At 61.6% G+C, this 57,671-nt stretch carries 50 protein-coding genes and 2 tRNA genes (1 of these 52 running past the window's edge); 13 read left to right on the forward strand and 39 right to left on the reverse strand.

The window, feature by feature from the left end; genetic code table 11:
* A partial coding sequence (locus tag B2X67_RS08275) for a tyrosine-type recombinase/integrase (RefSeq protein ID WP_286785208.1) occupies positions 1-619 on the forward strand: 619 nt, incomplete at its 5' end.
* On the forward strand, positions 616-2,781 hold the full coding sequence (locus B2X67_RS08280) for a tyrosine-type recombinase/integrase (RefSeq protein WP_011914409.1): 2,166 nt from the start codon (positions 616-618) through the stop codon (positions 2,779-2,781). The genes B2X67_RS08275 and B2X67_RS08280, both read left to right, overlap by 4 nt.
* 144 nt (positions 2,782-2,925) lie before the next feature.
* Here B2X67_RS08280 and B2X67_RS08285 read toward each other — a convergent pair whose 3' ends face one another.
* The gene (locus B2X67_RS08285; RefSeq protein ID WP_026084028.1) at positions 2,926-3,489 is read right to left on the reverse strand and encodes a chlorite dismutase family protein; all 564 of its coding nucleotides are present in this window, start codon (positions 3,487-3,489) and stop codon (positions 2,926-2,928) included.
* Between the two features lie 23 nt (positions 3,490-3,512).
* Positions 3,513-3,875 carry a cupin domain-containing protein gene (locus B2X67_RS08290; RefSeq protein WP_071534424.1) on the reverse strand — a complete coding sequence of 121 codons (363 nt, stop codon included), beginning with the start codon at positions 3,873-3,875 and terminating at the stop codon, positions 3,513-3,515.
* A 443-nt stretch (positions 3,876-4,318) separates the two neighbouring features.
* Between B2X67_RS08290 and B2X67_RS08295 the strand changes: the two genes are divergently transcribed.
* Positions 4,319-5,419, forward strand: a complete 1,101-nt coding sequence (locus B2X67_RS08295) for a DUF4113 domain-containing protein (protein ID WP_376747740.1) — start codon at positions 4,319-4,321, stop codon at positions 5,417-5,419.
* A 42-nt stretch (positions 5,420-5,461) separates the two neighbouring features.
* Here B2X67_RS08295 and B2X67_RS08300 read toward each other — a convergent pair whose 3' ends face one another.
* Positions 5,462-5,647 (reverse strand): helix-turn-helix transcriptional regulator, encoded by a 186-nt coding sequence (locus tag B2X67_RS08300; protein WP_124086560.1) that lies wholly within the window; start codon positions 5,645-5,647, stop codon positions 5,462-5,464.
* 94 nt (positions 5,648-5,741) lie between these two features.
* On the opposite strand from B2X67_RS08300, the gene B2X67_RS08305 reads away from it, so the two are divergent.
* Positions 5,742-6,854, forward strand: a complete 1,113-nt coding sequence (locus B2X67_RS08305) for a hypothetical protein (RefSeq protein ID WP_161968366.1) — start codon at positions 5,742-5,744, stop codon at positions 6,852-6,854.
* 132 nt (positions 6,855-6,986) lie between these two features.
* Here B2X67_RS08305 and B2X67_RS08310 read toward each other — a convergent pair whose 3' ends face one another.
* The 14 genes from B2X67_RS08310 to thrS all read right to left on the reverse strand — a co-directional run bounded on the left by B2X67_RS08310 (position 6,987) and on the right by thrS (position 27,363).
* Entirely contained in the window at positions 6,987-9,755 is a 2,769-nt protein-coding gene (locus B2X67_RS08310; RefSeq protein ID WP_286785209.1) for a DEAD/DEAH box helicase, read from the reverse strand.
* Positions 9,756-9,807: 52 nt separating this feature from the next.
* Positions 9,808-11,595, reverse strand: coding sequence for a site-specific DNA-methyltransferase (locus B2X67_RS08315; RefSeq protein ID WP_201266897.1), 1,788 nt, complete (start codon positions 11,593-11,595; stop codon positions 9,808-9,810).
* Between the two features lie 12 nt (positions 11,596-11,607).
* Complete coding sequence (locus B2X67_RS08320) at positions 11,608-13,605, reverse strand: ATP-binding protein (RefSeq protein WP_124086568.1); 1,998 nt, start codon at positions 13,603-13,605, stop codon at positions 11,608-11,610.
* 77 nt (positions 13,606-13,682) lie between these two features.
* Positions 13,683-16,751 (reverse strand): TrlF family AAA-like ATPase, encoded by a 3,069-nt coding sequence (locus B2X67_RS08325; RefSeq protein ID WP_286785210.1) that lies wholly within the window; start codon positions 16,749-16,751, stop codon positions 13,683-13,685.
* Positions 16,752-16,765: 14 nt separating this feature from the next.
* Entirely contained in the window at positions 16,766-19,645 is a 2,880-nt protein-coding gene (locus B2X67_RS08330; RefSeq protein ID WP_236081812.1) for an SNF2-related protein, read from the reverse strand.
* Between the two features lie 207 nt (positions 19,646-19,852).
* Positions 19,853-19,929, reverse strand: a tRNA-Pro gene (locus tag B2X67_RS08335).
* A 75-nt stretch (positions 19,930-20,004) separates the two neighbouring features.
* Entirely contained in the window at positions 20,005-20,361 is a 357-nt protein-coding gene (locus B2X67_RS08340; RefSeq protein WP_090231128.1) for a MerR family transcriptional regulator, read from the reverse strand.
* Positions 20,342-20,644 carry an integration host factor subunit alpha gene (gene ihfA / locus B2X67_RS08345; protein WP_003282572.1) on the reverse strand — a complete coding sequence of 101 codons (303 nt, stop codon included), beginning with the start codon at positions 20,642-20,644 and terminating at the stop codon, positions 20,342-20,344. Before ihfA ends, B2X67_RS08340 begins: the two co-directional genes overlap by 20 nt.
* A 3-nt stretch (positions 20,645-20,647) precedes the next feature.
* Positions 20,648-23,023: a phenylalanine--tRNA ligase subunit beta gene (gene pheT / locus B2X67_RS08350; protein ID WP_286785211.1), complete on the reverse strand. Its 2,376-nt coding sequence runs from the start codon at positions 23,021-23,023 to the stop codon at positions 20,648-20,650.
* A 126-nt stretch (positions 23,024-23,149) separates the two neighbouring features.
* Positions 23,150-24,154, reverse strand: coding sequence for a phenylalanine--tRNA ligase subunit alpha (gene pheS, locus B2X67_RS08355; RefSeq protein ID WP_286785212.1), 1,005 nt, complete (start codon positions 24,152-24,154; stop codon positions 23,150-23,152).
* Positions 24,155-24,247: 93 nt separating this feature from the next.
* Positions 24,248-24,604, reverse strand: a complete 357-nt coding sequence (gene rplT, locus B2X67_RS08360) for a 50S ribosomal protein L20 (protein WP_090231131.1) — start codon at positions 24,602-24,604, stop codon at positions 24,248-24,250.
* A 29-nt stretch (positions 24,605-24,633) separates the two neighbouring features.
* The gene (gene rpmI / locus B2X67_RS08365) at positions 24,634-24,828 is read right to left on the reverse strand and encodes a 50S ribosomal protein L35 (protein WP_090231132.1); all 195 of its coding nucleotides are present in this window, start codon (positions 24,826-24,828) and stop codon (positions 24,634-24,636) included.
* A 61-nt stretch (positions 24,829-24,889) separates the two neighbouring features.
* The gene (gene infC, locus B2X67_RS08370) at positions 24,890-25,441 is read right to left on the reverse strand and encodes a translation initiation factor IF-3 (RefSeq protein WP_175534400.1); all 552 of its coding nucleotides are present in this window, start codon (positions 25,439-25,441) and stop codon (positions 24,890-24,892) included.
* Positions 25,441-27,363: a threonine--tRNA ligase gene (gene thrS / locus B2X67_RS08375; protein ID WP_286785213.1), complete on the reverse strand. Its 1,923-nt coding sequence runs from the start codon at positions 27,361-27,363 to the stop codon at positions 25,441-25,443. The genes infC and thrS overlap by 1 nt, the downstream gene beginning before the upstream one ends.
* Before the next feature lie 318 nt (positions 27,364-27,681).
* Between thrS and B2X67_RS08380 the strand changes: the two genes are divergently transcribed.
* Entirely contained in the window at positions 27,682-28,161 is a 480-nt protein-coding gene (locus B2X67_RS08380) for a hypothetical protein (RefSeq protein WP_282343517.1), read from the forward strand.
* A gap of 118 nt (positions 28,162-28,279) precedes the next feature.
* Positions 28,280-28,531, forward strand: a complete 252-nt coding sequence (locus B2X67_RS08385) for a hypothetical protein (RefSeq protein WP_282343515.1) — start codon at positions 28,280-28,282, stop codon at positions 28,529-28,531.
* Between the two features lie 76 nt (positions 28,532-28,607).
* On the opposite strand, the gene B2X67_RS08390 is transcribed toward B2X67_RS08385, so the two are convergent.
* The 8 genes from B2X67_RS08390 to B2X67_RS08425 all read right to left on the reverse strand — a co-directional run bounded on the left by B2X67_RS08390 (position 28,608) and on the right by B2X67_RS08425 (position 32,399).
* Positions 28,608-28,853 (reverse strand): hypothetical protein, encoded by a 246-nt coding sequence (locus tag B2X67_RS08390; RefSeq protein WP_312206089.1) that lies wholly within the window; start codon positions 28,851-28,853, stop codon positions 28,608-28,610.
* 156 nt (positions 28,854-29,009) lie between these two features.
* Positions 29,010-29,159, reverse strand: a complete 150-nt coding sequence (locus B2X67_RS08395) for a hypothetical protein (RefSeq protein WP_282343511.1) — start codon at positions 29,157-29,159, stop codon at positions 29,010-29,012.
* A 205-nt stretch (positions 29,160-29,364) separates the two neighbouring features.
* Positions 29,365-30,237 (reverse strand): hypothetical protein, encoded by an 873-nt coding sequence (locus B2X67_RS08400; protein WP_286785215.1) that lies wholly within the window; start codon positions 30,235-30,237, stop codon positions 29,365-29,367.
* A gap of 161 nt (positions 30,238-30,398) precedes the next feature.
* Positions 30,399-30,608 carry a YgdI/YgdR family lipoprotein gene (locus B2X67_RS08405; protein WP_282343509.1) on the reverse strand — a complete coding sequence of 70 codons (210 nt, stop codon included), beginning with the start codon at positions 30,606-30,608 and terminating at the stop codon, positions 30,399-30,401.
* A gap of 96 nt (positions 30,609-30,704) precedes the next feature.
* Entirely contained in the window at positions 30,705-30,926 is a 222-nt protein-coding gene (locus B2X67_RS08410; RefSeq protein ID WP_286785216.1) for a hypothetical protein, read from the reverse strand.
* Between the two features lie 111 nt (positions 30,927-31,037).
* Positions 31,038-31,214 carry a hypothetical protein gene (locus tag B2X67_RS08415; protein WP_282343504.1) on the reverse strand — a complete coding sequence of 59 codons (177 nt, stop codon included), beginning with the start codon at positions 31,212-31,214 and terminating at the stop codon, positions 31,038-31,040.
* A 114-nt stretch (positions 31,215-31,328) separates the two neighbouring features.
* Entirely contained in the window at positions 31,329-31,898 is a 570-nt protein-coding gene (mntP, locus tag B2X67_RS08420) for a manganese efflux pump MntP (RefSeq protein ID WP_286785217.1), read from the reverse strand.
* 424 nt (positions 31,899-32,322) lie between these two features.
* Positions 32,323-32,399, reverse strand: a tRNA-Val gene (locus B2X67_RS08425).
* A gap of 174 nt (positions 32,400-32,573) precedes the next feature.
* Between B2X67_RS08425 and B2X67_RS08430 the strand changes: the two genes are divergently transcribed.
* Complete coding sequence (locus B2X67_RS08430) at positions 32,574-33,857, forward strand: NAD(P)/FAD-dependent oxidoreductase (protein ID WP_282343498.1); 1,284 nt, start codon at positions 32,574-32,576, stop codon at positions 33,855-33,857.
* A gap of 41 nt (positions 33,858-33,898) precedes the next feature.
* Here the strand turns inward: B2X67_RS08430 and B2X67_RS08435 are convergent, their stop codons facing one another.
* The 8 genes from B2X67_RS08435 to yiaY form a co-directional block, all read right to left on the reverse strand.
* Positions 33,899-34,585, reverse strand: coding sequence for a PA2778 family cysteine peptidase (locus B2X67_RS08435; RefSeq protein WP_282343496.1), 687 nt, complete (start codon positions 34,583-34,585; stop codon positions 33,899-33,901).
* 76 nt (positions 34,586-34,661) lie between these two features.
* A complete protein-coding gene (locus B2X67_RS08440; RefSeq protein WP_286785218.1) occupies positions 34,662-36,530 on the reverse strand; it encodes an alpha/beta hydrolase family protein in 1,869 nt (622 codons plus the stop codon).
* A 13-nt stretch (positions 36,531-36,543) separates the two neighbouring features.
* On the reverse strand, positions 36,544-37,698 hold the full coding sequence (gene pqqE / locus B2X67_RS08445) for a pyrroloquinoline quinone biosynthesis protein PqqE (RefSeq protein ID WP_282343492.1): 1,155 nt from the start codon (positions 37,696-37,698) through the stop codon (positions 36,544-36,546).
* A complete protein-coding gene (gene pqqD / locus B2X67_RS08450) occupies positions 37,670-37,948 on the reverse strand; it encodes a pyrroloquinoline quinone biosynthesis peptide chaperone PqqD (RefSeq protein ID WP_282343489.1) in 279 nt (92 codons plus the stop codon). Before pqqD ends, pqqE begins: the two co-directional genes overlap by 29 nt.
* An 82-nt stretch (positions 37,949-38,030) precedes the next feature.
* The gene (gene pqqC, locus B2X67_RS08455; protein ID WP_273234480.1) at positions 38,031-38,783 is read right to left on the reverse strand and encodes a pyrroloquinoline-quinone synthase PqqC; all 753 of its coding nucleotides are present in this window, start codon (positions 38,781-38,783) and stop codon (positions 38,031-38,033) included.
* A gap of 87 nt (positions 38,784-38,870) precedes the next feature.
* Positions 38,871-39,782: a pyrroloquinoline quinone biosynthesis protein PqqB gene (gene pqqB / locus B2X67_RS08460; RefSeq protein ID WP_282343486.1), complete on the reverse strand. Its 912-nt coding sequence runs from the start codon at positions 39,780-39,782 to the stop codon at positions 38,871-38,873.
* A 45-nt stretch (positions 39,783-39,827) separates the two neighbouring features.
* Positions 39,828-39,899 (reverse strand): pyrroloquinoline quinone precursor peptide PqqA, encoded by a 72-nt coding sequence (gene pqqA, locus B2X67_RS08465; RefSeq protein WP_003291121.1) that lies wholly within the window; start codon positions 39,897-39,899, stop codon positions 39,828-39,830.
* A gap of 228 nt (positions 39,900-40,127) precedes the next feature.
* Complete coding sequence (yiaY, locus tag B2X67_RS08470; protein WP_282343484.1) at positions 40,128-41,276, reverse strand: L-threonine dehydrogenase; 1,149 nt, start codon at positions 41,274-41,276, stop codon at positions 40,128-40,130.
* A gap of 339 nt (positions 41,277-41,615) precedes the next feature.
* On the opposite strand from yiaY, the gene B2X67_RS08475 reads away from it, so the two are divergent.
* A complete protein-coding gene (locus B2X67_RS08475) occupies positions 41,616-43,586 on the forward strand; it encodes a sigma-54-dependent Fis family transcriptional regulator (RefSeq protein ID WP_286785219.1) in 1,971 nt (656 codons plus the stop codon).
* Between the two features lie 113 nt (positions 43,587-43,699).
* Here B2X67_RS08475 and aldA read toward each other — a convergent pair whose 3' ends face one another.
* The 4 genes from aldA to B2X67_RS08495 form a co-directional block, all read right to left on the reverse strand.
* The gene (gene aldA, locus B2X67_RS08480) at positions 43,700-45,136 is read right to left on the reverse strand and encodes an aldehyde dehydrogenase (protein WP_286785220.1); all 1,437 of its coding nucleotides are present in this window, start codon (positions 45,134-45,136) and stop codon (positions 43,700-43,702) included.
* 51 nt (positions 45,137-45,187) lie between these two features.
* Positions 45,188-47,389, reverse strand: a complete 2,202-nt coding sequence (locus B2X67_RS08485) for a PQQ-dependent dehydrogenase, methanol/ethanol family (protein ID WP_286785221.1) — start codon at positions 47,387-47,389, stop codon at positions 45,188-45,190.
* 279 nt (positions 47,390-47,668) lie between these two features.
* The gene (locus B2X67_RS08490; RefSeq protein ID WP_286785222.1) at positions 47,669-49,642 is read right to left on the reverse strand and encodes an alkyl/aryl-sulfatase; all 1,974 of its coding nucleotides are present in this window, start codon (positions 49,640-49,642) and stop codon (positions 47,669-47,671) included.
* A gap of 153 nt (positions 49,643-49,795) precedes the next feature.
* The gene (locus B2X67_RS08495) at positions 49,796-50,557 is read right to left on the reverse strand and encodes an SDR family oxidoreductase (protein WP_090231228.1); all 762 of its coding nucleotides are present in this window, start codon (positions 50,555-50,557) and stop codon (positions 49,796-49,798) included.
* A 231-nt stretch (positions 50,558-50,788) separates the two neighbouring features.
* Here B2X67_RS08495 and B2X67_RS08500 point away from each other — a divergent pair, with 231 nt between their 5' ends.
* A complete protein-coding gene (locus tag B2X67_RS08500) occupies positions 50,789-51,796 on the forward strand; it encodes an NADP-dependent oxidoreductase (RefSeq protein ID WP_273234496.1) in 1,008 nt (335 codons plus the stop codon).
* A gap of 111 nt (positions 51,797-51,907) precedes the next feature.
* Here the strand turns inward: B2X67_RS08500 and pyrF are convergent, their stop codons facing one another.
* Entirely contained in the window at positions 51,908-52,606 is a 699-nt protein-coding gene (gene pyrF / locus B2X67_RS08505) for an orotidine-5'-phosphate decarboxylase (protein ID WP_282344900.1), read from the reverse strand.
* Positions 52,607-52,959: 353 nt separating this feature from the next.
* On the opposite strand from pyrF, the gene eat reads away from it, so the two are divergent.
* The 4 genes from eat to B2X67_RS08525 all read left to right on the forward strand — a co-directional run bounded on the left by eat (position 52,960) and on the right by B2X67_RS08525 (position 56,829).
* Complete coding sequence (gene eat, locus B2X67_RS08510; protein ID WP_090231231.1) at positions 52,960-54,330, forward strand: ethanolamine permease; 1,371 nt, start codon at positions 52,960-52,962, stop codon at positions 54,328-54,330.
* A gap of 116 nt (positions 54,331-54,446) precedes the next feature.
* Positions 54,447-55,841 (forward strand): ethanolamine ammonia-lyase subunit EutB, encoded by a 1,395-nt coding sequence (locus tag B2X67_RS08515; RefSeq protein WP_286785223.1) that lies wholly within the window; start codon positions 54,447-54,449, stop codon positions 55,839-55,841.
* Positions 55,841-56,605: an ethanolamine ammonia-lyase subunit EutC gene (gene eutC, locus B2X67_RS08520; protein WP_286785224.1), complete on the forward strand. Its 765-nt coding sequence runs from the start codon at positions 55,841-55,843 to the stop codon at positions 56,603-56,605. The genes B2X67_RS08515 and eutC overlap by 1 nt, the downstream gene beginning before the upstream one ends.
* Before the next feature lie 56 nt (positions 56,606-56,661).
* Positions 56,662-56,829 (forward strand): DUF2897 family protein, encoded by a 168-nt coding sequence (locus B2X67_RS08525; RefSeq protein ID WP_090231234.1) that lies wholly within the window; start codon positions 56,662-56,664, stop codon positions 56,827-56,829.
* A gap of 72 nt (positions 56,830-56,901) precedes the next feature.
* Here the strand turns inward: B2X67_RS08525 and B2X67_RS08530 are convergent, their stop codons facing one another.
* Positions 56,902-57,671: the 3' portion of a substrate-binding periplasmic protein gene (locus B2X67_RS08530; protein ID WP_286785225.1), read on the reverse strand. The gene runs 19 nt beyond the window's last position; the window shows 770 of its 789 coding nt (coding positions 20-789); its start codon lies beyond the right edge, outside the window — the gene reads right to left on this strand; the stop codon is at positions 56,902-56,904.

Here is a 57,671-nt window from a genome sequence, read left to right on the forward strand (position 1 = left end):
CTGGGTCAGTTTTCGGTCAGCAGCAACACAGTGGCGACACTTTCTCAGTATTGCGGCCAGGTCGTCTATCCGTGATCGACTAATGCTGTCGTTGGCGTATTTCGGGGCTCTTCGCCGTGCCGAGTTGGTGGCCTTGCGTATTGAGGATTTAGACGTTGCACACCGACTGATCTCGGTGCGAGCGGAAACGACCAAAGGCAAACGCAGCCGCGTCGTGTGCTACAGCCCAGACATTGCACCTGTCTTGATAGAGCATCTACATGCTCTTCGCGGCGCTGGCTGGATGCGAGGTTCGTTGTTTCGATCAGCATCAGATCGTAATCGAGGCTCGCCACTGTCCCGTTGGGCGTGGAGTAAAACGGTTGAAGGGTGGGCCAAGGAAGCGAAACTATCGCACCTGAGCACTCATACCTTTCGCCACCTTCGGCTTACCCATCTGGCCCGTGCGGGCTGGAAGCTCCATGAACTGACCACGTATGCTGGACATCGAGACCCCAAAACCACTTTGATTTACCTGCACCTATCTGGCGCGGATTTAACCGCAAAGATGGCGCACTCCGTCGGCAGTCTCGATGCTCGGATGTTCTGTGAACTCTTTGGGTCTGAGGCATTGCTATGAGCACCCCCTCAGTCACCCCTTATGTTCCGTTCGACGCGAGCAAGTACGTACGTCAGAGCGATCTATCGAAAATCGAGCTGAGCATACTTTCGAATCGCTCTCACCGTTCAGACTGGGGCTACCTCCAATCAGAGATACCTGAGCTCATGAGGCCGCTAGCTGATATAGCGGCGCACAGCGGCGTTTCTCAGCGATTAGCCATTTCATCAGTGGCAGTCATTCTCTGGAATGTCAGCAAAACCGGTAAACCCTACTGGTGTTGGTCTGAGTCGCAGTGGTTGACCTTGCTCAGTAATCGAGCAGGATCACGACCATATCTCGCTTCCGTTGCTTACCATCTCGGCGATTTTCGAACCCCGCAGCGTATCGCCAAATTCCGGCAGCCGGCGATATATGCTTCTTTTATCTTCGGCCATGCCGTGTTCAGACATGAGCACGTTCGCTTGAGCCAAGCGTTGAGATCGCTGGGCTACGCTGCTCGCCATCTTGAGCAGTTCCTTTCCAACGTGCTGGGTGCCTTGATGCTGGAAAACGGCGATCCGCGGTTGGAGACATTCACCGAGGAACTGCTACTGAAGGGCCAACAGCATCGAAGCGAAGGTGTCGCGAGATCGGTCGGAAAGGTATCTCACGGCCTCGCTGCCATGGGGATTTTGGCGAAACCTTTACGCATGCGAGGCTATACCTGTTGGCGGGCGAAAAGCATCGAAGGCATCGATCCGACTTGGGCAATGTGGTGCCGTCGATGGCGAGACACTTCCACCTTGCGTCCACGCACACGTGAAAGCAATTACAGTTTTATCTTGAGGACCGGTGTCTGGCTAGCGCGCGAGCAATCAGGAATGGCGGCGCCTACCGATTGGAGCATGTCCACTTGCGCTGCATTTATTGCTGCCGTCGACCGGATGACGGTCGGTGAGTGGGCTTTGGAGTCAGCGAAGGGAACACAGCTAAAGGGGCTTGGTCAGCCTATCGCTGCCAACTCGAAGCGCGGCTTTCTACATGCCTTGCGACGATTTTTTACAGACTTTGAACTCTGGGGATGGGGTCGTTTGAAGTTCAGCCCCCGGCATCACCTCGCCACCCCGCGATCCGTGACATTCAACTCGGGTATCAACCCGCGGGTAATTGATGACTCGACCTGGCTCAAGCTGATTTGGGCGAGTCTAAATCTTGAGCGTAGTGATCTGCTTTCGGAGATTCACTATCCGCTGTCGATGGTTCAAGCCATTGCTGTAGTGTGGACGCACGCTGGTTTGCGCAGCAATGAAATCATGCGCTTGGATAAAAGATGCGCGCATCCTCAGACCAATGATGTGGTACACGAGGATGGGACCATCGTTCCAGCAAAAACTTTATGCTATCTCGATATTCCTGCCAGCAAGACGTTCAAAGCTTTCGTCAAACCTGTAGCGGTGGTCGTGAAGGAGCGCATTGACGCCTGGCTGGAGGACAGGCCTGCTAACCAGGCCGCTTTGCTGGATGAGCGAACCGGGGAAAAAGTTAGCTACCTATTTCAGTTTCGAGGCAAGCGCATAGGCTCCAGTGTCATTAATGGCACCATCATTCCAATGCTATGCGCCAAGGCGGGTGTGCCACTGGAGGACAGTCGCGGGCGAATCACCAGCCACCGGGGACGTGCCTCCGCAGTGACGGCGCTCGCCAGCGTCCCTCAGGGCATGTCGCTGATCGAGCTAATGCAGTGGTCGGGACATAGCTCGCCGAATTCGACTTTGCATTACATTCGAATTCGGCCTACCAAGCTGGCAGCATCCTTCGTTAAAGCCGATCAAATGGCCCATATGGTCTCCGTTTTGATCGATCATGACGTAATTGTTCGCCATTCAGATGCCCCCTACACCTTCTATGACTTGGGCGACTCGTATTGTTCAAATCCCTTCTGGAGCAGCTGCCCACATCGCATGGCCTGTGCGGGGTGTGACTTCAACTTGCCGAAAGCCAGCGCAAGGGCCCAAGCATTGGAAAGCAAATCGTCTATCGGACGGTACTTGGAGGCCGTGCCTTTAACTCCCGACGAGCGAGCCATTGCCGAGGGCGACTTGGAAAAGCTGGAGAGCCTCATTCGAAAGCTGGACAATGTGCCGGCTCTAGACGGCAGGATGCCGAGGAGATCGATGAGAGAAAGAGGAGGCTATAAGTAGAAAAGTTCTTAAGCGACTAGTGGCTCGCTAGACATACCTGTCGCGTTACTCCTAAGTTATGCGACACACTAGATTTTTCGGGGTTTTGCTGGGCTGCGGGTGTCGCAGGAGTGTGCCGCACGTAGATCGAAGTTAAACCTGATGCTAGGCCGGCTCATGCACTAGCCGGATGTCGATTTCTCTGTCGACATACTGCCACTCCACCGAGGCTCGGAGTTCGGCCAGAAGCCTGTTAAAGGCCGTCTCATCAGACGGGGAATATTCGAACCAAGTCAAGAAGTCGAAGGGTTCGTTCTCGCCCAGGTCCCGACAATGGTGGAGGCGGCGGGCCACAGCAGGGAGATATTGGAGCCCGATGTGAATGTGACGGGACTGTTCCTCAAAAATCTTCCGGCGTTCGTCTTGAGACAGTCCCCACCATGAGGGGTTTTTCCGGATAGGGATCAGGGCGGCGCAGGTAGCCTCTGCTCGACCCAAGCTTGGCTGCTTCGCCACGAGACGATCCTTCTCTTCACGCACGACATAGCGCTCGTTACTCGTTATCCCGCGAAGGAGCCATTTGGTGCCCGGAGGCTGCGGCGAAACAGAGCCAGCGGCTACGTTGAGCCGTGGGATTCCAGGGAGAGGGGCTCCTGCCACGGCATTCATCGCAACAACGCGCCAAACCCCCGTTTCTCCACCAGCGAACGTAAATACTCGTGTATTCATCAGGTTCCTCTCAGGCCTTTCGCCTATTTCTCAGATAACGCAAAACCTGCACTGCCCGGCGCAACCACGGAGACAAATATGAAAGGTCCTGGACCAGAGTTCACGGCACCATGTACTTGCCCAGGTTTTGCAATGGCAATATCTCCAGCTTTAAGATGAATTTCTACGCCGTTGCCTTGATAATACTTGGCCTCACCTGAGATAACCGTCCAAGTATCTTGGCCGTGAGGATGGACATGGGCAGCTATTTCCTGCCTAGGGTAGGCGTGCCAAACTACAACGACAGAATCGTTGGTCTCCAGAACAACTGAACGGATCGGTTCGCCGTTAGACGGACGGACATATTCGTCCACCGAAAAAATCCGCGATTCCGTTTCTGCTTTCATGTTCACACTCCATTCCTGCACCGCAAGGTGACGTGCATCTGGCACTAACACCAAGACGAAGCCTTGATCTTGATGGGGGCGGAGAAGCTCGACACGCCGAACGGCATCATGAAGAGCACTTTCATGCGGCACCAACCATTTCTTTTAACGACACGAGGCTCGTATGCACATGACGATATGTACTTGAGCGCCTTTCGGAAAAGCTATGTTATAGGACGGAGACCGTCAATACTCCGTCGTGGGTAGGCATGACAGAACGGTAGGATAACGGCGACGTTTTGGTCATATGTACATGGGAGGGCGGTTCACCGCTCGGCAGGGGTGTTGTCGATGGACAGGTGTCCGCCTTCGATGTAACAGATCAGCTTTGACCGGTTACTAACAGGATGACCGGATGATCCGGTGAGCGACGGCGATCTCCTCAGAAGCTACAGCCATACCGGTTGGGTATGAGAAGCTCCAAGGGCGAGCATGGCCCGGTTCTTATTGACTTTCTATTACACATAAATGGCGATATGAGCGAGCGCGTGATGACCATCCTCGAAGGCTGCTTCCCAAGCATTGAGGTCTACAGCATCGACGAAGCCTTTGCCGATATGACCGGACTGCCCGAGCCGCTGGAGTCGATAGGTCGTCAGGTGCAGGCAGAGATTAAGCAGAAGACTGGTATCCCGGTCGGCATAGGCATCGCCACCACCAAGACACTGGCCAAGCTCGCCAATAACGCCGCCAAGCGCTGGCAGAAGCAAACTGGTGGCGTCGTAGACATCCGCGATCCGGTTCGGCGCGACAAGTTGCTCAAGGCCATGCCCGTTGAAGAAGTCTGGGGTGTTGGCCCCCGCATGCGTGCGCACCTGGAAGGTATGCAGATTAAAACCGCTTGGGACTTGGCACAGATGGACGCCTGGACGCTGCGCAAGCGCTTCAATGTCGTGGTCGAGAAAACTGTGCGCGAACTGCGCGGGATAGCGTGCCTGGAGATCGAGAACGAAATCGAACCCAAGCAAGAGATCTGCTCCAGCCGCTCATTCGGCAAGCGCCTGCGTGAGTTAACTCCCATCAAGGAAGCCGTGACCAGCTACGCCACGCGTGCTGCTGAAAAGCTGCGCAAGCAGGAGTCGCTCTGCAGACAGGTGCGGGTCAGTCTGCGCACCGGGATGTTCAATCCAGCTGAAGCGAAATATGCCAATGGCGTCCTCTGCCAGCTGCCCTACCCGACCGATGACAGCAGGCTGATCATCAAGGCCGTCCAGGCTGGATTGCAGCAGGTCTTCAGAGAGGGGTTCAGCTACGCCAAGGCCCAGGTGCTGCTCTTGGATCTGTGTCGCAAGAACGAATACACGCCTGATCTGTTTGCTCCCGAGCAGCCTGTGAAAACCGAGCGACTGATGAGTACCCTGGACGCCATCAACAACCGTTGGGGTCAAGGTACGCTGCAGCCAGGACGCATCGCCAAGCCAGTCGAGTGGGCTATGCGAAGAGAATTGCTCTCCCCTGCCTACACCACTCGCTGGTCTGAGTTAATGGTGGCGAAGGCTCGCTAGAAGCTCGTGCACTGCTCCCTCTGGTTAGTCGAACATAGTCATTCAGATCCGTTCCCGCGCTTCAATCCTCGACTGGATCCAAGCAGCCACCTCAGACTCAATCCAGCCGACACATCGCCCAGTCAGCGGCACGGGTCGTGGAAACTCGCCTGAGCCAATGAGCTTATAGATCGTTGATCTGGCGAGCCCAGTAGCCAAGACAACCGCATTCAACCGCAACACTTTCATGACAAACCATACTCCGATTGATTACTTTCAGAGCAGGTTGGACTAAGTTCCTGCATCCAAGACACAAACCACCTGGAAGGCGTAAGCAAAGGACATGCACGAGACCAAAATCCCTTTCGGTGAGCGTGATGGCACTCTATTTCGAGCGCACGAGGTCGAGAACGGGCTTCGGTGTGGCTGCGTATGCCCTGGCTGTAAACAACCCTTAAATGCGGCCAACAATGGCGAGAAGGTTGTCCCACATTTCCGCCATGCGAAATCGAATGACTGCTTTGATGGCTTCCGCGAAGGTGTCAGACGTGCAGCGGTCGCCCTGATTGCCCAGCAAAAGCAGCTCATGCTCCCAGCTCTGATAGAAACAGTTCGGGTTACCACACAAGGCGGCCGACTTTTGGAAGAAAAGGTCGAGCGGCAACCAGTGATGATCGTCGCAGATAGCGTTGAGCGCTTTGTTGACCTGGGCGGTTTGAGAGGTCATGCCGTCCTGCACCAATCCGATAGGCAGCTGATCGTCCGGATCAAACTTTCAACGCGGATGGAGCATGAGCGTTATCGCCAGCTCGAAGCCCTGGAACACTCCAGCATGGAGATAGATCTCCATCACCTGACTCTGAAGCAGATCAATGATCCGGCCAAATTCGAGCACGCTGTTCTGCATGACAAGGTAAACCGACAGTGGATCCGATCAATTCGCGGCGAAAGGCTCGCAGCAAACGCACTGCAAAAGCTTCAGTCACTGGCAGCCGAAATAAACGCTCAGTGGCAACTAGAACAGGCAGAACGCGAGGCTGCTGAGCAATACCGGCAGATTGAGCTCGCCAATGAGAAAGCCGAACTACAGCGCGCCCTGGAAGCCCATCGAGCCAAACAGCTTCAAATGGCGGCTGAGCAGTCAGCCACAACCCAGGACAACACGGTGCAGGACCGAGCCGAGCTGATCGCAGCAACAATGCTGAAGGCCCTACAAGCATGGGGAGGGAAAGCCGTTGAATGCACTGCCTGCTACTTACTCAGCCCGCCTGATTCAAGGTTCTGCCTTTACTGCGACGCGGCCAGAGGTAAGGTTAACCACGTGAGCCTTTCGCCAGATATCCCCTCGACCATCCATAAACGCATGAGCTGCTCTGCAAAACCAACCATGTCGATGAAGGCAGTCCCCCACCTAATCTTAAGGCCTGATTTTCAGTTAAAAGAAACCGATAGTTAACTTCCATTGAATATGCATTTGCGGCCAGCTTTTACCTTAAAAGCTCATTCCGATAACAGATACACAGTGCTCCCGGCCAGAAAGCACCTGGAGCACTGAATCATTCGGGTTGATTGCCCAGACTTAAGCCTTTCAGCCAGCGACTGATACCGGCGCTTTCACCTCAAACCGCAAGTAGTTTATCAGCCGCTTCGCCTCGGTTACTTCGCTGTGCGGGATCAGCAGGTACTTCCAAGGCTTGCCGCCAACGCTTTGAGCGTAGTCAGAGGCATGCTTGGCCCACTGTGCGGCAGCGGCGGCCTTGGCCTGAACTTCCTGGGTTTCCAGGTCGCTGGCAGCCTTGGTTTCGGCGAGGAAGATGCAGCTCTCAGTCTCCACTACGAAGTCCGGCACATACTCCGGCTGCTCGGCACCGAGTTTGTAGAAGATCTGGAACTGTCCCTTGGCCGGCTTGAACCACTTCAGGGCCTCGCGCTCAAGGATCACGGCAAAGCGCCGCTCGGTGTCCGAATCGAACTTCTGCAACGGGTACAGGCAGCGGGTGAAGCCGCCGAACAGCATCTGCTTGATCCGGCTGGTCTCGGTGACTGTTTCGCGCACGCGGTGTACCGGTTGGTTGGCCGCTACCGTGTAGTTGCAGGGCTTGAGCTCGGTGAAGCCGCGGCTGACCTTGACCTCATAGCCGCTGGCCTCTTCCCAGAAGTGCTTGTGCATTTCTGCATGGATCAGGCGGGCCAGATCCGCACCGTGGGTATCGAGGATCTCGTGCAGCTCGCTTTCGGCGTAGTTCTGCTTCTGGTAGTGGGCCACCGCCTGCCTGGCCAGGTCGTAGAGCAGCTCGGCCTGGGTGAAGTAGTCCACGTCGTCGAAGTCGATCAGCTTCTTGACGATGTAGTCCTCCAGACGCTTCTCGCGGATGCCGCTCTCCCGGCTCAGGGTGGACTGCTTGCTGGTGCGCAGTTCCTGCACGACGAGCTCGCGCTGGCCCGGCTGGTAATTGGGCAGATCGCCCAGCGTGAACGGGTGGTAGCCCGATGTCACCTCACCGGTCGGCACCACCGTGATGCGTGGAATATCGATAGTCTGTTGCACCACCACTTCGGTGGTCTTGGCAACCACATCATCCAGATTCAGCTCAGGTGCATTCGCGTCCTGGCCTTCCAGCAGCGAGCCCTGCTGGGGCTTGAGGCGCTCGGCGACTTCGGCCTTGATCTGCTCCTGTACTTCCTTTTTCAGCAGATCCTTGCTGCTCGGCACCAGATCACGGCGAGTTTCATACTGACCGATCACCTCCATCACCACACGGGCAGCCTGCTTCTCCGCGTCGGTGGTGAAAATCGGCGCAGGCTTCTGTGTTTCGGCATTCGCACCGGCACTGCTTGCCTCGCTAGGCTTGCTCTCCTGCTCAGCAGCCGGCTGCTCTGTGCCTTCGCTCAGGCCGAGCATCGCATGCGCGCCGGACTGCACTTGCACGCTGGTCTTGTTGTCGTCCGCCTTGGGCGCATCGAGGATCACCTGCTTGAGGCGGATCGGCGAATCGCCGCGGTTGGCCTCGTCGATGATTTCCTGGAACTTGTCGTGGGCGACGATGTTCAGACGATCCACGGCCTCCACCCCGGTGCGCTTGCCATAGGGCAGGCGCAGGCCGCGGCCGATGGACTGCTCGATCAGCGTGCGTGCATTGGCGGCCCGCAGAGGGACGATGGTGTACAGGTTGGTAACGTCCCAGCCTTCCTTGAGCATGTTGACGTGGATGACGATCTCCGTAGGTTCATCCACATTTTCAACGGCCAGCAGGCGAGTAATCATTTCCTCTTCATCCTTGCCGCTCTTACTGGAGTCGACCTGAATGGCCTTGCCGCGATAGCGCCCCTCGAAGAAGACATCCGATTCCAGCAACGCCAACAGTTGCCCAGCATGGGTGGTGTCGCGAGCGATCACCAGCATGAGGGGCTTCACCACCCTGGCGTCGTTTTCGCGGGCGTAGGTCAGCAATTCGGCTTTGGTCGCCTCGTGCAGGCGCACGCCGTCCTCCAGCTTTACACGCTCCACTTCTTCCGGTGCATGCTGCTTAGCGTTGAAGTCGCGCTGGGTGACAACAGCCGGCTCTTTGACGAAGCCGTCTTCGATGGCGCGGGCCAGCGGATAGTCCATCACCACGTTCTTGAACGGCACCGGCCCCTTGCTCGATTCCGTGAAGGGCGTAGCGGTTACTTCCAGGCCAAACAGCGGCTTGAGCTCGTTGATCGCCCGCATCCCGGCCTGAGCGCGGTAACGGTGCGACTCGTCCATCAGCAGCACCAGATCGTCCAAGCTGGCCAGATGGTTGAAGTAGCTGTCGCCCAGCACCTCACGCATCCGCTTGATACGCGGTTCCTTGCCGCCACGCACCTCAGAGCTGATCTTGGCGATGTTGAAGATATTAATACGCACCTCGCCGAACAGCTCACCGGCGAGGATGTTCTGCTGGTCGTAATTGTCGCCAGTGATGACTCGCGGTACGTTGATCGAGAACTCGCCGATGCCCTTGAATACGTACTTGGGCGTGTTCGGGGTGAAGTCGCTGATCAGTTTGTTGTAGATGGTCAGGTTCGGCGCGAGCACGAAGAAGTTGTTAATCTGGTGCTCAAGGTGCAGATAGGCGATGAAGGCGCCCATCAGCCGGGTCTTGCCCACACCGGTGGCCAGCGCGAAGCACAGAGACGGAAAGTCGCGCTCGAAGTCTTCTAGGGTCGGGAACTGGGCCTTCAGGGTATTGAGAATGGCTGGTACATTCTGCTGATGCTCCAGCATCTCCGGCGCTGCGCTCAGTGCCTGCACCAGCTTGTCCAGTGACCCCACCTGCGGCGAGCGCAGCGACAGGCGCCCGGAAACGTGATGTTGAATACGCGAACTGCTCATACTGTCTTCCTTTGTTCCTTGTAGCCGGCAAGCTTTGCGCAGGCTTCAGGCATCAGGCCTCGCCGTTACCAAATAGCGTGGTTTGTGCCGGCTCAGCGACCTTGCTCTTCTTACCTTCTTTCACTGGCTCTGGCGCGACAACGGGTTGCTCAGCCAGCGGCAGGTTGGCGACGTTCAGGCTGTAGTCATCATGGCCCCACTCGCAGCGCGACAGCACCATCTTCGGGATCTTTTTCAATGTCAGGTTCGGCCAGCGCGCTTCGGCCTGGGCAGCGGTCAGACCATGGAAGGCGGCGCAGCAGACCAGCAGGCTCTGCTCGGCCCCAACCTCGTCGGCCAGTGACTGCAGCTGCTCGGCAGAAAGGTTCTGGGTGGTGACGTAGATGAAATCACGCTCGCTGGAATGACCATGCTGCCACCAGCGGGCTTCCGAGGGCGCATAGGTGAAGCCCTCCAGCTTGGCCAGGGCCTCAGCCAGCATGGCGGCGTTGTACTCGGGATTTATCACCGGGTTGCCCCAGCGGTCGTTAACGATCAGCGTGGGGGCCAACTTGTAATAGCGGAAGCCGCCGCCCCCCTGCCAGTTGACCGCCTTGCTGATGCCGCTCTGGTCGCTGCCGGCGATGACCTTTTGCAGGCGCGGGATTATGTGCGTATGGCAGTGCTGGCCCAATTCAACCATGATCCAGCGGCGCCCCATCTTGTGGGCTACCGCGCCAGTGGTACCTGAGCCTGCAAACGAATCGAGAACAATATCTCCTGGCTTTGTTGCTAGGTCGAAGCAGCGTTTTATCAATGCCTCAGGCTTCTTACCCTTGGGAAACTCGACCCCACCTTCGTTGTGTAGGTTATTGGAGAGGATGTCGTCCCACAGACTGGTGAGCGGCTCTCCGGCCACGTATTGGCCGTCGATCAGCTTTAGTTTGTCCGAGTAGAAGAGAATACGTTCACCGTTGATGAAGTACATGTTTGAATGAACTTCACGTTCGAGCAAAAGCACTTCGTGGGGTGAGGCTTTGGACTGGTCGATCATACCGCGCGCCTCACTGCTTACGGCGTTGTAATCAGGGCGAGCGAAACGGACTACTTGCTGAGCATGCCTCATTACGAAATCAGAGAGAAGATCTTCATACTCGTCACCGAGAGCTTTCTTTATACCTTTTTCTGAAATACCAAGGCTCTGTGCAAAGGCCTTAGTTAGAGTTGTAAAGCGCCAGGCCGGATAGGGCTCATTGAAGTTCTCGATAAACTGGCCGTATCGCTTATCCCGCTCGGCGCGGGCTGTAAATACGCGATTTGGCATCCAGCTCGACTTGTTTTTTGCATAAATCAGAATGAAATTGGTGGTATTCACAACACCTGGATTGATCGACTTGTGTCCAGTTGCGGATCCTTGTTTGAAGGAGACAATCGACACCCGATTGGACCGCCCGAAAACCTCGTCTAACAATACGACAAGATAACCGAGCTCGTTGTCATCAATGTGCACAAACAAAGTGCCATCATCAGACATCAAACGGCGCAGCACTTCGATTCGATCCCGAATCAACCCAAGCCAGATTGAGTGCTCATAGCCATCGTCGTAATGTTCGAAGGCCTGCTGTGTATTGAAGGGCGGATCGATATAGACACACTTCACCTTGCCGGAAAATTCTTGCTCCAGCGCCCTTAGTGCCAGCAGGTTATCGCCGAAGATCAGCCGGTTATCGAAGATATCGTTCTCCGTCACGCGATGACTGGCGTGGTAGGACCTGGTCGGCTCTTCCAGTAGGATGCGCGGCTCTAGCTTGGGGCGCTTTTCTTTCCCGACCCAAGTAAGCTCTAGTTTTTGCTTGCTCATTGTAGTGACACCTTAGTTCTTGTGCAGACCAAGCTTTTCGAAGAGCACGCGATTTCTCCGCGCTGAGTCCTTTAGAAGCTTGTCATAGGAAATTATTTCAACGTATCCGTTGCCGCCCGTGAGCGTCTTGAAATAACCTTCGCCGTCAATCGACTCGTGATAGTTCATACGCATCTCTCGCTTGAGAGAAGGCGTTAAATCTGCAATCAAATAGCCAAAAAACCGAATGCCGCGTGCGTTAATGGGTCTGCCATCCACGTCGTCAAGTTTGCTCTCTTGAATTTCAACAAACCGCTTGATGATCTGCTGGGCGGGATCCGCCTGATAGTCGTCACGACCGGGGCGTTTGAACTCAATCACGACAATCGCCCCCGTGGAGTCCTCTTCTTCTCGAACACCAATGGGGGTGTCGTAGAAGAAGGCGCAGATGTCAGGCTCCTTGCCGGACGTGTCTTCAAGGCCCTCAATCGATTTCAGTTTCTTATCTGAGGTGAGCAGAGTGTGATAACAAAGCCGCTCGTCAATCACCCACAGGTTCTGCTGCTCAATGAAAACATCCTTTGAAGTAGCTCCCATGGGGAAGAGCATCTTGTGCAAGACCCGTTCAAGCGGATATTTGTTGTCAGAGCGCCGCTTCTTGAGGCTCAGTGACACTAGGTCAAGTATCGTCCGACGATGAGTGATGTACTTCGCAAGCTCAGCCTTGCCCAGTTCGTTTGCCTGTTCGGCAAGAGTTTGGAAGCGTTCGGCGTACTGTTCAAACGACTCACTCTCAAAGTAGGTGGCCGCATGGCGCAGATCCTTGCGAACACTGTCTTCAATGTCCCGTTTGACGTGTAGGAGCGCTTCGTCAAGCTTCTCATCTGACAAGCCAGGTTGAATCCTCTGCTCGATGATTTCTCGGTAGCGAGGATGAGTCAGCGACCTGTATTCGGGTGCCTGTTCGACGAATTTCTCGATCTGGACGCGCTTTTCTTCATTGGTTGATTTCAGGTCGCACGTGAGCAAGGGGCGCAATGCGCCGGTGACGCCCTGGTTCAAGGCGCGGCGGGAAACCAGCGTCTGCTCCAGCTCGGGCTCGTCGTCGCTTTGGAAAGCGATACGCGTCCTCTCCTGGTTGGCATGGTCGTCCAGGTACTCCCCGGTCACCAGAACGATGAGGGTGTAGGGCGACTGCTCGTCATCCAAGAACTTCTCGGGTAGCTCTGGCAGCAGGTCTCTCAGCTTGGTCGTGGTGACTTCGCGCCCGTTGGCGCACAGGTTCAGCTCATGGCGCGAGCGGCCATCACGGTGTCGATAGGCCTGCAAGGCGAACGTGTGGCCGGACACATCGAAGAACTGCTCCTCAATGTGGGCCAGCACCGTGGACTGGAACAGTGCGTGCAGATCAATCGGCGCGTTGCCAGGAGACTCCAGCGTCATCGGCGGGCAGGAGCGGGCTGCAAACCGGATCAAGAAATGCGTGATCACGCGCTCGGCAATCGTCTCGGGCTGTGTGGGCCACCCAGCGCGAAACTTCTCGTTCATGCCCCTCAGAGAAGTCGTCGTGCCCGGGGTCAGTTCGACCTCGGTCGTGACATCCGCGCCCTTAAGCTCATCTTCGATGCTGAAGTCGAACTCACGTAGAAAGGCTTGCCGCTCGTGCTCGAAGACGCTGCGAATGCGAACGGATGAGAACACTTTCAGAAAAGTAAAACGGCCAACGCCTCGCCCACCAAGCTTAACCTTTGACAGCGTATGGGCCTCTTTAAAAGAGGCCAGATTTTTGTCATTGAAGCCGACGCCGTCGTCAATGACATCGAAGCCGTCCACGATCAGCGTCCCGTCTCCACCCTGGTGGGCGAGGTCATGGGAAGCAACCAGCCGAATACGAATCGAGTGGTTGCTGAAGCCATTGTGATGCTCTTCGATAGCATCGACGGCGTTAGAAATGGCCTCATAGAGAGGCATCATGGCCTTGGCCTGGGAAAGCTCCAGCCGGTCCACCAGACCTTTAATGTTAGCTTGCACTACTGACTCCCTCCCTGGCGTGGCGCCTCGCACCAGTACCCAACATGGAAATATACGCAAGCCCATAGAAGAGCATGTCAGTGATATTTCCCAGAGCGATTATTGAATGCAGGCTTGGTCCCTTCCAATACGGTCACAACCGCACTGTTCAGTAGTGGGTTTTCCAATGAGCCAGACACGTAGTTGATGCTGCAGTTTGAGGCTCGGTCAAAGGATGCAAGAATAATCTGCTCTGCATCACAGACCACCGCCAGGTTCGGGTTATGAGTGACCATGATGATCTGGCGCTTCTTTTTGGCCTCGGTTAGCACCGGAACCAGGAGGCGGTACACGGTTTCGTTGTCCAGATTTTCTTCGGGCTGGTCCAAGATGATGGGCGTCTTGCCGTTGTCCACCAGCAAATAGAAGATCAGCAAAAGCGCGCCGCGCTGGCCAGGAGACAGCTGCTCAATCTGCGTATCCTGGAAGAGCAGTGAATACCTTGGCTCGAGAAAATCGAGCCCGAAAATCAAGTCGTAGACCGAAACGGCCGATTGATCCTTCTTCAGTAGGCTGGCAATACCGACCTCAGCGCCAGATCCCTTGGCCGCCTGTTCAAGGGTTTCATGTAAGTCCTTCGCAAAGGCCAGGGCGCCTTCCTTGGTGTTCAAGTCGTGACTATCAAACAGCTTCGTGACTGTTAACAGCGCCTCATCTTGGCCACGCAGCACACCTGACGTCTGCTTGATCAAGGCGAAGAGGCGCTCTGCGATGGCCTCTGCCGAAGCGGCCAGCGTCGCCTGAAACTGAAGCCGATAGTCCTCGCGGATCAAGTCATTCGCCTTGATCAAGTCTTGCACTGGTTTGAAGAGTTCTTCTCGCGCCTTCCGCTGCGCATCCAAGGAGTCGAAGATCTCGGCCGTCAGCTGAAGTCGTGCGGCATGCAGTTCCGCGCGCTTAGCGGGCAACTCTTTGATCTGGGCCAGTCTGGTTTCCAGGCCCACCTTGGTGTCTGGTTCCGTCGGCGTGCCGGTCAGGGCATCCAGCTTCTTGATCCATTCAGCGAGCTGGCGCTGGTAAGTTTCAAACTGCTGCTGGCGGGCGTTGAGCTTGGTCGCATGGGCCTTCTTCTCTTCTTCGAAGGTCTCGAGGGCGCCGGCCAAAGTGCCCGCCTCAGCCTGAAGAGTCGACTGCTGTTCTGTTAGGGCGGAGGACCGCTCATCGAGCAAGTTGGTCTTGATCTCCAACTTCGCGACGTCGGTCCAGTTCAAGCCCGCGAGTTCGAGGTCTTGGGCAACCTGCTGCTGGGTTTGATCGAAGGAGCGCTGAAGTAGTCGCAGTTGTTCTTTCGCGTTGGCGAGAGCCTTCTGCTTCTTGGCGATCGACGTGAGTTCCGCCTGGATATCCTGTGTGCGCTTGGTGGAGGCGTCGATCTTCTGAGCCGTGGCCGCAAGCGCGTCCGCAGCTTGCTTCTGCTCGGGCTCCATCGTTTCAGGCGGCGATGCAACCTCCGCGGGTTTGATCTTCTGGTGCTCCTCGATCTCTCGCATCTTGACCAGCAGCTGATCCGTCAGCTTCTTCTCCTCAATCGGCTGTAGCTGATCTTCAATCCGCGCGATGGTGGCATTGACGACCCTCAGCTCCTTGCGGTATTCACCAAGTCGATTTCTCAGCGCTTGCTCCTGCTGTTCAGTCAGCTGATCGAAATCGAGGGCGCCAAGACGCATCTCCTCACTGGTGTGAGAGAAGATGACGGCGCGCAGCTCCTGCTCAAAGGCGTCCGATTTGCCAGAAACGTGATCGTTGCAAAGCTCCTCAAAGTAGTTCTGAGGGATATATCGGACCAGCTCTTGTTTGTCTTCTGTCGGAAGCTCGTCCAGTGGGCGAGCCTCGATACTCTCATCTCTCCAGGTCAGAGTGCCCGTAAATTGACGCGCAGGATCTCCGCTCTTGCCCAGAAAGCGATCACGCTTGAGAAAGCTAAAGTGCTTCGCCTGGCGGGAATGTCCGAGTGTTGCGATGACATCAGCTAAAGCGCTCTTGCCGCTACCTTTGTTGCCAATGATTGCCACGAGATCCGGATTGAGCGGCAGATCGCAGCCGTGCAGCCAGTTACCGATACCAGTCTTGGTCCCCGTCTTCGCAACTTCGATCGACTCGATAAAGTGAGTCTTACTCGTTTCTACGGATTGGAGCTTGGGCGGCTTCACGCCAATGAACGACCGTTTCGCTGGCTCCAGGATGGCCTGCTTGAGGCCCTGAAAAGTTGGATCTGCCTTGATCCAAGTCTTCTTGTCAGACGGGAAGTCCCCGTAACCACGCTTGTTGTTGTCGCCGGCAACGCCGACGAAGCAATGCGCATCGCTGCCAGACACGGCAAGCCGCGGGACCTCTTTAAGCGCACTGTAGAAGTTGTCAAAAAATTTAGCGTTGCCTGCGGTTATCACACCAGCGAAAGCTGCATGCAAATCGACGCTGCGCGATTCGAAGATAGGCGAGCCCTGGAAGAGGCCCATGACGTAGGCGTAATGCTCATGCCACTTCACGTCAGCTAGCCCATCATTGGTGTCAAAGGGCATGAATCCGATGGCCTGTCCTTGCTTGACCTTGGCAATCGCTGACCTGTATGACTCTGGGTTGAGTTCCGCAACGACGGCGCCAGCGAGCAAGGCCTTCTCGTCGGATGCGAGCACATCTGCCTTGTCGTATCCGTGGGTTTTCAGTTTGTCAGTGCCCGTTTCGCGGGCGAGCTGGATCAAGGCCGAGTCTGACAAAGGGCGGTTTACCAGCTCGATCGTGAGAGCCTGCTTGAAATCGAGCAGTGCCTGATCCTCAATCTCATCAGAGAACAAGACGTGAGCATTGAGCCGTCCCTTCATCGGAGCGGCCAGACGGAGCTCGATACCCGGGAAGACCGTCTTGTGCAATGCTGGGGCTCCGACCTCTTTGAGCCTTGCCTTGAGTGCGAGCCAGCCATCAAAGGTCCAGTAGTCCATGATGCAAAAGACAGCAGGCTCGGCCTTGTTCAGCGAGTCGATCATTTGATCGATGAGGTCACGCCGTTCGTTGGCGTCAGCACAGTCCTTGAACTTTTTACCGAGCCAATGAAATGAGGCTGGCGTGTGCACATGCAGATCCCACTGGCGCCAAACCGAACCACGAGCCATTTCCCTATTTGACATCAAAGTAACTCCCATTCCACGGTAAACAGCGTCTGCTCCACGACATGCTGCTTGAGCTGAGCCTCTAACTGATCGATCAGCGCGTTGCGCTCTTCCTCGATCTCATCCTGGCGGGCAAATAGCTCGCGGCGTAGCTTGCTGCGCTTGCCTTCCAGTTCGCGCTGCAGCTTCTGGTAGCCGAGCTTCTCCTCCAGCGTCGCCGCGGTTGCCGCGATTCGGCGCAGCTCCTTAATCTCACCATCAATCGCCTTGATTTCCTGCTCCAACCCCAGCTTGAGGTCGTCAGCCCAGGCATCGAGCTTGGCGACCTCCTGCTCGAAGTAACCCATGTTGCGCTGGTTGATCTCGCGCAGCAGCTGATTCTTGCGTTGCTCCAGGTCGCTGGCCAACCCTACGGATCCTGCGGCGGCGGATTCGCTCTGCTCCAGACGTCCTGGCAGGCGCAGCAACTTCTCCGGATCATCCTCGGGCAGCGCCTGCCCGTCAGCGGTAACAGCAGAAATAACCAGATGCTGCTCTAGCTTGCCCAGCGCTTCGACAGAGAACAGCTTCAGGGTCAGCCGTCCACACTGACCACGCAAAGGCTCCAGTGTGCTGATCCGCGTGCCATAGGCGGCGTAATCAAAGACCAGTCTGGCGGCAGATGGCTGGTCGAGCGAACGGCTCTTGGCCTGGTCGATCACCCAGGCTGCCAACGGGTGGCCGAGACGGTACAGATGCGACTCACCGGCACGGCGCGGCAGCTCATAACGCCCCAAGGCGATACCTTCGGCACTCCCGGACGGCAGCCTGTGCAACTCGAAGCTGTCGCCATCAAAGCGAGCGTAGTCGTCGAGTTCGGCGCGGGTCAGGTCGAGCAGCAGGCGTTCGAATCGGTTGCGAGTGGCGCTACTGTCTTCGGCACGGATACGCAGCTTGTCCTGCACTTCTTCGTCGAAGTTTTCCAGCAGCACCTGACGGGTCTTGACCATCGCTTCGCTGATTTCCCCGGACAGCTGCAGTTGCAGCTGTTCAAAGCTACGGCGGATCTCCTCGGGATCGCGGCAGTTCTGGTAAATGTCGGCAATGCGACGCTCGAAGTCGACACCGGAGCCAATAGAGCCCAGTACCTCGTCGCTTGCGCCGAATACGCCCTCGAACAGCTGGAATTTCTCAGCCAGCAGTTCGTAGACCCGAGCGTCCGCTTCATTGCTGCGGTCGACGAAGTTCACCACTACCACATCGTGCTTCTGGCCATAGCGGTGACAGCGGCCGATGCGCTGCTCGATGCGCTGAGGGTTCCAGGGCAGGTCGTAGTTGATCACCAGCGAGCAGAACTGCAGGTTGATACCTTCAGCCCCTGCTTCGGTGGCGATCATGATGGTGCCGCGCTCCTTGAAGTGCTCGACAAGCGCGGCGCGGGTATCGGCGGTCTTGGAGCCCGTGATGCGATCACTGCCCGCGTGGCGTTGCAGCCAGTCCTTGTAGATGCGCTGGGCCGTGGCATCGGTGTTAGTGCCGTTGAACAGCACAATGCCGTCGCCATAGGGCGTGTCGGCAAGCAACGACATCAGGTAGTCCTGGGTGCGCCGCGACTCGGTGAAGATAATAGCCTTCCGTGCGGCGCCGAGGCGCTTGAGCTCGGCAAAGGCACGCTCCAGGGCGATCAGCAGCGCCTTGCCCTTGGCGTTCTCGCGGATGCTGGTGGCCAGGTTCTTGAACCGCTGAAGCTCGGCGATTTCAGCGGCGATGGCATCACGCTCGCCAGCGGTCAGAGTAACGACCTCTTCGCTTTCCAGCTCCTTTTCACTTTCATCGGCCAGCTCATCGAGGCCTTCATAGTCCTCATCCAGAGTCTGCGTGAGATCGATGACTTCAGACGCTTTATCGAGATTCCCCTGCAGGCGTCTGGCCATGGTGTCCAAAGCCCCGGCAATCGCATGGGTCGAGGACGCCAGCAGTTTCCAAAGCACCAGAGAAATCAGTTGCCGCTGGCCTTCGGGCAGGGCATTGAGGTTCGGCCGACGCAGGTATTCGGCCACCAGACCGGATAGCTCACGCTCCTCCTGGCTAGGGGTGAACTCCTGAACAATCGCGCGCCTTGCGGTATAGGGAACGTACTGCTGCACCTGACGGCGCAGGGTGCGCTTGCAGACGCTACCCAGGCGCTGCCGCAGACCACCAAAGGCCTGCTCGCGTTCGGTGTTGACGAACTGGGCGCGGAAGCTGTCGATATCACCGAAAACTCGGTCATCGATCATGCTTACCAGCCCGTAGAGTTCAAGCAGGGAGTTCTGCAGCGGCGTTGCAGTAAGCAGTACCTTGGAATGTACGTGGGCCAGCGCATCCTTCAACGTTTTGCCGATGACGTTGTTGTTCTTGTAAACGTTGCGCAGGCGGTGCGCTTCATCCAGCACCACCAGATCCCAGGAAATGGCCTTGACGTCCTTCGCCTTGGCCTTGGCGAACTGATAAGAGCAGATCACCGGACCGCTGGGGAACACGAAAGGATTGCCGACATCTTGCTTGCGGAGCGCGTTGTAACTCTTGGTTTCCAGAATCAGGCCTTGCAGGTTGAACTTGTCCTGCAACTCCTGGTGCCACTGCTTGCGCAGGTTGGCCGGCACTATGATCAGAATGCGTCGACGACGCTCGGCCCAACGCTGGGAGATGACCAGCCCGGCCTCGATGGTTTTACCCAGCCCCACCTCATCGGCCAGGATCACTCCGCGGGACAGTGGATTGCGGCATGCAAACAGCGCCGCATCGACCTGATGGGGGTTGAGATCGACCTGTGAATCGACCAGCGTTGAGGCAAGCGATTCAACCGAATCTCCAGAAGCTCGCCGGGTTAGCAGCCAAGCGTAATACTGGCGTTGGTGCTCGGTAAGAATGGCCAATTGCTTCGCGCTCCCTGCTCAAAGATACTTTCTCAAGTACAAAGACAACCAAAACCCTCGGTTTCAGCCCAACTCAGAATACAGAAAAGCCAATCTCAATTGGCAACCAATTGGCAACCAGAGAGGCGCCATTAAAGGGCACGCTCAAAATCACCGGGCATAAAAAAATCCAGTCACCGTTAAGTGACTGGATTTTCTAGGGTTTTTTGGTCGGGACGGAGTGATTCGAACACTCGACCCCTTGCACCCCATGCAAGTGCGCTACCAGGCTGCGCTACGCCCCGACAAGTGCTTCCAGCACTGCTGAAAGCGGAAGGGACTATACCTTAACCAACTGAAATGTGGAAGTTTTTTGCTGGTTACTTACGCAAGGCCTGAAGTACATCTTCCAGTTCGGTGATCGTCTGCCGGATCAGTTGCTTGTACTGGGTAGTATCGTCCTTGGCTTCGTCGCCAGAAAGACGCTGACGCGCCCCACCGATGGTGAATCCTTGGTCATAGAGAAGCGCGCGGATCTGGCGAATCATCAACACATCCTGACGCTGATAGTAGCGACGATTGCCACGACGCTTGACCGGATTGAGCTGGGGAAACTCCTGCTCCCAGTAGCGCAGGACATGGGGTTTCACCGCACAAAGTTCGCTTACCTCACCGATGGTGAAATAGCGCTTGCCGGGAATGGGTGGCAGTTCGTCGTTATGACTTGGTTCCAGCATAAGCTTCGACTCTGGCCTTCAACTTTTGCCCTGGACGAAAGGTCACCACGCGGCGCGCAGTGATTGGGATTTCTTCGCCTGTCTTGGGGTTTCGGCCCGGACGCTGGCGCTTGTCACGTAAATCGAAATTGCCGAAACCGGACAATTTGACTTGTTCGTTGTGCTCAAGCGCCTGACGGATCTCCTCGAAAAACAGCTCCACCAATTCCTTGGCTTCCCGTTTATTCAGGCCTAGCTCTTCGTACAGACGTTCAGCCATCTCAGCTTTCGTCAGAGCCCCCATACGCTACTTCCTTAACGTGGCGTTGAACCTTTCTTCCAGCGAAGTGAGGATGTTTTGCGTAATGGCGTTCACCTCATCGTCATTAAGAGTGCGTGATGGATGCTGCCAGGTCAAGCCGACGGCGAGGCTTTTTCTATGCGGATCAATACCTTTACCGTCATACACGTCAAATAGCCTGAGGTCGGTCAGGAATTCCCCTCCCCGCTCACGAATGGCCGAAAGCACCTCTTGCGAAGGCAGATCGCGATCCACGATAAAGGCAAGATCACGGCGCACTTCGGGGAAGCGGGACAGCTCGCCGAATGCCGGCAGACGCCCCTGGACCACTTCGCTCAATAACACCTCGAAGAGGAAGACGGGCTTCTCCAGACCCAAGGCTTTACCGAGCTCGGGATGCAGCGCCCCAAGGAAGCCGACCAGACGCCCGTCGCGCTCGACGCGAGCAGCCTGCCCGGGGTGAAGCGCCGCGTGCTCAGCCGGCCCGAAGCTGAATGCATCGCCCGCGCCAGCCACCGCCAGCAGCGCTTCCACGTCAGCCTTGAGGTCATAGAAATCAACGGGCTCACGGCTATTCGCCCAGGCCTCGGGCTGACGCGAACCGCATATCACCCCGGATAGAACGGGCTGCTGCTGCAGCCCATCAAGCGCACCGATGAAACGCTGGCCAGTCTCGAACAGGCGCACGCGATCCTGCTGGCGATTGAGGTTGTGCTGCACGGCCTTGACCAGGCCCGGCCACAGAGAGACGCGCATCGCGGCGAGATCGGCGGAAATCGGATTGGCCAGCAGCAGAGGCTCCACGCCGGGATGGAAGAGCTCGAACAGCTTCGGGTCGATGAAGCTGAAGGTGATCGCTTCCTGATAGCCGCGCGCCACCAACTGGCGACGAAGCTTGCTCAGCGCAACCTTTGCTTCCGGCTTTCCCTTGGGGGCCAGTCGGGCTTGTGGGTAACGCACCGGCAAACGGTTGTAGCCGTAGAGGCGAGCCAGCTCCTCGATCAGATCCACTTCGAGGGAAATGTCGAAACGATGGCTCGGCACCGACACGCTCCACTGCCCATCACCGCCAGTCACGGCCAATTCGAGGCCGTTCAGCAAGCGCTCGACCTCCTCGGCCGGCATCGCCAGGCCAAGCATCTGCTCGATGCGCTCTGCGCGCAGAACAACCGTGGTGGACTGGGGAAGATCCGTCTCGCTGGCCGCTTCAACGACCGGCCCCGCAGAACCGCCGACGATATCGAGCAGCAACGCCGTGGCCCGCTCCATGGCCGTACGCGCCAGTTGCCAATCGACGCCACGCTCGTAGCGATGCGAGGCATCGGTGTGCAAACCGTAGGAGCGCGCCTTGCCGGCCACCGAAATAGGTTCGAAGAAGGCACTTTCCAGGAACAGGTCGCGCGTGCTTTCACTCACGCCGCTGTGCTCGCCGCCCATCACGCCGGCAATCGCCAGCGCGCGCTGATGATCCGCAATCACCAGCGTATCGGGACGCAACTCAACGTCTTGACCATCCAGAAGCACCAGCCGCTCGCCCGCTTCGGCCATGCGCACCCGGATGCCGCCGTTGATCTCGGTGAGGTCGAAGGCGTGCATCGGCTGGCCCAGTTCGAGCATGACGTAGTTGGTAACGTCCACCACCGCATCGATGCTGCGCACATCGGAACGGCGCAGACGTTCAACCATCCACAGCGGGGTCGGCTTGCTCAAGTCGACATTGCGCAGTACACGTCCGAGATAACGCGGGCACGCCTTGGGCTCCGCCACCTCGACCGAAACGACCTGATCATGACTGGCCGGAACGGCAGCCACTTCCACCGGGGTCACGGTGGCGCCGTAGATAGCGCCGACTTCGCGGGCCAGACCGGCAATCGACAGGCAGTCACCACGATTGGGCGTCAGGCCGAGTTCGATGCTCGCATCGTCGAGGTTAAGGTAAGCACGCAGGTCTTCACCGACCGGCGCGTCTGCCGACAGCTCCATCAGCCCGTCGTTGTCCTCGCTGATCTTCAGCTCGGAAGCCGAACACAGCATGCCGTTGGACTCGACGCCGCGTAGCTTGGCCTTCTTGATCTTGAAGTCGCCCGGCAGCTCGGCGCCGATCATCGCGAACGGAATCTTCAAACCGGGGCGCACGTTGGGCGCGCCGCACACGACCTGGGAGACCGCCGAGCCATCGCTGACCTGGCAAACGCGAAGCTTGTCGGCGTCCGGATGCTGTTCCGTGCTCAACACCTCGCCCACGACGACGCCACTGAAGGTACCGGCGACCGGGATCACGTCGTCCACTTCCAGGCCGACCATCGACAGCCGCGCCACCAGATCATCATGGGAAACCGACGGATTCACCCAACTGCGCAGCCACTGCTCGCTGAATTTCATTCTGCTCTCCTAGGCGGCGACCACTCGGCCCATGCCGGGTCAAACCGCAAGAGAACGAAGCGGATGCCTTGCGCCACCGCCCGTCCTCGCATACCTGCCTCGCGGCAGCTCGATTCGTTTAGCCGATCAGCGAAACTGCGCGAGGAAGCGCAGGTCGTTGTCGAAGAACAAGCGCAGATCGTTGACACCATAGCGCAGCATCGCCAGTCGCTCCGCGCCCATGCCGAAAGCGAAGCCCTGATAACGATCCGGATCGATACCTGCCATGCGCAGCACATTCGGATGGACCATGCCGCAGCCGAGCACTTCCAGCCAGCCGGCACTCTCCTGACCGTTTTTCTTCACCACACGGCGGATATCCACCTCGGCGGAGGGCTCGGTGAAGGGGAAGTAGGAGGGGCGGAAGCGGACCTCCAATTCCTCTTCGAAGAACTCGCGCAGAAATCCTTCGATGGTGCTTTTCAGGTCGGCAAAGCTGACGTTCTCGTCGATCACCAAGCCCTCGACCTGATGGAACATCGGCGAGTGAGTCTGATCCGAGTCGCAGCGATAAACGCGACCAGGGCAGATGATGCGAATCGGCGGTTGCTGCTGCTCCATCGTGCGGATCTGCACCGGCGACGTATGGGTGCGCAACAGCATGTTGGCATTGAAGTAGAAGGTGTCGTGCATCGCCCGAGCCGGGTGGTGGCCGGGAATGTTTAGCGCTTCGAAGTTGTGGTAGTCATCTTCGATCTCCGGCCCTTCGGCGACGTCATAACCGATGTCGGCAAAGAGCTCCTCGATACGCTCCAGCGTACGGGTAACCGGATGCAATCCACCGGTAGTCTGGCCGCGACCAGGCAACGTCACGTCGATACGCTCGGCAGCCAGCTTGGCGCTCAGCGCAGCGCTCTCCAGCCCTGCCTTACGTGCATTCAGCGCATCCTGGACGCGCTCCTTGGCGGAATTGATCAGGGCGCCAACTTTGGGGCGCTCTTCGGCAGGAATATCGCCCAGGGTCTTCATCACCTGGGTCAACTCACCTTTCTTGCCAAGATAAAGAACCCGGATCTGCTCCAGGGCATTGACGTCTTCGCTATGTTGCACGGCCTCTAGCGCTTGCGAGACCAATGCATCCAGGTTTTCCATTTCAGGGCTCCAGATACGAAATAGGGGAAGAGCACAGGCTCTTCCCCTATCGTTGACGTTCAGCACCGGGCGAACCCGATGATTGTCGGGGAGTTAAGCCAGAGTGGCTTTGGCTTTCTCGACAATCGCAGCGAACGCCGCTTTTTCGTTCACTGCCAGATCGGCCAGAACTTTACGATCGATCTCGATGGCCGCTTTTTTCAGACCGGCGATCAGACGGCTGTAGGACAGACCGTTGACACGAGCACCAGCATTGATACGAGCGATCCACAGAGCGCGGAACTGACGCTTCCGCTGACGGCGGTCACGGTAGGCGTATTGGCCAGCCTTGATCACCGCCTGCTTGGCAACACGGAACACACGCGAACGTGCGCCGTAGTAGCCTTTGGCGAGTTTCAGAATTTTCTTGTGACGAGCACGGGCGATGACGCCACGCTTAACACGAGCCATGAATTAATCCTCCAGACCGATGAACGAAATCAACGTAGACGCAACGAGCGCTCGACACGAGCGACGTCGGATGCATGCAACAGCGAGGTGCCGCGCAGCTGACGCTTACGTTTGGTGGACATCTTGGTAAGGATGTGGCTCTTGAAGGCGTGCTTGTGCTTGAGGCCCGCAGCAGTCTTCTTGAAGCGCTTCGCAGCGCCACTTTTGGTCTTCATCTTTGGCATGTTCGGATACTCCGCATTCAGTGATTACACATAACCGCAAGGCCTGCCAGTGCCCTGGTGGTTATTTCCGCTTTTTGGGGGCGATGACCATGATCAGTTGGCGTCCTTCCATCTTAGGATGTTGTTCGACGGCGCCGTATTCCGCGAGATCGGTTTCGACCCGCTTCAACAACTCCATCCCCAGCTCCTGGTGGGCCATCTCTCGGCCGCGGAATCGCAAGGATACCTTGGCCTTATCCCCTTCATTTAGGAAACGTACCAGGTTGCGTAGTTTTACCTGGTAATCCCCTTCTTCCGTCCCTGGTCGAAACTTGATTTCTTTGATCTGCTGCTGCTTCTGATTCTTCTTGGCCGCTGCAACCTGCTTCTTCTTTTCGAAGAGATGCTTGCCGTAGTCCATGATCCGGCAAACAGGCGGGACTGCATCAGCAGAGATTTCTACCAAATCCAGTTTGGCTTCTTCAGCAGCGCGAAGCGCTTCATCAATCGAGACGACGCCAATCTGTTGGCCGTCAGCACCAATCAATCGGACCTCTCTGGCCGAGATGTTCTCGTTGATTGGGGCCTTGGGTGCAGCTCGCTTATCCTGTCTCATTTCACGCTTAATAGTGATTACTCCGATTCTTGGCGACCACGCCGGGAAACCGCTTGCGCAAGCAACTCACGAAACTGCTCGAGGGGCATGGAGCCCAAGTCGACGCCTTCGCGGGTGCGCACAGCAACGGAACGTGTCTCAACTTCCCGGTCTCCAACAACCAAGAGATAGGGAACCTTGAGCAAAGTATGCTCACGGATTTTAAAGCCGATCTTCTCGTTTCTCAAGTCGGACTTGGCACGAAACCCGCTTTGAGCCAGAGATTTCTCGACTTCCGAAGCAAAATCGGCCTGTTTGTCGGTGATGTTCATGATCACTGCCTGAGTCGGAGCCAGCCAGGCCGGGAAAGCGCCCTCGTAATGCTCGATCAGGATTCCGATGAAACGCTCGAACGAGCCCAGGATGGCGCGATGCAGCATCACCGGGCGCTGACGGCTATTGTCCTCGCTGATGTAACTGGCATCCAGACGCTCTGGAAGGTTCGGATCGTACTGCAGAGTGCCGCACTGCCAGTTCCGCCCCAGACAGTCCTTGAGCGTGAACTCGATCTTCGGACCGTAGAACGCGCCCTCTCCCGGCTGGTACTCCCAGGATAGGCCGGAGGCATCCAGTGCGTCCGCCAGGGCCTTCTCGGCACGGTCCCACATTTCGTCGGAGCCGACGCGTTTTACCGGCCGGGTGGAGAGCTTCATGATCACGTCGGTGAAACCGAAGTCGGCATAGACCTGCAGGGTCAGCTTGATGAAGTTAGCCGCCTCCAGGCTCACCTGCTCTTCAGTGCAAAAGATGTGCGCATCGTCCTGGGTGAAGCCGCGCACGCGCATGATGCCGTGCAGCGCACCGGAGGCCTCGTTGCGATGGCAGGAGCCGAACTCGGCCAGGCGCATGGGCAATTCGCGATAGCTCTTCAGGCCCTGGTTGAAGATCTGCACGTGGCACGGGCAGTTCATCGGCTTGATCGCGTAGTCGCGACTTTCCGACTCGGTGGTGAACATGTTGTCGGCGTAGTTGCCCCAATGCCCCGACTTCTCCCACAACACGCGATCGACGATCTGCGGCGTGCGCACTTCCAAATAGCCGTTCTCGCGCTGCAGTACGCGCATGTACTGCTCGAGCACCTGATAGATGCTCCAGCCGTTGGGATGCCAGAAGACCATGCCCGGCGCTTCTTCCTGGGTATGGAAGAGGTCAAGGCGCTTGCCGATCTTGCGGTGATCGCGCTTCTCGGCCTCTTCGATGCGCTGAATGTAGGCGGCGAGCTGCTTCTTGTCCGCCCAGGCGGTGCCATAGATACGCTGCAGTTGCTCGTTCTTCGCATCGCCGCGCCAGTAGGCGCCCGACAGCTTGGTCAGCTTGAACGCCTTGAGGAAGCGGGTATTGGGCACGTGCGGGCCGCGGCACATATCCACGTATTCTTCGTGGTAGTAGAGCCCCATCGCCTTCTCGTTCGGCATGTCCTCGACCAGGCGAAGCTTGTAGTCCTCGCCACGGGACTCGAACACTTCGATGACCTCGGCGCGCGGCGCCATCTTCTTGATGACGTCGTAGTCCTTCTCGATCAACTGATGCATGCGCTGCTCGATCGCCGCCATGTCATCGGGCGTGAAGGGACGCTCGTAGGCGATGTCGTAATAGAAGCCGTCCTCGATGACCGGCCCGATCACCATCTTGGCGGTTGGATAGAGTTGCTTGACCGCGTGACCGATCAGGTGCGCGCAGGAGTGGCGGATGATCTCGACGCCTTCCTGATCCTTCGGGGTGATGATCTGCAGGCGCGCGTCATGTTCGATGACATCGCTGGCGTCGACGAGACGGTCGTCCACCTTGCCCGCCACGGTGGCCTTGGCCAGGCCGGCCCCAATGGATTGAGCCACCTCGGCAACGGATACCGGATGATCGAACGAACGCTGACTGCCGTCGGGAAGAGTGATGATGGGCATGGCGCCTCCTCTCCTAGTGGTGACCCCTACCAAAGGCCACGTGGGTTGGGATGAGCCAGTAAGCGATCCGGCGGTATACCCGCCTCACAGTGGCTGGAGCCCGAAGGCCAACCAGACCGGACCGGAGTCACTGGAAGTTTTGGAGGGCGGATGCTTTCAGAAACGCCGCTGCCTGACAAGCGAAAGGGCTAGAAACAGCTAAATCCATGCGTTCAACCGGCATTGGGAGGAAAATATCCGCAAGCAAACCTCCCTTTTTGAAACTGCCTTACCATCAGCGTAACGAACCCGACAAACCCCGTCACACGGGAGACCTCAATGCGCATTTGGATCGTCATGGTTCTCGCCTATCTGCCCTGCGTAACCCACGCCACCACCGTGCTCAAATGCATCGACGCGGCAGGCAACGTGAACTTCACCCAGACGTCCTGCCCGGCCGGGCAACACCTGGACAGCATCAGCGAACTGACCGCCCCACCACCGCCAAGCGGCGATGGCGACCCGGTCAAGCTGGCAGAGCCAAAGGCACCCACGCCGGTGACTGACGCCGCGCCCGCGCCCGCGCAACCGCCGATCGTCATCGTCGCCCCGACACCTGCGCCGGCCCCGGACGTGCAAGGCGTCATTTCCGAGAGCTACCGCAGCTACCAGCGCCATGTGCCCTACCGGCACGATTATTACCCGCCGCCACCCGGTCACTGGGGAAAGCCACCGGGATCATGGCCGCCTCCACCGCCTCCGCGCCCGCCAGTGAAACCGGACGAACCAAGGATCAAGGGAATGCCAATGGACCGCTGAGCGGCAGCTGAAAGGTGGGCAAACGCGCGCTCCGCACGTCGAATTCAATGAAACCGTCGCGGCAAAGGCTGTCCGAATCCATGAGGCATCACCCACCCACAGACTGATGGAGGCTCTCATGGCCATCGAACAAGCACTCTGGAATGAAGTACTCACCCGGCTGCTGCATGCTCATCCAGCAGGACTCGGCAAGGAAGTCCTGGACAACTATCGAGGCCAGCAGGCCGTCGTGGACTGTTTGGCCGATTTGCAGGAACGCGGATTGATTCAGGGAGGTACCATCCTGCCCGGCGCGGTGAACGACCAGTCCCTGGAATTGCCCGTAAAGCTGACATCCGCCGGCGTAGAGCAAGCCAAAGCGATCGAGTGACCGTACGAGCCCGGTCTGGGCCGGGCTTCCCGGAACTACGATCCCGACTGGAGGGAATGATCGCCAGGCGCGCCGGCTACTTCGACTCCTGCCGGATGTCCAGAAGCACCCAGACATCCAACCCTTGGGCGCGGGCGGCCTTTTCGGCTTCCAACTGAGCGGTCAGCCGGCTGATCGAGCGCGAGCGGTGCTCGAAGCGGAACGGCGGGCCGCCATTCTTACGGACGCTCAACTCGACCAGGGTGTAGGTGAAGGGATTAGGCGATTTTTCTTTTTTCTGTTTCTTCGGTGCGGCGGGGGTGAGGCCCAATGCTTGACGCACGTCGTCCTCGGACAAACTCAGATTGCTCAACTACGAAACCCTGCTGCTGGATTGACCGCATACGGCCCGCGGCTGGATGCCGCAGCGATACTGTATCGTCAGCAACCATTGTCGACAATCGACAGATCTAAATTCCGACAGAACTTAATAACAGACCTAATAGAAGTGGATCTCGCCCCCTTCGATGCCGGCAATCTGATCGATGATGGCCGCCGCCGCGCATTCCGCCTCGACGAGGCTGGCGAAATCCTTCGTACGGGTCACCTGGAATGCCGCCGACTGTTCGGCGGTACGTCCTCTGAGCATGACGAACGCCTTGATGCCGTCACTGTCCTGCACAGCACTAGACCAAACGCGCGTAGCACCTATCACTCGATAGCCCATAGCCCGTTACCCGTTCAGTTATGTCCAGGGTTAAGAGCGGCCAAAACGCTCGATAATTGCCCAACCAAAGGTTGGCGGAACGCTGCCACTCTGCTTCGCAGGCGCGTGAGGCACCGGCCAAACTCGCTCAAACCCGCGCCAGCAGCGAGCTGTTGGTCGCCTTTATGTCCTGCAAGGAGGGAAACCCGCCTTCGCCGGAAGTGCTCACGTTTTCCTTCCCGCCCGCGGACATCAGGTCGAACAGGTTCGGCAGAGGTTTCGAGACCTGCTCCTTGAGCGCGGCCGTGCGAAGGGCCGTTTCGATGGGAGCCTTCTCCTGATTCCAAGCGGCCGAAGTCTTCTCGTCGCTACTCACGGCAGCGAGGAATTTCGCACCAGCGAGATTGCGCGCCGTCTCGTCCCCGGCGTATGGATCGACGAACTGCGCCTGGCTGTCGGCCGGGCCGACGAATTCGCCCATAGCCAGCGACAGCTGCTGCTTCATCAGGGAACTCGCGGCTTTCTGCTCCTGCCCGGAGAACAGCCCACCGACGTTCTCGCTGACCGAATACAGCGAGCGACGGTCGAGGTTACCCATCAGTGAAATGGTGTCGACATTGCCCGGGCTGTTCGCATCGTAAGGTGTGCCACTGGCCTTCATCGTCGCGTAGTTGGCATCCATGCGACTGCGCGCGTCGGTAGCGACGTCCGCCAGTGTCTTGCCCTGCGAGCTGGAAACGGAGCCCGGACTGATGACGCTGCGAACCAATGCATCCGAAGTCATTCCGGTTCGACTGGGAAAGAACTGCGTGTAGTAGTTGCTCAGCGCATTGGATTGCTGGCCCGCACTGGAGAGCGTAACGGTCGACGAATGCCCGGAGGTCGTAGACGTAGACGCGGCCTTGTTCGCAAGACTCGCCGTCGAGGCCTCCAGAGCGCTTGTCGCCGTGGTCTTCTGGCCATACAGCGAAGACGCATTCGCCGAGTAGTAGCCCGCCGCGCCGCCGGAGATGATGCTCATGCTGGGTTCCTTTTGCAGTGCAGGGCGTCGCCAGAGAAATGGCGCGTACCCGGAGCTTTCAACGTCTTCTGCAAGGACCACGCCAGGCGTCGATGGGATTCTGGCCGCGGCGAGGCCATAAAAAAGCCCCGCATCGGCGGGGCTTCTCGGTTGCAGGAAACTCAGCGTTCCATCACCTGTTTCACTTGCGTCAGCGGAATCTGCTGGGTACGGCCGTCAGCGTCTTCGTACTCGTAGAGGCCGCTGTCTTCGTCCAGCTTAGGCTCGCCGTGTGCGGTGATCATCTGACCGTCATTGGTACTGATCACGTAATCGCTGGCACAGCCGGCGAGGCCCAGCAAGCAGAACGCAGCAAACATCCAATGCTTCATAGTGACTCCTTCATTTAACCAAGAGAGGACACAGGGTCAGACACCCGCCGGTGAAATTTGCTCCCGAGCGCATGCCAGGACCGCCGATTGCCCGGATCAGCTATCCGCCTTCCGGCCTTCACCGCCGATGTGCGCTTTGGGCACGTCATAGGGCGGCTCGACCTGTTTCTGCATCGGCGGTTTTGCATCGGGATCGTTTTTCAGAGGCACCGGCGCGTCCTCGATGATCGAACCGGGGTCCTCGTTGCCAGGATCGTTGATCAGCGACCCCTCGCCGAGGTCCTGATGCCCTTTCCCCTCGTTCGATTCCGTACTCATAGCGACCTCCTCACCCGGCCTGGAATAGACCTGTACCCGTTTGAGGCCGCCGCCGGCTGCGCGTTCCGAAATCAGTCGCCTGGGTGGAGTCCTGGCCCCCTCAGGACGGCACTACCGCCTGCGCATGGAGAATGCCAGCAGCAGGAAACCCGGCACGAGAAACGCCGGCGCCATGTACAGAAAAGTGTCGCCTCCGCCGCCCATCCCCACCGCCGCGAAGGCCACGCCACAACACAGCAACGGCGTGGCCGCGATCATCAGGGGTTTCGGTTTGATCTTCTTCTGCACACGTGACTCCAACGACTCTTCGGAACTCGCGGCGGACCGCGAAATGCACAACTACGACGCATCGATTACGCGCGAGTTCGGAATGTCCTGTCGCGGAAACAGGCGTGGCGCGCCTCAGGCGCCACTCAGATGCTCATAGAGAAGGGTGCCGCCAACCAGGATCAGAACGATCCCCCCGGCAATTTCCGCGCGCCGCCCCACCATCGCGCCCAGCACCCGGCCCAGCAGCGTTCCCAACGTCACCATCGTCATGGTCGCCAAGCCGATTGCCAGCGCCGCGACGGCGATGTTCACATCCACGAACGCCAGCCCCACGCCTACGGCCAGCGCATCGATACTGGTAGCGACCGCCGTCGCGGCGAGAATCCAGAACGAATGTTGCGTGGCCCTTCCCTCGAGCGCGGCCGCCTCCGATTTCAAGCCGACATAGATCATGTGCAGGCCCAGCAGCAACAGGAGGCCAAAGGCGATCCAGTGATCCCATTCGGTCACGTAGCTGCTGGCAGCCTGCCCGATGAGCCAACCGACGACGGGCGTGAGGGCCTCGATGACACCGAAGATCAGACCGGTACGGAGCGCTTCGGTAACAGACGGTTTGTGCAGGCTCGAGCCCTTGCCTACCGCCGCAGCGAAGGCGTCGGTGGACATGGCGAAGGAAAGGAAAATCAGCGAAAGGGTGTTCAAGGTGCAGCTCCAGCCGGGCATGAGTCCACGACACGCCGCGCGCCCAGCTGAGCGCAGCAATGTCGTTGGTCTCACCAATCCGGCTGGATGCGCTGACCACGGCTGACCGCCGAGTATGTTGACCAGCGCGCCCGCGCATCACGCACAGGCAGGTTACTCCCCAAAGAGGCAGCGGAGCGTAGCAGGCCCGGGTGAAGAAAACGTGAACGCGGAGGATGGAGCGACGATCAGCGTCATGGGCAGACACCACGCACTCATGACAGACCCATCACAGGTAGAAGGCCAAGCAGGCCGATCCCGCCAGAGTCACTTGCCGGGTTCTTTGACAGCGAAGGCCAGCACCGAGCGAAGACAAAATCCACGCAAACAAAAAAGGCGATCCTTTCGGATCGCCTTCTAAGCCCCGCGCAGTACGGGTTTTGTTTGGTAGGCACAATTGGATTCGAACCAACGACCCCCACCATGTCAAGGTGGTGCTCTAACCAACTGAGCTATGTGCCTGCATTGGCCGCGCATTTTACGGAGCGCCGCAGGGGTGTCAACCATTTTTTCGCTAACGTGCTGAAAAAACCGTGTTTTTTAAAACTCGAAGTGAACCGAACAGCGCTGGCGGCGGAGTGAGCTTCTCGGTTAGCATCGACTCATCCGTAAAAAATAAAGAACAGAGACTCCAATATGTCGCACACAGCCTACCCGCAGTCCTATTACGCCGCCTCCGCCAACCCGGTGCCGCCGCGCCCGGCGCTGGATGGCGAGGTGCAAACCGACGTGTGCGTCATCGGCGCCGGCTATACCGGCCTGTCGACAGCCCTGTTCCTGCTGGAGAACGGTTTCCGCGTGACCCTCCTGGAGGCGGCGAAAGTGGGTTTCGGTGCGTCCGGGCGCAACGGCGGGCAGATCGTCAACAGCTACAGCCGCGACATTGACGTCATCGAGCGCACGCTGCCCGCACAGCAGGCACGGCTGCTCGGCGAGATGGCGTTCGAGGGCGGGCGCATCATCCGTGAGCGGATCGCCACCTACGGCATCGCCTGCGATCTCAAGGACGGCGGCGTCTTCGCTGCGCTGAGCGCCAAGCAGATGGGTCACCTTGAGTCGCAGAAGGCGCTCTGGGAGCGCTATGGCCATAACCAACTAAAACTGCTCGACCGTGAAGGCATTCGCGACGTGGTGGCCAGCGACAACTACCTCGGCGGCTTGCTGGACATGAGCGGCGGGCATATCCACCCATTGAACCTGGCGCTTGGCGAAGCCGCGGCGGTGGAATCCCTTGGCGGCACGATCCACGAGCAATCACCCGCCACACGCATCGAGCGCGGAGCCAATCCGGTCGTGCACACGCCTCGGGGTCGTGTACGGGCGAAGTTCGTCGTGGTCGCCGGCAACGCCTACCTGGGCGACCTGATCCCGGAGCTGGCCGCGAAATCTATGCCGTGCGGTACCCAGGTGATCACCACCGAGCCGCTGTCCGAGGACCTGGCGCGCTCTCTGCTGCCCCAGGATTACTGCGTGGAGGACTGCAACTACCTGCTGGACTACTATCGCCTCTCCGGCGATCGTCGGTTGATCTACGGCGGTGGCGTGGTCTACGGCGCCCGCGACCCGGCGAACATCGAGGCTATCATCCGGCCGAAGATGCTCAAGACCTTCCCGCAGCTCAAAGACGTGAAGATCGACTTCGCCTGGACCGGCAACTTCCTGCTCACCCTCTCACGCCTGCCGCAGGTCGGCCGCCTGGGCGACAACATCTACTACTCCCAGGGCTGCAGCGGGCATGGCGTGACCTACACGCACCTGGCCGGCAAGGTCCTGGCCGAAGCGCTGCGCGGCCAGGCCGAACGCTTCGATGCCTTCGCCGGGCTGCCGCATTACCCCTTCCCCGGCGGTCGGCTGTTGCAGGTGCCGTTCAGTGCGCTGGGCGCCTGGTATTACACGCTGCGCGACAAGTTCGGCCTCTGAAGGCGAATGAAAAACGGGGCTCGTAAGCCCCGTCTTTTTTGTCACTGCGCGGTCGTTTGCGTCGGCCAGCGTTCGGCCGCCGTGCGGTAGGCGCGCTGCGCGGCGTCGGCACGGCCGGCCTCCTTCAGTTCTGCCGCGGCCTTGAGCCAGACCGGGCGCTGCGCACTGGCCGGCAACAGGCTGGCGGGCAGCGTCAGCACAGCCCAGCGCTCGCTGCTTTTCCAGGTCTTCTCGAACGCCGCGAAATCGCTTTGCAGCCGGCGCGAACCGCCGGAGCGCAGCGTCAGCGTCTGCTTGTGCAGGTCGTAGCCAACCACCACCGCGTAATGCCATTCCGGCCACATGTCCATGCCGATGTTCTGCAGCACGAGCACCGGGTTGCCTGCCGCCACCTCGCCGAGCAGCGCGTCCATCGTCGGCTGCAATGGATACACCAGCATGTCGTGGGCTTCCGCAGTGGCGACCATCGCCGGCCGCATGTCGTCGCGACCGACGATGTAGACGCGGTCCTTGAGCAGGCCGGGGTCGGTGTTCACGCCGCGCTGCAGGAGCATGCTGGCCATCGCCGCCGGGGCGCTCTGGAAGGCGTTCTGCGGGAAGAACGGCACATCGCTCAACTCGACCCGTTCGGGAAGACGCGAGGTGATCGGCGAAAGAACCGGCTCGCTCGAGCAGGCGGACAGCAGCAGGAGCAGGGCCAGGGGAAGCAGACGTTTCAGTGTGGGCATCGGAAGACGGCGCTGGAGAAAGGAGGCAGTGAGCATATCGGTGATGCCCGCGTTCACCAAGGGCAACCGGGGCCGATCAGAGCAGCGCCTGGTAGAAGCGCCACTCGCACTCCAGCACCTCGGCCAGGTGCGCGGCCTGGCGAAAGCCGTGGCGCTCGTCGGGATACAGGTGGTACTCGACGGCAATGCCGTTGCGTCGCAACGCTTCGACCATCGCCTCGGTCTGCGCGGGCAGCACCACCGCATCGCGCCCGCCCTGGAAGAAGATCACCGGCGCGCTGATCTGCTGCGCGTGCAGCAACGGGGTGCGCGCCGCGTAACGCTCGGTATCGCGCTGCGGATCGCCGATCAGCCAGTTCAGATAGTCGGCCTCGAACTTGTGCGTAACCCGGCCCAGCGCCAGCGGATCGCTGACACCATAGAGGCTGGCGCCGCCACGGAAGGCATCGGCGAACGCCAAAGCACAGAGCGCCGTGTAGCCGCCCGCGCTGCCGCCGCGAATGAAGGCACGGCGCGCGTCGACGAGGCGGCGCTGCGCCAGATACTGCAGCAGGCTGCAGGCGTCCTGCACGTCGCTGACGCCCCACTGCGTCCTCAGGCTGTTGCGATAGTCGCGACCAAAACCGCTGCTGCCGCGGTAATTGAGATCGGCGACGGCGAAACCACGCTGGGTCCAGAACTGGATGCGCGGATCGAACACCGGGTAGCACGCCGACGTCGGCCCGCCATGGAGGAACACCACCAGCGGTGGCTTTTCGTTGTCGATGGCGCGGCAGTCGGCATTGCGCGGCGGGTAGAAGAACGCGTGCGCTTCGCCCTTGCCGCTGGGAAAGCACAGCGCCTCGGGACGAGCCAGATCGCCCTCCCCCAGCATCACCTCGCCGCCCGCGAGCACGGCGACCGCGCCACCGTCCCGTTGGATGGCGAGGATCGCGCTGCTGCGTTCGGGCGAGGCGGCAATCGCAAAGAAATGCCGGTCGTCCGCGGCGACCTGGCGGAAGCGCGTGAATGCCTCGGCGAGACGTCGTTCGCCGGCGGACGTGGCCTCGGCCAGCACACCGAAACCGTCCTCGAAACGACTCAGCAGCAGGCCGCTCGCCAGTGGCAGGTAGCTGCAGGCGCCCAATTGCCAGGGTGCGGCGGCATGGTCCGACTGTGCGATCGCCCTGCCGTCCAGCCGTTGCCACTGGCCGCCCCGCTCCACCCACGGCTGCCACCAGCCGCCTTCATCGCTCAGGCAATGCAGGCGGCCATCCTGGGCGAACCGCGGCTGCTGCAGCGACGTGCCACCCTCCGCACCGGCCAGGCAGCGCGGGCTACCCCAGCGCCCGTCCGCGTCGCGCTCGGCGACGCACAGCCGGGTGGCGGTCCAGGGTTGCTCCGGGCGGTTCCATTCGATCCAGGCGAGCCGACGGCCATCGGCGCGAAGCGTGGGCGCAGCGTAGAAATCCGCCCCCTCGATAACGATCTTGCGGGCGCCATCGCGCAGCGACAGGGAGACGATCCGGTGCCGCACGCCCGCTTCGCCGTGTTCCTCCTCGACGGCGAATATCGCATCGCCGAACGCATCGTGCTGCAGATCGCCGTAGCGGCGCGCGGCGCAGGCGGTAAGCGCCTGGGGATCGCCGTCCAGGGCCTGCCGATGGACCTGCTGATCCGCTTCGCCGACGAAGGCGACGCCGTCGCGGGTCACGCAGAACGCGCCGCCACCGTATTCATAAACCCGGCTGCGCAGCGAAACGCCGGCCGGCGACAGGCAACGGCGCTCGCTGGCGCGGTGATACCAAAGGGTGCTGCGCGCATCCGCGGGGTCGAACTCGATCCACAGCACGCCGCCATGCCCGGTGCGTAGCTCCGCAAAATCGCGGCTGGCCGCGGCGGCTTTCCTGGCGCTCCAGCGGCTGGGCCAGAAGCCGTAGCGGTGGTCGGTGCTCACGCGGGACATGGGCAAGCGACCGTCAGGCCTTGGCGATGAGGCGTGAAGCGCGCTCGTTGCGAAATTGCAGCTGGTCCATGCCGAGCGCGGCTTCTTCGGCCTCGCGGCGCGCGTCGAGGATCAGGCCGTGCTGTGCGGACTTGCTGCACACCGGGTCGGCATTGGTCGCATCGCCGGTGAGCATGAACGCCTGGCAGCGACAGCCGCCGAAATCTTTACCCTTCTCGTCGCAGGAGCGGCACGGCTCGCGCATCCAGTCATCGCCGCGGAAGCGGTTGAAACCGAACGAGTCGTGCCAGATGTGCGCCAGGCTGTGCTCGCGCACGTTAGGAAACTGCACCGGCAGTTGCCGCGCGCTGTGGCACGGCAGCGCGGTGCCGTCCGGGGTGATGTCGAGGAACAGGTTGCCCCAACCGTTCATGCAAGCCTTGGGGCGTTCCTCGTAATAGTCCGGGGTGACGAAGATCAGCTTGCAAGGGTGGTTCTGCGCCTCGAGCTTGTCGCGCCACTGGTTGGTGATGCGCTCGGCGCGCTGCAGCTGCTCGCGGGTCGGCAGCAGGCCGGCACGGTTGAGTTCGGCCCAGCCGTAGAACTGGCAGGTGGCGAGTTCGACGAAGTCCGCTTCCAGCTCGATGCACAGCTCGATGATCCGCTCGATGCGGTCGATGTTGTGCCGGTGGGTGACGAAGTTGAGCACCATCGGATAGCCGTGGGCCTTCACCGCGCGGGCCATTTCCAGCTTGTGAGCGAACGCCTTCTTCGAGCCGGCGAGCAGGTTGTTCACCTCTTCGTCGGCGGCCTGGAAACTGATCTGTATATGGTCCAGCCCCGCCTCGCTGAAGCTGGCGATGCGTTTTTCGGTCAGGCCGATGCCGGAGGTGATCAGGTTGGTGTAATAACCCAGGTCGCGCGCCGCCTTGATCAGCTCGGCAAGGTCCTGGCGCACCAGCGGTTCGCCGCCGGAAAAGCCCAGCTGCGCCGCACCCAGCTCACGGGCCTGGCGAAAAACCTCGATCCACTCCGCCGTGCTCAGCTCGGCGCCCTGCTGGGCGAAGTCCAGCGGGTTGGAGCAGTACGGGCATTGCAGCGGACAACGGTAGGTCAGCTCGGCCAGCAACCAGAGCGGCGGCCCGGGCGTGTGGCCCGGTTTAGCGAAACTCGATCCAGTGCTTTGCATGGGCGATATCCAAGAATTCGAGAACATCCGGCGCCAGGTCGGGCGCATCGGGGAACTGCGCGATCAGCGCGGCGACGATGGCGGCGGTGTCGCGCTGGCCATCCACCTGCTTGAGGATTTCCGCGGCACTGCCGTTGAGCTTGATCATCCCCTCCGGATAGAGCAGCACGTGGGCGTCCTGTGCCGGCTCGAACTGGAAGCGGTAGCCGCGGCGCAGCGCCGGTACTCGCGCCAGGGAGGTCATGGGCATCTCCCGTGTGGTGCGCCGTGCGCACCGCGAGATATGCAGACGGAGACGTTGGTGCGCACGGCGCACCCTACGGTTCGACGCCTCATAGCGCGATCCCCTTGTGCCAGACCCGCTCGCCGGTGACCGTATGGTACGGCGGGCGCTCCAGCTCATAGGCCATGCTCATGGCGTCGAGCATGCTCCAGAGGATGTCCAGCTTGAACTGGAGGATATCCAGCATGCGTTGTTGCGATTCGGCCGTGGTGTAGTGCGCCAGGGTGATCCGCAGGCCGTGCTCGACGTCGCGCCGCGCCTGGCTCAGACGATTGCGGAAGTAGTCGTAACCGGCGGGGTCGATCCACGGGTAGTGCTGCGGCCAGCTGTCCAGCCGCGACTGGTGAATCTGCGGCGCGAACAGCTCGGTCAGAGAGCTGCTCGCCGCCTCCTGCCAGTTCGCGCGGCGGGCGAAGTTGACGTAGGCGTCCACCGCGAAGCGCACGCCCGGCAGCACCAGCTCCTGCGAGAGAATCTGCTCGCGATCCAGCCCCACCGCCTCGCCAAGGCGCAGCCAGGCTTCGATGCCACCCTCCTCGCCGGGCGCGCCGTCGTGGTCGAGGATGCGCTGCACCCACTCTCGGCGGGTGTCGCGATCCGGGCAGTTGGCCATGATCGCGGCGTCCTTGAGCGGGATGTTCACCTGGTAATAGAAGCGGTTGGCGACCCAGCCCTGGATCTGCTCGCGGCTGGAACGCCCCTCGTACATCGCCCGATGGTAGGGATGATGAATATGGTAGTAGGCGCCCTTGGCGCGCAGCGCCTGCTCGAATTCAGCGGGGGTCATGGCAGTCATGGACATCGAAGCACTCCGTGGCGACGCCGCTCTCCCGGGCTGCGCGGGCGCAGCGTTGGCGGCACTGTTCATACGGCGATGCGCGGCGCGCATCTACAGGGTGATGCTCATTCCGTCGAATGCGACTTCCACGCCATGCGCAGCCAGCTGCGCGCGCTCGGCGGAGTCCTCGTCGAGGATCGGATTAGTGTTGTTGATGTGGATGAGCACCTTGCGCGGCGCGGCCAGTCCGTCGAGCAGTTCGAGCATGCCGCCCTCCCCGCTCTGCGGCAGATGCCCCATCTCGCTGCCGAGCTTGTCGCCGACCTCGCAGACACGCATCTCGTCATCGCGCCACAGCGTACCGTCCACCAGCAAGCAGTCGGCGCGGGCCATGGTCTGGCGCAACGCATCGCTGACCTGGCCAAGCCCCGGCGCATAGAACAGCGTACCGCCGCCGTTCAGGTCCTCCACCAGCAGGCCGAGGTTATCGCCCGGATGCGGGTCGTGGCGATGCGGCGAGTACGGCGGCGCCGCGCTGCGCAGGGGAACCGGGGTGAAACGCAGGCCGGGGCACACTGGAATGACGAAGCTGCCGTCCAGGCCGATGGGGTTCCAGCGCAGGCCGCCGTTCCAGTGTTCGAGCATGTTGAACAGCGGAAAGCCGGTGGTCAGGTCCTGGTGGACCATCTCCGTGCACCAGACTTCGTGCGGGCAGCCTTCACGCAGGCTGAGCAGCCCGGTGGTGTGGTCGATCTGGCTGTCCAGCAGGATGATCGCGCCGATCGCCGTGTCACGCGACTTGCGCGCCGGCTGCAGTACGGGGAAGGCTTCGAGTTGGGCACGGATGTCGGGGGACGCGTTGCACAGGATCCAGTCGACGCCGTTGTCGGACAGGGCGATGGAGGACTGGGTGCGGGCGCGGGCGTTCAGGGTGCCTTCGCGCAAGCCGCGGCAATTGCGGCAATTGCAGTTCCACTGCGGAAAGCCACCGCCCGCCGCGGAACCGAGAATCTGGATATGCATGGGGAGCCCTAGCAGGAAGCCCCGGCAGGGCCGGGGCGGAACGGATCAGCGGTTGGCGAAGTACATGGTCACTTCGAAGCCAATGCGCAGGTCGGTGTACTCGGGCTTAGTCCACATGGCGTTTCCTCTCTTGGATTTATGGGCCGGAAAAACTCCGGTACCCCACGTTCGCGCCATTTCGCAAAAAGCGAAATGGTACTTTGGAAGCAGACAGCGCCCTGCTTCGGTAGTGCCCGCCGGTAACAACTGCCGCAGAGCTGCTACAGCTGTTCGACGACGGGACTCTGCAGGGAATCGCAGGCAAAAAAAACGCGGCCTGGGCCGCGTTTTGGTCGTGCGATAGGCTTACAGCGCGGCGTGGAAGATCGCCTCGATCTGCTCCTGGCTGGCCGGACGCGGGTTGGTCAGGCCGCAGGCATCCTTCAGCGCGTTGGCGGCGAGGATCGGGATGTCCTCGGCCTTGGCACCGAGGGCGATCAGGCCGGCGGGGATGTTGACGTCCGCCGACAGCGCGCGAATCGCCGCGATGCAGGCCGCGGCACCGGCCTCGGCGTCCAGGCCCTGCACGTCGACGCCCATAGCCTGCGCCACATCGGCCAGGCGCTGCGGACAGACGGCGGCGTTGAAGCTTTCCACGTGCGGCAGCAACACCGCGTTGCACACGCCGTGCGGCAGGTCGTAGAAACCGCCGAGCTGGTGCGCCATGGCGTGCACGTAACCCAGCGAGGCGTTGTTGAACGCCATGCCGGCGAGGAATTGCGCGTAGGCCATCGCCTCGCGTGCCTCCATGTTCTTGCCGTCTTTCACCGCCTGGCGCAAGTTCTGCGAGATCAGCGTCACCGCTTTCAGGGCACAGGCATCGGTGATCGGCGTCGCGGCGATGGAAACGTAGGCCTCGACTGCGTGGGTCAGGGCGTCCATGCCGGTGGCGGCGGTCAGCCCGGCCGGCATGCCGACCATCAGCGACGGGTCGTTCACCGAGAGGATCGGGGTCACGTTGCGGTCGACGATGGCCATTTTCACGTGGCGGCTTTCGTCGGTGATGATGCAGAAACGTGTCATCTCGCTGGCGGTGCCGGCGGTGGTGTTGATCGCCACCAGCGGCAGCTGGGGCTTCGCCGACTGATCGACGCCCTCGTAGTCGGCGATCTTGCCGCCGTTGCTGGCGCACAGGGCGATGCCCTTGGCGCAGTCGTGGGGCGAGCCGCCACCGAGGGAGATGACGAAGTCACAGCCTTTCTGTTGCAGCAGGGCCAGGCCCTTCTCGACGTTGCCGACGGTGGGGTTGGGCTGCGCGCCATCGAACAGGCTGGATTGGATGTCCTGCGCCGACAACAGCGCGGCGACCTTGTCGGCCACGCCCGCCTTGGCGAGACCTGCATCGGTGACGATAAGAGCGTGGCGGAATCCGAAGTTGCGGATGGCCAGCATGGCCTCTTCGAGACTGCCACTGCCCATCATGTTTACCGCGGGGATGAAGAACGTGCTGCTCATCAGGGTGCTCCTCCTGTGCGTTTCGCAGGACTGTGTTTGTATGCCGCACCGAAGCTACTCCGGACGATGTCCACCGACACTGATGTCAGGCAACAAACGGCCTGATTGCCGCACCCCGTTCCCAATGAGGCGATGACGTGCAGTGGTGCAGGCGTGCGACAGGTGTCGCACCCTGGAAGGCAGGGTTGGCGAGGGAACCCGACCAATGGGCAGGCGGAATGGTCGTGGGCTGCCTGTAGAGTTAGGCTGAGGAAGTACCGGGCACCTTGTGTCGCAACAACAAGAACAGGACAGCTCGTCCGCCGATGCGTGGACCGAGCGCCAGCAGTTGGAGTCGCCATGAACCCTTCGCCGTTGGCCCATCCGGGCAGTCAGGACCTGAACCGTTTCATCCTCGATCATTTCGCCGAGCGCTCGGTGCGTCCGGAGGGCGTGATCGCCCAATCCTGGCACCGCAGCATCGTTCAGCACGGCCTCAACCCGCGCGGGCGCAACGAGAAGGTCATCCTCACCGCCGCCGAGATCCGTCGCCACCAGGAGCTCAATCAGGAATACCTGGCGATCGCCGGGCAAGGCGTCACCGGCCTGTCCAAACGCGTCGCCCAGGCCGGCTTCGCCGTGCTGCTCAGCGACGAGAACGGCATCACGCTGGATTCGCGCCTGCCTGCGCAACGCGATCCCTACACCCAGTCCGGGCTGATCGTCGGCGCACGCTGGGACGAATCGGTGGTCGGCACCAACGGCATCGGCACCTCGCTGGTGTCACAACACGCGCTGACCATTCACCGCGAGGAGCACTTCCTGGCGGCCAACGCGCGGATGAGTTGCTCGGTCTCGCCGATCTTCGACCCGCTGGGCAAGCTCAAGGGTTGCCTGAATGCCTCCTGCCTGGACATGGACGGCCCCAAGGAAGCCCAGCACCTGACCCTGCAACTGGTGGTCATGTACGCGCGGATGATCGAGAACGCCTACTTCCGCCACAGCTATCGCGACTGCCTGACTCTCGCGCTGAAACCGCGCGACGAGATCAGCGACCTGGCCAGCGAGCAACTGCTGGCGCTGGACGAAGGCGGCAACGTCGTCGGCGCCAACCATGCCGCTTTCGTTGCCCACCAGAAGGGCCGCCAGCTGATCGGCCGGGCCATCGACAGCCTGCTGCCGCTACGGCTCGACGAGTTACTGGACCTCAGCAAGGGCGGCGCGCGGAGTCTGATGCTGCGGACCCTGGACGAGGAAGCGCTGATCGAAGTCGCGCTGCGCATCCCGGCCGGCGCACCTGCGGCTACGCGCCCGGTCGGCTCCTACGTCGCACCGAACGGCGAGCCGAACCGCTCGAAGCCCGCCTCGCCCGATCTCGAGCAGCTCAGCGGTCGCGACGCCGGTCTGCAGGCCAGCGTGCAGCGTCTGCGCAAGCTGCTGGACAAGGGGTTGCCGATCCTTCTGGAGGGCGAAACCGGCACCGGCAAGGAAGCCTTTGCCCGCGCCATCCACGCCGCCAGCCGGCGCGCGCGCGGGCCATTCGTCGCGCTCAATTGCGCGGCGATTCCGGAAACCCTGATCGAGAGCGAATTGTTCGGCTACCGCAGCGGCAGCTTCACCGGCGCCAACCGCAAGGGCATGAAGGGCAAGCTGGAGCTGGCCAACGGCGGCACCCTGTTTCTCGACGAGATCGGCGACATGCCGGCGCACCTGCAGACACGCCTGTTGCGGGTGCTCGCCGAGCGGGAAATCTTCGCCCTCGGCGCCGAGGAGCCGGTTCCGCTGGACGTCCAGGTGATCTCCGCGACACACCAGGACCTGCAGGCGATGATCCAGACAAAGAGCTTTCGCGAAGACCTCTACTACCGACTCGGTGCCGCCGTGGTCCGCCTGCCGGCCCTGCGTGAACGCAGCGACAAGGCCTGGCTGATCCGCACGCTGCTGGAGGCGGAGCAGCAAGGCGCCTACCTGCAACCGCAGGCGCTGGAGGCGCTGCTGACCTGTCCGTGGCCGGGGAACATCCGCCAGTTGCTTAACACCCTGCGCTACGCCGTGGCGCTGGCGGAAGACGGCTGTATCGGCATGGACTGCCTGCCGGCGGAGCTGACGCGCGCGACGCGCACGCTGCCCCTGCTGCAGACGCCCGAAGGTGTCGCCGGGGGCAGCCTTCAGGCACGCATCGGCGATGTCGAAGGCCAGGCGCTGCTGGACGCTCTGCGCCAGCACAAGTGGAACGTCACGGCGGCGTCCGATCAGTTCGGCATCTCCCGCTCGACGCTTTACCGCAAGATGAAGAAGCACGGCATCGTGCCGCCGAATGCGCTGGGCTAGCTAACCCGCTGCAGGGCGGCGTTGGCGATCGGCGCCAGATGAAGGTATTCCCCCTCTCCCCGGCCCTCTCCCGCGAGCGGGAGAGGGCTGGCGATGCAAGGAGAAACCGCCCTTCAGTTCTGGATGTAGACGACGTGAGTGTGGGTGAACTCGTAGAGGCCGTGCTTGCCGTCCGCGCCGCCGATGCCGGATTTGCGCACGCCGGCGTGGAAGCCCTGCATGGCCTCGAAGTTCTCGCGGTTGATGTAGGTCTCGCCGAAGTCGATCTCGGCGCAGGCCTTCATCGCCGCGCCGAGGCTGCGGGTGTAGATCGATGACGTCAGGCCGTATTCGCAGTCGTTGGACAGGGCGATGGCTTCATCCAGGTCATCGACGATCTGCACCGGCAGCACCGGGCCGAAGATTTCCTTGCGCATGATCTCCATGTCGGACTTGCAGCCCGCCAGCACCGTCGGTTGGTAGTGGAAACCCTTGCCCAGGTCGGCCACCGCGCCGCCGGTGACGATCTGTGCGCCCTGGCTGCTGGCGGTCTTGACCATCTGCGCGACCTTGTCGAGGCCGATCTGGTTGACCAGCGGGCCCATGTCCAGGTCGGCATCGGTGGACGGGTCGCCGTACTTGGTGGCGGCCATGGCGCTGGCCAGCTTATCGATGAACTGGTCGGCCACCTTGCGCTCGACGTAAACCCGCTCGGCACAGTTGCACACCTGCCCGGTGTTGATCACCCGTGAGGCGGTGATCGCTTTCACGGCCAGCTCGAGGTCGGCATCGGCCAGCACGATGGCCGGCGCCTTGCCGCCCAGTTCCAGGTTGAGCTTGGTGATGTTCGGCGCGGCAGCGGCCATGATCCGCGAGCCGGTGGCGACGCTGCCGGTGAAGCTGATCAGGTCGACGCCGGGATGGCTGGTGAGGGCATGTCCGACGCCGGCGCCGGTGCCGCTGACCACGTTGAACACCCCGGCAGGCAGATCGGTTTCGGCCACCAAGCGGGCGAACTCGAAGCAGTTGATCGGGGTTTCCTCGCTGGGCTTGATCACGATGGTGTTTCCGGTGATTAAAGCCGGCGCCATCTTGCGGGCGATGAGGAAGAACGGGAAGTTCCACGGCAGGATGCCGGCGACCACGCCGAGCGGCTTGCGGAACAGGAAGACGTTTTCCCCGGCGCGGTCGCTGGTGAGGATTTCGCCTTCCAGGCGGCGCGCCCATTCGGCCATGTAGTCGAGGTAGTCGGCGGTGAAGTTGACTTCCACCAGCGCCAGGCCAGGCACCTTGCCCTGCTCCTGGGTGATGACGCGGGCCAGGCGCTCGGCGTTGTCGCGCACCTTCTGGGCGATCCTGCGCAGGTAGCCGGCGCGTTCGATGGCCGGCTTGGCGGCCCAGCCCTTCTGCGCCTTGCGCGCGGCGGCGATGGCGCGCTCGACCTGCACATTGGTCGCTTGCGGCACTCGCGCCAACAGCTCGGCGTTGGCCGGGTTATGCACCTCGATCAGCTCTTCGCTGCCGATGAAGGCGTTATCGATGTAGTTCTGGTAGGTGACGATGGTGCTCATTGCGTTTCTCCCATCCACGAGTAAAGGCCCGCCGCAGCGGGCGTCCGGGGGTCAGTTGGCGGCGGTCTTCTTGGCGGAAGCCTGCTGTTCCTGCAGGTCGTAGGCACGCTTGATCAGGTACTGATGCACCGCTTCGGCCTGCTTCACGTCGAGATGGCCCTCGAACGACGGCATGCCGTCCGGGATGCGCGCGCCATAGACGATGCCGAGGAAGCGCTCGTGGTTTTCCTTGCTCAGGGTGCGCAAGTCAGGCACCACGCCGCCGCTGATGGCATTGATGCCGTGGCATTGCGAGCAGCTCGAATTGAACAGTTCGCGGCCCTGGTCGATCTGTGCCTGGGTGCCGGTGAGTTTCGGCGGCTCGGGCTTGCGGTCGGCGAAGCGGTCCTTGAGGTCGGGCAGCTTGGCGGTGCCGCCGAGCTTGTAGGTCAGCACCTGGGCGTTGGGCTTGACCCCGGCGCGCAACGACAGCGCGCCGGCGAACGTGGAGAACGCCCCGCCCCAGCCGGCCATGAAGGTCACGTACTGTTCGCCGTCCACTTCATAGGTCACCGGTGCCGCCATCACCCCGGTGTTGGCGGGCTGTTCCCAGAGCTTCTTGCCGGTGTCGGCGGCGTAGGCCACCACGCGACCGTTGGCGGTGCCTTCGAACACCAGGTTGCCGGCGGTGCTCAGGGTTCCACCGTTGAAGATGGTGGTGTACGGCACTTCCCACGCGGCTTCCTGCTTGACCGGGTCCCAGGCGATCAGCTTGCCGGTCCAGGTGTCAGCGATCTTGCGCAGGCCTTCGGGGTCCTCGGGCATCATCCCGGTGTTCACGTCGAGCTGGTAAATGCTCTTGAACTTCGAACGTGGCGGCGCGCCATCGACGTCCTGGTACATGGCCGACATGATATGCGCCGGGATATACACCAGCCCGGTCTGAGGGTTGTACGACATCGGTTGCCAGTCGTGCGCGCCCCAGAACGCCGGCTGGATCAGGCGGGCCTTTTTCTCCGGGTCCTTCCAGTACTCGGCGACCTTCTCGTTGCGGATCGGCCGGCCGGTCTTCATGTCGATGCCGGTGGCCCAGTTGATCGGGATGAAGTTCTTCGCCGAGAGCAGCTCGCCGGTTTCACGGTCGATCACGTAGAAGAAGCCGTTCTTCGGCGCCTGCATCAGCACCTTGCGTTTCTTGCCGTCGAGTTCTAAGTCCACCAGCATGATGTGCTGGGTCGCGGTGTAGTCCCAGGCATCGCCCGGCGTGGTCTGGTAGTGCCAGACGTACTCGCCATTGTCCGGGTTGATGGCGACGATGGAGGAGAGGAACAGGTTGTCGCCCTTGCCTTCGCTGCGGATGCGCGGGTTCCACGACGAGCCGTTGCCCACGCCGATGTACAGGAGGTTCAGCTCGGGGTCGTAAGACATCGAATCCCACACCGTCCCGCCACCGCCCTGCTTGTGGTAGTTGTTGCCGAACCAGGTCTTGGCGGCGATTTCCATGCCCTTGCCTTCGGGCATTTCCTTGGGGTCACCCGGTACGGTGAAGAAGCGCCAGTCCTGCTTGCCGGTCTCGGCGTCGTAGGCGGTGATATAGCCGCGCACGCCGAATTCGGCGCCACCGTTGCCGATGATGACCTTGCCTTTGACGATGCGCGGCGCGCCGGTGATGGTGATGCTGCGGCTGTGGTCGCTGCGGGTGTCGACGCTCCAGACCTTCTGCCCGGTCTTGGCGTCGATGGCCTCCAGGCGGCCATCGAGCACGCCGACATAGACCTTGCCATTCCACACCGCCACGCCGCGGTTCACCGCATCGCAGCAGGCTTCGCCGGCGCGCGAGCGGTCGGATTGCGGGTCGTATTTCCACAGCAGTTTGCCGTCGCGCGCATCCAGCGCGTAGACGATGGAGAACGGCCCGGTGGTGTACATCACGCCGTCGACGACGATGGGTGTGGCTTCGACGCCACGGTCGATATCCAGCTTGTAGCTCCAGGCCAGGCCGAGCTTGTCGACGTTGCCGTCGTTGACCTGTTTCAGCGGGCTGAAGCGTTGCTCGTCGTAGGTGCGGCCGGTGGACATCCAGTTGCCGGGTTCCTTGTCCGCAGCGGCGATCCGCGCGCCGTCCACAGCAGCCGGCTGAGGTGCGGCCAGCGAGGTGGTGGAGCCGAGGGCGAGAAGGATGGCGATGCACAGGGAAGTCAGTGGAACGGCGCCAGAGGCACGCCCGCTTTCAGGCAAGCGGGCTGCGCGCGAAGCGAGGCCAATCTGTTTCATGGGTTTCTCCCGATTTCTTATTAGGGGCTGGAGCGTTTCGCTGCAGTCCCACTCAGGAGAGCAACCGCTATGCCAGCCACCGGCTGAGCCGTTGCAGCCCAGGAGCGACGCGGCTTTCAGCGATCAGAGAGGCGACTGCAGGGGCATCGCGCGCCGCGACAGCTGTCGCATTCGCCGAGACAGGCAGAACAGTTCTGCGACAGCCATGAGCGGCGCGACGCCGAACGACAGGCATGAAAAACGCGGCCGGAGCCGCGTTCGGGGAGGAGGACGGAGGTCTCAGGGCGTGACGATATTGAAGTTGCCGTCCGGATCGTCCATGCCGCCCAGCAGCCGGCCAAGCTTGAGGCGTTCGCCCTGCATGCTGATGTTGCCGACCATGAGTTGCTTGAGGAAGCTGGTTTCCTTGAGGGCGATGCGGTCGAGCAGCGCCTTGTCCATGGTCACGCTGACATCGGCCTGGGGATGCAGCACGCCGTCGCGATGGGTGAGCACGCCGTTGCGCAGGGTCAGTGCGTAGTCTTCCTTGAGGTCGCTGAAGCTCCAGTTGATCAGCAGGTCCTCGCCGGCCTCCTTCTCGGCGTCGATGCGCACCGACAGGTAGTCGAAGAACATCGCCGGGGTCAGCGAGCGGACCAGGTCCGGCGCGTTGCTGCCGACGCCGGGCTGCCTGGAAACACCGTTGCGCAGCTCGTTGGCGCCCATCAGGTAGGCGTTGCGCCAGGTGGCGTTCTCGCTCTGGTAGCCGAGCTGCTCGAGGGCGTCGGCCTGCAGCTCGCGGGCGGCCTTGTTGTCCGGCTCGGCGAACACCAGGTGGTTGGTCAGTTGCGCCACCCAACGATAGTCGCCCTGCTTGAACGACTCGCGGGCCAGCGCCAGCACCTTGTCCGCCCCGCCCATGGCCGCCACGTAATGCTGGCCGGCCTCGACCGGCGGCAGCGGGTTCAGGTTGGCCGGATTGCCGTCGTAGAAGCCCATGTAGCGCTGGTACACGGCGCGCACGTTGTGGCTCAGCGAGCCGTAGTAATCGCGGGTGTACCACTTGTTGGCCAGCCTGGGCGGCAGCCTCTTCAGCTTCTCGGCGATCTCCATCGGCGTGAACCCCTGGTTGAGCAGGCGCAGCGTCTGGCTGTTGATGAAGGCGTACATGTCGCGCTGGTCGGCGAGGAAGGTCTGGATCTCCGCCTGGCCCCAGGTCGGCCAGTGATGCTGGGCGAACAGCACGTCGGACTTGTCGCCGTAGCGCTGCAGCGCCTGGTCGAGATAGCCGGCCCAGACCTTCGGATCGCGCACCAGCGCGCCGCGCAGGGTAAGGATGTTGTGCTGCACGCGCGCCGCATTCTCGGCCATGCACAACGCGCGGAACTGCGGGAAGTACAGGTTCATTTCCGCCGGCGCCTCGGTGCCGGGCGTCAGCTGGAACTCGATGTCGATACCGTCGACGCGACGCCGCTCGATGGGCTGCGCGATCACGTCGGTGGGCCGGATCAGTGTGATGGTGCCGGCGCTGGGCACCGACTTGCCGAGCCCGGCGTCGACCTGGCCGCGCTCGCCGCGTGGCAGCGGCGCGCCGTACATGTATTGCGCGCGGCGGCTCATCGCCGGGCCGGCCATCACGTTCTCGCTGATGGCGTGCTCGAAGAAGCCTTCCGGCGCATAAATGTGCACTTTGCCGGCCTTGACGTCCGCCTCGTCGACCACCCCGCGCACACCGCCGAAATGATCGACGTGCGCGTGGGTGTAGATCACCGCCACCACCGGTTTGCGCGGGCGGTGCTTGTAGTACAGCTCCAGCGCAGCCTTCGCCGTGGCCTGGTTGAGCAGCGGGTCGACGATGATCAGCCCCGTGTCGCCCTCGATGACGTTCATGTTCGCCAGGTCCATGCCGCGCAGCTGGTACAGCCGCTCGCTGACCTGGAACAGCCCGGCGATGTTGTTCAGCTGCGCCTGGCGCCAGAGGCTGGGGTTGACCGAGTCCGGCGCCGGCTTGCCGTTGAGGAAGGCATAGGCGGGAAGGTCCCAGGCCGGCTTGCCGTCCCCGTCGCGGATCACGCCGTCGAAGGCTTCGATGAGGCCGCGACGGGCCGCCTGGAAATCGGCCTGGTCGGCGAACGGCAGGCGCTCGTTCCAGGCGGCGTTGACCGATGCGGTCAGCGCGGTGGCCGGCTTGGGTGTCTCGGCCGCCAGCGAGGTGGCGACGAATCCGCCGAACAGGGCCAGGGATAGGCCTTGCAGCAAAAGGGGCACGGGCATGAAGTTTCTCTCTTCTTCTAGGACGATCGCAGTGTGCGACAAGCGAAACGGCCGCTTGTCCCGTACCACGCGTGAAAGAGAGCGCGTAGGCGGAAAAAGCATCCCTGCCGTTCCGCCCGAAGGCCGTCGCGAAGCGGCGACCTGGCGAGGCGATCAGATCGCGGTGACGCCGCCGTCCACGGCCAGCGCGTGACCGGTGGTGAAGGCTGCGCCGTCGCTGCACAGGTAGAGCACCGCGGCGGCGATCTCCTCGACCAGGCCGATGCGACCGACGGGGTGCATGGCGGCGGCGTACTCGGCCTTGCGCGGGTCCGCCTCGTAAGCGCGGCGGAACATGTCGGTATCGATCACCGCCGGGCACACCGCGTTGACCCGCAGTTTCTTCTTCGCATACTCGATCGCCGCGGATTTGGTCAGGCCGATCACCGCATGCTTGGAGGCGGCGTAGATGCTCATCTTCGGCGCCGCGCCGAGGCCGGCCACCGAGGCGGTGTTGACGATCGCGCCGCCGCCCTGGGCCAGCAGCAGCGGGATCTGGTGCTTCATGCACAGCCAGACGCCCTTCACGTTGACCGCCATGATGGCGTCGAACTCGTCCTCGCCACCGTCGGCCAGCTTGCCCTTCTCGATCTCGATGCCGGCGTTGTTGAACGCGTAGTCCAGGCGACCGTAGGCGCCGATCACGCCTTCCATCAGGGCTTTCACGTCCGCCTCGCGGGTGACGTCGCAGCGCAGGAAGCAGGCCTCGCCGCCGGCGGCGCGGATCGCCTCGACGGTGGCTTCGCCATTGGCGGCATCCAGGTCGGACACCACCACCTTCAACCCTTCGCTGGCGAACGCCAGGGCGGTCGCGCGGCCGATACCGGCCGCGCCGCCGGTGACCAGGGCAACCTGGCCGGAAAACGTCATGCTCATCGTCAGTCCTCAGCAGTGGCGAGTAATGGTGTGCCGCAGTCTATCCACGCACCCACGCAGGTCGGCATCACTATCAGGACGCCGGTTGGCTGGCGATCCATCCTGCTGATGAAGCACCCTGCCCCACCATCAGTCGAACGGATCGGCGGGCATTTCCCGGGCAGACGAAACTTGAACCTGGGCGCCGGGCGAACTATCACAGTCACCTACCCATCGATTCGAGTACCTGCCATGACTGCCGCCACTAATCGCCAATTCCTCCTCGCCAAACGCCCCGTCGGCGAAGCCACCCGCGACATTTTCGAGTACGTCGAGAAGCCGGTGGGCGAACCCGGCCAGGGGCAGATCCTGGTCCGCGTGAAGTACCTGTCCCTCGATCCGGCCATGCGTGGCTGGATGAACGAGGGCAAGTCGTACATTCCGCCGGTGGGCCTGGGCGAGGTGATGCGCGCCTTGGGCGTGGGCGAAGTGGTCGCCTCGCAGCACCCCGACTTCGCCGTCGGCGACCACGTCAACGGCGCGCTCGGCGTGCAGGACTATTACCTCGGCGCGCCGAACGGGCTGTACAAGGTCGACCCGCAGCGCGCGCCGCTGCCGGTCTACCTGTCCGCCCTCGGCATGACCGGCATGACTGCCTACTTCGCCCTGCTGGAAACCGGTGCGCCGAAAGCCGGCGATACCGTGGTGCTGTCCGGCGCCGCCGGCGCGGTCGGCAGCGTTGCCGGGCAGATCGCCAAGATCAAGGGCTGCCGCGTGATCGGCATCGCCGGCGGCGCCGAGAAGTGCCGCTACCTGATCGACGAACTGGGCTTCGACGGCGCCATCGACTACAAGAGCGAGGACCTCGCCGAGGGACTCAAGCGCGAATGCCCCAAGGGAGTCGACGTCTACTTCGACAACGTCGGCGGCGACACCCTGGACGCCGTGCTGAGCCGTCTCGCCCGCGGCGCGCGGGTGGTCATCTGCGGCGCCATCAGCCAGTACAACAACAAGCAGGCGATGAAGGGCCCGGCCAACTACCTGTCGCTGCTGGTGAACCGCGCGCGCATGGAAGGTTTCGTGGTGATGGACCACGCGGCCGGCTTCCCGGCGGCGATGAAGGAGATCGGCGGCTGGCTGGCCAGCGGCCAGTTGAAGAGCCGCGAGGACATCGTCGAAGGCCTGGAAACCTTCCCGGAAACCCTCGGCAAACTGTTCAAGGGCGAGAACTTCGGCAAGCTGGTGCTGAAGGTCAGCTGAGCGACGCCTTGCGTAGGGTGGGCTTCAGCCCACCACAGTGCGCTCAGCGCCGAAGCGGTGGGCTGAAGCCCACCCTACGGTCCGTCTGGGATCCGAGCTATCGACGAGGCCTCAGGCCAGTTCGGCGACCACCGCTGACAGCGCCTGCGCCGGGTTGGCCGCCTGGCTGATCGGGCGGCCGATCACCAGATAGTCGGAGCCGGCGTCCAGCGCCTCGCGCGGGGTGAGGATGCGACGCTGGTCGTCCTGCGCGCTGCCGGCCGGGCGAATGCCGGGAGTGACCAGCTGCAGCCGTGGATACGCCGCTTTCAACGCGCTGGCCTCCTGCGCCGAGCAGACCAGGCCGTCCATCCCGGCTTTCTCCGCCAGCGCCGCCAGGCGCAGCACCTGAACCTGGGGTTCCACGTCCAGGCCGATTCCGGCCAGGTCCTCGCGCTCCATGCTGGTCAGCACGGTCACGCCGATCAGCAACGGCTTCGGCCCGTTGAGGCGCTCAAGCGTCTCGCGGCAGGCGACCATCATCCGCAGCCCGCCGGAGCAGTGCACGTTGACCATCCACACGCCCATCTCCGCCGCCGCCTTCACCGCCATCGCCGTGGTGTTGGGGATGTCGTGGAATTTCAGGTCGAGGAAAACCTCGAAGCCCCGGTCGCGCAATGTGCCGACGATGTCCGAGCCACAGCGGGTGAACAGCTCCTTGCCGACCTTGACCCGGCACAGCGCCGGATCGAGCTGGTCGGCGAGTTTCAGCGCGGCGTCGCGGGACGGGAAATCCAGAGCGACGATGATCGGGGACTGGCAGGCGGACATGGCGGGCTCTCACGGCGGATCGAAAACGGCGCGCATTGTCGCAGAAAGCCGGAATTTTCCGTAGCCGCGCGAGGTGCCGAGCGACGATTTTCCGACCTCTCCGTACGCCTGGCGGACGACCTGGCTGCGCCCCGATCCTCCCGGCTGGCGCGCTCGACTTTGGCTCGGTGGCGCGCGCTGAATCGATTCACTCTCTCCGTTCGACGCACCAGCGCGACGCACGCTGACCCGCCGGTCACGCCGTGCGAGGCCACGGGAACCGCTGGGCCAGGCTCTGTTTCGTGCAAACGCAAGACTGGCACGACGGCTGCAAAACGTAACAGGACGTGTCGTAAATCCATTGAGAGGTCAGCATGAGCACGCAACTCAAACCCACCCTCGGCACCCTGCACCTGTGGGGTATCGCCGTCGGCCTGGTGATTTCCGGAGAGTACTTCGGTTGGAGCTATGGCTGGGGCGTAGCGGGAACGCTCGGTTTCCTGGTTACCGCGCTGCTGGTGGCGGCGATGTACACCTGCTTCATCTTCAGCTTCACCGAGCTGACCACCGCCATTCCCCACGCCGGCGGGCCCTTCGCCTACAGCCGCCGCGCCTTCGGTGAAAAAGGTGGACTGATCGCCGGCCTCGCCACGCTGATCGAGTTCGTCTTCGCGCCGCCGGCCATCGCCATGGCCATCGGCGCCTACCTCAACGTGCAGTTCCCCGGTCTCGATCCGAAGCTTGCGGCAGTTGGCGCATACATCGTCTTCATGACGCTGAACATCCTCGGCGTCAGCATCGCTGCGACCTTCGAGCTGGTGGTGACCATCCTCGCGGTGGCCGAGCTGCTGGTGTTCATGGGCGTGGTGGCACCGGGCTTCAGCTTCAGCAACTTCGTGCTCAACGGCTGGGCCGGCTCCAACGAGTTTGGCGGCGCGGCGATTTCCGGCATCTTCGCCGCGATCCCCTTCGCCATCTGGTTCTTCCTCGCCATCGAAGGCGCCGCCATGGCCGCCGAAGAAGCCAAGGACCCGAAACGCACCATTCCCAAGGCCTACATCGCCGGCATCCTGACCCTGGTCACGCTGGCCATGGGCGTGATGATCTTCGCCGGCGGCGTCGGCGACTGGGCGGCCCTGTCGAACATCAACGACCCGCTGCCGCAGGCGATGAAAGTGGTCGTCGGGGAAAGCTCCGGCTGGCTGCACATGCTGGTCTGGATCGGCCTGTTCGGTCTGGTCGCCAGCTTCCACGGCATCATCCTGGGCTATTCGCGGCAGTTCTTCGCCCTCGCCCGCGCCGGCTACCTGCCGGCCAGCCTGGCCAAGCTGTCGCGCTTCCAGACCCCGCACCGGGCGATCATCGCCGGCGGCGTGGTCGGTATCGCGGCGATCTATAGCGACGGCCTGATCAACCTGCAAGGCATGACCCTGACGGCGGCGATGATCACCATGAGCGTGTTCGGCGCCATCGTCATGTACATCATGAGCATGCTCAGCCTGTTCAAGCTGCGTAAGAGCGAGCCGAACCTGGAGCGCACCTTCCGCGCGCCGGGCTACCCGATCGTGCCGGGCATCGCCCTGGTGCTGGCAGTCGTCTGCCTGGTGGCGATGGCCTGGTTCAACGCGATCATCGGACTGATCTTCCTGGGCTTCATGGTGGTGGGCTTCGTCTACTTCCTTCTGACCGGCCATCAGCGCGCCAACGCCCGCAGCGACGTGCTGTTGACCGGTGGTGCCGCCTGACGTTTAGTGACGCCTGAGTGCCGACGCCGGACGCTTGCGCCCGGCGTCGTCGTTTCCGAGCCCGCCGTCGCGCACCGGACACCGACGCGCCGCGGCCCGCCCCACGGAGCCCCGCCATGCCTTACAGCACATCCGTCGGCAGCCAGTCCTACCGCTTCGCCGACCTCAAGACCCTGCTGGCCAAGGCCAGCCCCGCGCGCTCCGGCGATTATCTGGCCGGCCTCGCCGCCGCGACCTACGAAGAACGCATGGCGGCGAAGATCGCTCTCGCCGACGTGCCGCTCAAACGCTTTCTCGAGGAAGCGCTGATTCCCTACGAAGCCGACGAAGTCACCCGCCTGATCATTGACGGCCACGACCTCGCGGCGTTCGCCCCGATCTCCCACCTCACCGTCGGCGACCTGCGCGACTGGCTGCTGCTCGATTCCACCGACAGCGCCACGCTGATCGCCGTGGCGCCAGGCATCACGCCGGAAATGGCGGCAGCGGTGAGCAAGCTGATGCGCAATCAGGACCTGATCCTGGCGGCGAAGAAGTGCCGCGTGGTGACCCGCTTCCGCAACACCATCGGCCTGCCCGGCCACCTCTCCGTGCGCTTGCAGCCCAACCATCCAACCGATGACGTGCGCGGCATCGCGGCGAGCATGCTCGACGGCCTGCTCTACGGCTCGGGCGACGCGGTGGTCGGCATCAACCCGGCGAGCGACTCGCTGCCGACCCTGATGCGCCTTTGGCAGATGCTCGATGAGGTCCGCCAGCACTTCGACATTCCGATGCAGAGCTGCGTGCTCACCCACGTCACCACGCAGATCCAGGCCATCGAGGCCGGCGCGCCACTGGACCTGATGTTCCAGTCGATCGCCGGCACCGAGAAGACCAACTCCAGTTTCGGCATCGACCTGTCGATCCTGCGCGAAGCGCACGACGCCGCCCAGAGCCTCGGCCGCGGTACCGTCGGCGACAACCTGATGTACTTCGAAACCGGCCAGGGCTCGGCGCTTTCCGCGGGCGGCCACCACGGCGTCGACCAGCAGACCTGCGAGGCGCGCGCCTACGCCGTGGCCCGCGAGTTCAAGCCGCTGCTGACCAACACCGTGGTCGGCTTCATCGGCCCGGAGTACCTCTACGACGGCAAGCAGATCATCCGCGCCGGGCTGGAAGACCATTTCTGCGCCAAGCTCCTTGGCGTGCCGATGGGCTGCGACGTTTGCTACACCAACCATGCCGAAGCCGACCAGGACGACATGGACACCCTGATGACCCTGCTCGGCGCCGCCGGGATCACCTTCATCATGGGCATCCCGGGCGCCGACGACATCATGCTCAACTACCAGAGCACCTCGTTCCACGACGCGCTCTACCTGCGCAGCGTGCTTGGATTGAAGCGCGCACCGGAATTCGATGCCTGGCTGACACGCATGGCGATCACCGAGGCCTCCGGGCAACTGCGCGAGATCGGTCGCGGCCACCACCTGCTCAAGCAACTGCCCTTCCTTTCCGGAGCCGCCTGATGAGCGACCTGACCCTGACGCAAGGCAACCCCTGGGACGAACTGCGCGCGCACACCTCGGCGCGCATCGCCCTCGGCCGGGTCGGCTCCAGCCTGCCGACCCGCGAGGTACTCAAGTTCGGCCTGGCGCACGCCCAGGCGCGCGACGCGGTGCACCGGCCGCTGGATTTCGATGCCCTCGGCGACGAACTCCAGGCCGCCGGCTTCCGCACCCTGCGGGTGAAGAGCGACGCCGAGGACCGGCACATCTACCTGCTGCGCCCGGACCGTGGCCGCAGCCTCGACGAGGCCTGCCGCGAACGCCTGCGCGAGGAAGCCCCGGCGCCGGAACTGGCCGTGGTGATCGCCGACGGGCTGTCCTCCATCGCCGTGCAAAAGCATGCGTTGCCGCTGCTGCGCCTGTTCCGCGAGCGCTTCGAGGCGGACTGGGCGAACACGCCGGTGGTGCTCGCCGAACAGGGACGCGTGGCCATCGGCGACGGCATCGGCGAGGCGCTGCGGGCCAGGCTGGTGATCGTGATGATCGGCGAGCGTCCCGGGCTGACCTCGCCGGACAGCCTCGGGCTGTACGTCAGCTACGCGCCGAAGGTCGGCCTGATGGACAGCGAGCGCAACTGCATCTCCAACGTGCGTCCCGAAGGCCTGCCCTATGGCGTCGCCGCCCACAAGCTCGACCACCTGGTGCGTGGCGCGCTGCGCCTGCAGCTCTCCGGCGTGGCGCTGAAGGACGACAGCACGCTGCATGACGTACTGCCGGCGAACTGACAGGTTGCTCCGCGCGTCCTAAGGTAAGGACACCCAACGACAACAAGGAGACTCCCATGCCCTGGTATGCCTGGCTGATTCTGCTGGTCGCCATCGGCTCCATCGTCGGCGGTCTGATGATGTTGCGTGACACGGCGAAGGAAGTGCCGCTGTCCAAGGAACAACTCGACCGCGTCCACCAGCGCAACGCCGAAGCGGACGCCCAGGACGCGGACGACCGCTGACCGCTCTGAGAGGCTTAGCCCACTCGATGGTCGCCAGCCCGTCAGGTCGTCCCACGGGCCCAGGCCTACGGTCTAGCGCTTGGCGTCGGCCTGTCCGGGCGCAGCATCGAGGTGATAGCGTGTCAGCAGCGCGGCGTAACGCCCGTTGCGCTTCAGGGTTTCGAGGATCGCTGAAAGTCGCTCGGCGTCGATCGGTCCGTTCGGGCGGATCAGCGCCAGCGGGCGGAAGGCCTGGTCCACGCGCGTGGAAACCAGTAACCGCTCACGCCGCTCGGGGTGCGCGTCGAAGTACATGCGCAGGTAGGACTTGGTCATTACACTGAGATCGATGCGCTGGTGCAGAAGCATCTCCAGATTGGTCTCGTGGGAGCGGCTGAGGATGGCGTCGAAGCGCTGGTGCAGGCGCTCGCTGTCGCTTTCGAAATCGGCGAAGGCATAGTGATAGCCAACGTGCAGACCCAGACGCTTGCCCTCCAGCGTGGCGAAGTAGCTTTGGTCCCGGCCAGGCATCGCGCGGGCGACGAAGACCTCCGAGTCATCGATCCCCAGGTCGAGGGTCTGCATGGGAGTGTCCTGCCAGCCCCACTGGCGGGACTCGAACAGCACCAGGTCGATACGACCGCGGGTAAAATCACGGTAACGCCGCCCCGTGGAAGTCAGCGTGATCTCAAAGCGGTAGTCGTCCTGCACGGCGTTCATCGCGTCCAGCAACTCCGGCAGCAAGCCACCCGGCTCACCCTGCGCCGGCATCGCCACGTAAGGCAGATACTCACTCGCACCGACCATCACGCGCTGCGCGGCAGCCAGCGACTGCGCCAGCAGGCAGCAGAGCAGGAAGAGAA

The organism is Pseudomonas sp. UBA3153 (genome assembly GCF_002364635.1).
Lineage (GTDB): Bacteria > Pseudomonadota > Gammaproteobacteria > Pseudomonadales > Pseudomonadaceae > Pseudomonas_O > Pseudomonas_O kuykendallii.

What these genes read in the sequence shown, in the direction of transcription:
- B2X67_RS08490 (WP_286785222.1), bottom strand. Translation starts at nt 49,642, where the DNA reads ATGCCCGTGCCCCTTTTGCTGCAAGGCCTATCCCTGGCCCTGTTCGGC.
- yiaY (WP_282343484.1), bottom strand. Translation starts at nt 41,276, where the DNA reads ATGAGCAGCACGTTCTTCATCCCCGCGGTAAACATGATGGGCAGTGGC.
- thrS (WP_286785213.1), bottom strand. Translation starts at nt 27,363, where the DNA reads ATGCCCATCATCACTCTTCCCGACGGCAGTCAGCGTTCGTTCGATCAT.
- B2X67_RS08325 (WP_286785210.1), bottom strand. Translation starts at nt 16,751, where the DNA reads ATGGCTCGTGGTTCGGTTTGGCGCCAGTGGGATCTGCATGTGCACACG.
- B2X67_RS08525 (WP_090231234.1), top strand. Translation starts at nt 56,662, where the DNA reads ATGCCCTGGTATGCCTGGCTGATTCTGCTGGTCGCCATCGGCTCCATC.
- B2X67_RS08305 (WP_161968366.1), top strand. Translation starts at nt 5,742, where the DNA reads ATGCACGAGACCAAAATCCCTTTCGGTGAGCGTGATGGCACTCTATTT.
- B2X67_RS08515 (WP_286785223.1), top strand. Translation starts at nt 54,447, where the DNA reads ATGCCTTACAGCACATCCGTCGGCAGCCAGTCCTACCGCTTCGCCGAC.
- B2X67_RS08280 (WP_011914409.1), top strand. Translation starts at nt 616, where the DNA reads ATGAGCACCCCCTCAGTCACCCCTTATGTTCCGTTCGACGCGAGCAAG.
- eat (WP_090231231.1), top strand. Translation starts at nt 52,960, where the DNA reads ATGAGCACGCAACTCAAACCCACCCTCGGCACCCTGCACCTGTGGGGT.
- B2X67_RS08500 (WP_273234496.1), top strand. Translation starts at nt 50,789, where the DNA reads ATGACTGCCGCCACTAATCGCCAATTCCTCCTCGCCAAACGCCCCGTC.
- rpmI (WP_090231132.1), bottom strand. Translation starts at nt 24,828, where the DNA reads ATGCCAAAGATGAAGACCAAAAGTGGCGCTGCGAAGCGCTTCAAGAAG.
- ihfA (WP_003282572.1), bottom strand. Translation starts at nt 20,644, where the DNA reads ATGGGGGCTCTGACGAAAGCTGAGATGGCTGAACGTCTGTACGAAGAG.
- B2X67_RS08485 (WP_286785221.1), bottom strand. Translation starts at nt 47,389, where the DNA reads ATGAAACAGATTGGCCTCGCTTCGCGCGCAGCCCGCTTGCCTGAAAGC.
- B2X67_RS08395 (WP_282343511.1), bottom strand. Translation starts at nt 29,159, where the DNA reads ATGCTCAGAGGACGTACCGCCGAACAGTCGGCGGCATTCCAGGTGACC.
- B2X67_RS08380 (WP_282343517.1), top strand. Translation starts at nt 27,682, where the DNA reads ATGCGCATTTGGATCGTCATGGTTCTCGCCTATCTGCCCTGCGTAACC.
- B2X67_RS08340 (WP_090231128.1), bottom strand. Translation starts at nt 20,361, where the DNA reads ATGCTGGAACCAAGTCATAACGACGAACTGCCACCCATTCCCGGCAAG.
- B2X67_RS08315 (WP_201266897.1), bottom strand. Translation starts at nt 11,595, where the DNA reads ATGAGCAAGCAAAAACTAGAGCTTACTTGGGTCGGGAAAGAAAAGCGC.
- B2X67_RS08290 (WP_071534424.1), bottom strand. Translation starts at nt 3,875, where the DNA reads ATGAAAGCAGAAACGGAATCGCGGATTTTTTCGGTGGACGAATATGTC.
- B2X67_RS08400 (WP_286785215.1), bottom strand. Translation starts at nt 30,237, where the DNA reads ATGAGCATCATCTCCGGCGGCGCGGCGGGCTACTACTCGGCGAATGCG.
- pqqB (WP_282343486.1), bottom strand. Translation starts at nt 39,782, where the DNA reads ATGCATATCCAGATTCTCGGTTCCGCGGCGGGCGGTGGCTTTCCGCAG.
- B2X67_RS08405 (WP_282343509.1), bottom strand. Translation starts at nt 30,608, where the DNA reads ATGAAGCATTGGATGTTTGCTGCGTTCTGCTTGCTGGGCCTCGCCGGC.
- B2X67_RS08430 (WP_282343498.1), top strand. Translation starts at nt 32,574, where the DNA reads ATGTCGCACACAGCCTACCCGCAGTCCTATTACGCCGCCTCCGCCAAC.
- B2X67_RS08410 (WP_286785216.1), bottom strand. Translation starts at nt 30,926, where the DNA reads ATGAGTACGGAATCGAACGAGGGGAAAGGGCATCAGGACCTCGGCGAG.
- B2X67_RS08495 (WP_090231228.1), bottom strand. Translation starts at nt 50,557, where the DNA reads ATGAGCATGACGTTTTCCGGCCAGGTTGCCCTGGTCACCGGCGGCGCG.
- pheT (WP_286785211.1), bottom strand. Translation starts at nt 23,023, where the DNA reads ATGAAATTCAGCGAGCAGTGGCTGCGCAGTTGGGTGAATCCGTCGGTT.
- pqqC (WP_273234480.1), bottom strand. Translation starts at nt 38,783, where the DNA reads ATGTCCATGACTGCCATGACCCCCGCTGAATTCGAGCAGGCGCTGCGC.
- aldA (WP_286785220.1), bottom strand. Translation starts at nt 45,136, where the DNA reads ATGAGCACCATCGTCACCTACCAGAACTACATCGATAACGCCTTCATC.
- rplT (WP_090231131.1), bottom strand. Translation starts at nt 24,604, where the DNA reads ATGGCTCGTGTTAAGCGTGGCGTCATCGCCCGTGCTCGTCACAAGAAA.
- B2X67_RS08300 (WP_124086560.1), bottom strand. Translation starts at nt 5,647, where the DNA reads ATGAAAGTGTTGCGGTTGAATGCGGTTGTCTTGGCTACTGGGCTCGCC.
- pheS (WP_286785212.1), bottom strand. Translation starts at nt 24,154, where the DNA reads ATGGAAAACCTGGATGCATTGGTCTCGCAAGCGCTAGAGGCCGTGCAA.
- B2X67_RS08435 (WP_282343496.1), bottom strand. Translation starts at nt 34,585, where the DNA reads ATGCCCACACTGAAACGTCTGCTTCCCCTGGCCCTGCTCCTGCTGCTG.
- B2X67_RS08285 (WP_026084028.1), bottom strand. Translation starts at nt 3,489, where the DNA reads ATGAATACACGAGTATTTACGTTCGCTGGTGGAGAAACGGGGGTTTGG.
- B2X67_RS08475 (WP_286785219.1), top strand. Translation starts at nt 41,616, where the DNA reads ATGAACCCTTCGCCGTTGGCCCATCCGGGCAGTCAGGACCTGAACCGT.
- eutC (WP_286785224.1), top strand. Translation starts at nt 55,841, where the DNA reads ATGAGCGACCTGACCCTGACGCAAGGCAACCCCTGGGACGAACTGCGC.
- B2X67_RS08385 (WP_282343515.1), top strand. Translation starts at nt 28,280, where the DNA reads ATGGCCATCGAACAAGCACTCTGGAATGAAGTACTCACCCGGCTGCTG.
- B2X67_RS08440 (WP_286785218.1), bottom strand. Translation starts at nt 36,530, where the DNA reads ATGTCCCGCGTGAGCACCGACCACCGCTACGGCTTCTGGCCCAGCCGC.
- pyrF (WP_282344900.1), bottom strand. Translation starts at nt 52,606, where the DNA reads ATGTCCGCCTGCCAGTCCCCGATCATCGTCGCTCTGGATTTCCCGTCC.
- B2X67_RS08310 (WP_286785209.1), bottom strand. Translation starts at nt 9,755, where the DNA reads ATGAGCAGTTCGCGTATTCAACATCACGTTTCCGGGCGCCTGTCGCTG.
- pqqE (WP_282343492.1), bottom strand. Translation starts at nt 37,698, where the DNA reads ATGCAAAGCACTGGATCGAGTTTCGCTAAACCGGGCCACACGCCCGGG.
- pqqD (WP_282343489.1), bottom strand. Translation starts at nt 37,948, where the DNA reads ATGCCCATGACCTCCCTGGCGCGAGTACCGGCGCTGCGCCGCGGCTAC.